The 56,752-nt window shown below is 63.7% G+C and carries 53 protein-coding genes (2 of these 53 only partly in view); 23 read left to right on the top strand and 30 right to left on the bottom strand.

The annotated features are described in order from the left end of the window. From fdhF to LB532_RS16250, 5 genes are all read right to left on the bottom strand, one after another. Positions 1-1,077: the start of a formate dehydrogenase subunit alpha gene (gene fdhF / locus LB532_RS16270; RefSeq protein WP_140640100.1), read on the bottom strand. Its footprint begins 1,833 nt before the window's first position; only the first 1,077 of its 2,910 coding nucleotides appear in the window; the start codon lies at positions 1,075-1,077; its stop codon lies beyond the left edge, outside the window. A 10-nt stretch (positions 1,078-1,087) separates the two neighbouring features. After that, entirely contained in the window at positions 1,088-2,644 is a 1,557-nt protein-coding gene (locus tag LB532_RS16265) for a formate dehydrogenase beta subunit (protein ID WP_140640098.1), read from the bottom strand. After that, positions 2,641-3,120 (bottom strand): formate dehydrogenase subunit gamma, encoded by a 480-nt coding sequence (locus LB532_RS16260; RefSeq protein ID WP_140640096.1) that lies wholly within the window; start codon positions 3,118-3,120, stop codon positions 2,641-2,643. Before LB532_RS16260 ends, LB532_RS16265 begins: the two co-directional genes overlap by 4 nt. A 132-nt stretch (positions 3,121-3,252) precedes the next feature. Beyond that, complete coding sequence (locus LB532_RS16255) at positions 3,253-4,152, bottom strand: LysR family transcriptional regulator (RefSeq protein WP_140640094.1); 900 nt, start codon at positions 4,150-4,152, stop codon at positions 3,253-3,255. Between the two features lie 92 nt (positions 4,153-4,244). Next, positions 4,245-4,622, bottom strand: coding sequence for a VOC family protein (locus LB532_RS16250; RefSeq protein WP_140640092.1), 378 nt, complete (start codon positions 4,620-4,622; stop codon positions 4,245-4,247). 209 nt (positions 4,623-4,831) lie between these two features. Between LB532_RS16250 and LB532_RS16245 the strand changes: the two genes are divergently transcribed. The 3 genes from LB532_RS16245 (at position 4,832) to LB532_RS16235 (ending at position 7,728) form a co-directional block, all read left to right on the top strand. Further along, positions 4,832-5,473, top strand: coding sequence for a DUF47 domain-containing protein (locus LB532_RS16245; protein WP_140640090.1), 642 nt, complete (start codon positions 4,832-4,834; stop codon positions 5,471-5,473). Positions 5,474-5,476: 3 nt separating this feature from the next. Next, positions 5,477-6,481 (top strand): inorganic phosphate transporter, encoded by a 1,005-nt coding sequence (locus tag LB532_RS16240; RefSeq protein ID WP_140497030.1) that lies wholly within the window; start codon positions 5,477-5,479, stop codon positions 6,479-6,481. A 77-nt stretch (positions 6,482-6,558) separates the two neighbouring features. Further along, positions 6,559-7,728 carry an Mrp/NBP35 family ATP-binding protein gene (locus LB532_RS16235; protein ID WP_224556980.1) on the top strand — a complete coding sequence of 390 codons (1,170 nt, stop codon included), beginning with the start codon at positions 6,559-6,561 and terminating at the stop codon, positions 7,726-7,728. A 37-nt stretch (positions 7,729-7,765) separates the two neighbouring features. On the opposite strand, the gene LB532_RS16230 is transcribed toward LB532_RS16235, so the two are convergent. Beyond that, entirely contained in the window at positions 7,766-8,218 is a 453-nt protein-coding gene (locus tag LB532_RS16230; RefSeq protein ID WP_140640088.1) for an SRPBCC family protein, read from the bottom strand. 151 nt (positions 8,219-8,369) lie between these two features. On the opposite strand from LB532_RS16230, the gene LB532_RS16225 reads away from it, so the two are divergent. The 5 genes from LB532_RS16225 to LB532_RS16205 all read left to right on the top strand — a co-directional run bounded on the left by LB532_RS16225 (position 8,370) and on the right by LB532_RS16205 (position 13,544). Then, the gene (locus LB532_RS16225) at positions 8,370-10,175 is read left to right on the top strand and encodes an IlvD/Edd family dehydratase (protein ID WP_140640086.1); all 1,806 of its coding nucleotides are present in this window, start codon (positions 8,370-8,372) and stop codon (positions 10,173-10,175) included. Positions 10,176-10,416: 241 nt separating this feature from the next. Beyond that, the gene (locus tag LB532_RS16220) at positions 10,417-11,235 is read left to right on the top strand and encodes a chromate resistance protein ChrB domain-containing protein (protein ID WP_140640084.1); all 819 of its coding nucleotides are present in this window, start codon (positions 10,417-10,419) and stop codon (positions 11,233-11,235) included. Next, positions 11,232-12,623: a chromate efflux transporter gene (gene chrA / locus LB532_RS16215; RefSeq protein ID WP_140640082.1), complete on the top strand. Its 1,392-nt coding sequence runs from the start codon at positions 11,232-11,234 to the stop codon at positions 12,621-12,623. Before LB532_RS16220 ends, chrA begins: the two co-directional genes overlap by 4 nt. 32 nt (positions 12,624-12,655) lie before the next feature. After that, positions 12,656-13,039, top strand: a complete 384-nt coding sequence (locus LB532_RS16210) for a VOC family protein (protein WP_140640080.1) — start codon at positions 12,656-12,658, stop codon at positions 13,037-13,039. A 106-nt stretch (positions 13,040-13,145) separates the two neighbouring features. Beyond that, positions 13,146-13,544, top strand: coding sequence for a hypothetical protein (locus tag LB532_RS16205; protein WP_140640078.1), 399 nt, complete (start codon positions 13,146-13,148; stop codon positions 13,542-13,544). Positions 13,545-13,557: 13 nt separating this feature from the next. On the opposite strand, the gene LB532_RS16200 is transcribed toward LB532_RS16205, so the two are convergent. Both LB532_RS16200 and LB532_RS16195 read right to left on the bottom strand, forming a co-directional pair. Next, entirely contained in the window at positions 13,558-15,144 is a 1,587-nt protein-coding gene (locus tag LB532_RS16200) for a trimethylamine methyltransferase family protein (RefSeq protein ID WP_140640076.1), read from the bottom strand. Positions 15,145-15,336: 192 nt separating this feature from the next. Continuing rightward, the gene (locus LB532_RS16195; RefSeq protein WP_140497014.1) at positions 15,337-16,830 is read right to left on the bottom strand and encodes a PLP-dependent aminotransferase family protein; all 1,494 of its coding nucleotides are present in this window, start codon (positions 16,828-16,830) and stop codon (positions 15,337-15,339) included. Positions 16,831-17,113: 283 nt separating this feature from the next. Between LB532_RS16195 and pgi the strand changes: the two genes are divergently transcribed. Both pgi and LB532_RS16185 read left to right on the top strand, forming a co-directional pair. Further along, a complete protein-coding gene (gene pgi, locus LB532_RS16190) occupies positions 17,114-18,757 on the top strand; it encodes a glucose-6-phosphate isomerase (protein WP_140640074.1) in 1,644 nt (547 codons plus the stop codon). 5 nt (positions 18,758-18,762) lie between these two features. Then, entirely contained in the window at positions 18,763-19,485 is a 723-nt protein-coding gene (locus LB532_RS16185; protein ID WP_140497010.1) for an HAD family hydrolase, read from the top strand. Positions 19,486-19,493: 8 nt separating this feature from the next. Here LB532_RS16185 and LB532_RS16180 read toward each other — a convergent pair whose 3' ends face one another. After that, positions 19,494-20,204: a class I SAM-dependent methyltransferase gene (locus tag LB532_RS16180; protein WP_224556978.1), complete on the bottom strand. Its 711-nt coding sequence runs from the start codon at positions 20,202-20,204 to the stop codon at positions 19,494-19,496. Positions 20,205-20,212: 8 nt separating this feature from the next. After that, positions 20,213-22,297 (bottom strand): long-chain fatty acid--CoA ligase, encoded by a 2,085-nt coding sequence (locus LB532_RS16175; RefSeq protein WP_140640072.1) that lies wholly within the window; start codon positions 22,295-22,297, stop codon positions 20,213-20,215. A 447-nt stretch (positions 22,298-22,744) separates the two neighbouring features. On the opposite strand from LB532_RS16175, the gene LB532_RS16170 reads away from it, so the two are divergent. The 5 genes from LB532_RS16170 to LB532_RS16150 all read left to right on the top strand — a co-directional run bounded on the left by LB532_RS16170 (position 22,745) and on the right by LB532_RS16150 (position 28,005). Further along, on the top strand, positions 22,745-24,337 hold the full coding sequence (locus LB532_RS16170) for an ABC transporter substrate-binding protein (RefSeq protein ID WP_140550183.1): 1,593 nt from the start codon (positions 22,745-22,747) through the stop codon (positions 24,335-24,337). A gap of 48 nt (positions 24,338-24,385) precedes the next feature. Beyond that, positions 24,386-25,393, top strand: coding sequence for an ABC transporter permease subunit (locus LB532_RS16165; RefSeq protein WP_140640070.1), 1,008 nt, complete (start codon positions 24,386-24,388; stop codon positions 25,391-25,393). 70 nt (positions 25,394-25,463) lie between these two features. Further along, complete coding sequence (locus tag LB532_RS16160) at positions 25,464-26,318, top strand: ABC transporter permease subunit (RefSeq protein ID WP_210239886.1); 855 nt, start codon at positions 25,464-25,466, stop codon at positions 26,316-26,318. Between the two features lie 2 nt (positions 26,319-26,320). After that, the gene (locus LB532_RS16155; RefSeq protein ID WP_140497000.1) at positions 26,321-27,178 is read left to right on the top strand and encodes an ABC transporter ATP-binding protein; all 858 of its coding nucleotides are present in this window, start codon (positions 26,321-26,323) and stop codon (positions 27,176-27,178) included. After that, positions 27,175-28,005, top strand: coding sequence for a dipeptide ABC transporter ATP-binding protein (locus LB532_RS16150; protein ID WP_140640066.1), 831 nt, complete (start codon positions 27,175-27,177; stop codon positions 28,003-28,005). The genes LB532_RS16155 and LB532_RS16150 overlap by 4 nt, the downstream gene beginning before the upstream one ends. A gap of 304 nt (positions 28,006-28,309) precedes the next feature. Here the strand turns inward: LB532_RS16150 and LB532_RS16145 are convergent, their stop codons facing one another. After that, positions 28,310-29,329: a zinc-binding alcohol dehydrogenase family protein gene (locus LB532_RS16145; protein ID WP_140640064.1), complete on the bottom strand. Its 1,020-nt coding sequence runs from the start codon at positions 29,327-29,329 to the stop codon at positions 28,310-28,312. A gap of 29 nt (positions 29,330-29,358) precedes the next feature. Beyond that, entirely contained in the window at positions 29,359-29,778 is a 420-nt protein-coding gene (locus LB532_RS16140; protein WP_140640062.1) for a GlcG/HbpS family heme-binding protein, read from the bottom strand. A gap of 257 nt (positions 29,779-30,035) precedes the next feature. On the opposite strand from LB532_RS16140, the gene LB532_RS16135 reads away from it, so the two are divergent. Then, positions 30,036-30,401 (top strand): winged helix-turn-helix transcriptional regulator, encoded by a 366-nt coding sequence (locus tag LB532_RS16135; RefSeq protein ID WP_140550176.1) that lies wholly within the window; start codon positions 30,036-30,038, stop codon positions 30,399-30,401. 207 nt (positions 30,402-30,608) lie between these two features. Here the strand turns inward: LB532_RS16135 and LB532_RS16130 are convergent, their stop codons facing one another. Beyond that, positions 30,609-31,541, bottom strand: a complete 933-nt coding sequence (locus LB532_RS16130; protein WP_140640060.1) for a LysR family transcriptional regulator — start codon at positions 31,539-31,541, stop codon at positions 30,609-30,611. 91 nt (positions 31,542-31,632) lie between these two features. Here LB532_RS16130 and LB532_RS16125 point away from each other — a divergent pair, with 91 nt between their 5' ends. Both LB532_RS16125 and LB532_RS16120 read left to right on the top strand, forming a co-directional pair. Next, entirely contained in the window at positions 31,633-32,643 is a 1,011-nt protein-coding gene (locus tag LB532_RS16125) for an NADP-dependent oxidoreductase (protein ID WP_140640058.1), read from the top strand. Between the two features lie 67 nt (positions 32,644-32,710). Beyond that, entirely contained in the window at positions 32,711-33,016 is a 306-nt protein-coding gene (locus LB532_RS16120) for a putative quinol monooxygenase (protein ID WP_140640056.1), read from the top strand. A 156-nt stretch (positions 33,017-33,172) separates the two neighbouring features. Here LB532_RS16120 and LB532_RS16115 read toward each other — a convergent pair whose 3' ends face one another. The 4 genes from LB532_RS16115 to LB532_RS16100 form a co-directional block, all read right to left on the bottom strand. Further along, positions 33,173-34,453, bottom strand: coding sequence for a cysteine desulfurase-like protein (locus LB532_RS16115; RefSeq protein ID WP_140640054.1), 1,281 nt, complete (start codon positions 34,451-34,453; stop codon positions 33,173-33,175). A gap of 47 nt (positions 34,454-34,500) precedes the next feature. Next, complete coding sequence (locus LB532_RS16110) at positions 34,501-35,175, bottom strand: amino acid ABC transporter permease (protein WP_140496993.1); 675 nt, start codon at positions 35,173-35,175, stop codon at positions 34,501-34,503. Between the two features lie 157 nt (positions 35,176-35,332). Next, a complete protein-coding gene (locus tag LB532_RS16105; protein ID WP_140640052.1) occupies positions 35,333-36,130 on the bottom strand; it encodes an ABC transporter substrate-binding protein in 798 nt (265 codons plus the stop codon). 437 nt (positions 36,131-36,567) lie between these two features. Then, positions 36,568-37,344 (bottom strand): HpcH/HpaI aldolase family protein, encoded by a 777-nt coding sequence (locus tag LB532_RS16100; RefSeq protein WP_140640050.1) that lies wholly within the window; start codon positions 37,342-37,344, stop codon positions 36,568-36,570. Positions 37,345-37,469: 125 nt separating this feature from the next. Here LB532_RS16100 and LB532_RS16095 point away from each other — a divergent pair, with 125 nt between their 5' ends. After that, on the top strand, positions 37,470-38,561 hold the full coding sequence (locus LB532_RS16095) for an LLM class flavin-dependent oxidoreductase (RefSeq protein ID WP_140640048.1): 1,092 nt from the start codon (positions 37,470-37,472) through the stop codon (positions 38,559-38,561). 261 nt (positions 38,562-38,822) lie between these two features. Here the strand turns inward: LB532_RS16095 and LB532_RS16090 are convergent, their stop codons facing one another. The 13 genes from LB532_RS16090 to LB532_RS16030 all read right to left on the bottom strand — a co-directional run bounded on the left by LB532_RS16090 (position 38,823) and on the right by LB532_RS16030 (position 52,680). Beyond that, a complete protein-coding gene (locus LB532_RS16090; RefSeq protein WP_140640046.1) occupies positions 38,823-39,218 on the bottom strand; it encodes a RidA family protein in 396 nt (131 codons plus the stop codon). 57 nt (positions 39,219-39,275) lie between these two features. Continuing rightward, entirely contained in the window at positions 39,276-40,424 is a 1,149-nt protein-coding gene (locus LB532_RS16085; RefSeq protein ID WP_140640044.1) for an acyl-CoA dehydrogenase family protein, read from the bottom strand. A 237-nt stretch (positions 40,425-40,661) separates the two neighbouring features. Continuing rightward, entirely contained in the window at positions 40,662-41,474 is an 813-nt protein-coding gene (locus LB532_RS16080; RefSeq protein WP_140640042.1) for an enoyl-CoA hydratase family protein, read from the bottom strand. Next, entirely contained in the window at positions 41,471-41,941 is a 471-nt protein-coding gene (locus LB532_RS16075) for a MarR family winged helix-turn-helix transcriptional regulator (RefSeq protein WP_140513060.1), read from the bottom strand. Before LB532_RS16075 ends, LB532_RS16080 begins: the two co-directional genes overlap by 4 nt. Further along, positions 41,935-42,708, bottom strand: coding sequence for an SDR family NAD(P)-dependent oxidoreductase (locus tag LB532_RS16070; protein ID WP_224556976.1), 774 nt, complete (start codon positions 42,706-42,708; stop codon positions 41,935-41,937). Before LB532_RS16070 ends, LB532_RS16075 begins: the two co-directional genes overlap by 7 nt. Next, on the bottom strand, positions 42,705-44,999 hold the full coding sequence (locus tag LB532_RS16065; protein ID WP_140640038.1) for a bifunctional salicylyl-CoA 5-hydroxylase/oxidoreductase: 2,295 nt from the start codon (positions 44,997-44,999) through the stop codon (positions 42,705-42,707). Before LB532_RS16065 ends, LB532_RS16070 begins: the two co-directional genes overlap by 4 nt. A gap of 142 nt (positions 45,000-45,141) precedes the next feature. Beyond that, entirely contained in the window at positions 45,142-45,741 is a 600-nt protein-coding gene (locus tag LB532_RS16060; RefSeq protein WP_140640036.1) for a VOC family protein, read from the bottom strand. An 80-nt stretch (positions 45,742-45,821) separates the two neighbouring features. Beyond that, positions 45,822-46,658, bottom strand: coding sequence for an ATP-binding cassette domain-containing protein (locus tag LB532_RS16055; RefSeq protein ID WP_140640034.1), 837 nt, complete (start codon positions 46,656-46,658; stop codon positions 45,822-45,824). After that, the gene (locus tag LB532_RS16050; protein WP_140640031.1) at positions 46,651-47,529 is read right to left on the bottom strand and encodes an ABC transporter ATP-binding protein; all 879 of its coding nucleotides are present in this window, start codon (positions 47,527-47,529) and stop codon (positions 46,651-46,653) included. Before LB532_RS16050 ends, LB532_RS16055 begins: the two co-directional genes overlap by 8 nt. Next, on the bottom strand, positions 47,526-48,374 hold the full coding sequence (locus LB532_RS16045) for an ABC transporter permease (protein ID WP_140640029.1): 849 nt from the start codon (positions 48,372-48,374) through the stop codon (positions 47,526-47,528). The genes LB532_RS16050 and LB532_RS16045 overlap by 4 nt, the downstream gene beginning before the upstream one ends. Continuing rightward, positions 48,367-49,374 carry an ABC transporter permease gene (locus LB532_RS16040; RefSeq protein ID WP_140640027.1) on the bottom strand — a complete coding sequence of 336 codons (1,008 nt, stop codon included), beginning with the start codon at positions 49,372-49,374 and terminating at the stop codon, positions 48,367-48,369. Before LB532_RS16040 ends, LB532_RS16045 begins: the two co-directional genes overlap by 8 nt. An 89-nt stretch (positions 49,375-49,463) precedes the next feature. Continuing rightward, on the bottom strand, positions 49,464-50,993 hold the full coding sequence (locus tag LB532_RS16035; RefSeq protein WP_140640025.1) for an ABC transporter substrate-binding protein: 1,530 nt from the start codon (positions 50,991-50,993) through the stop codon (positions 49,464-49,466). Between the two features lie 112 nt (positions 50,994-51,105). Next, on the bottom strand, positions 51,106-52,680 hold the full coding sequence (locus LB532_RS16030) for a phytoene desaturase family protein (protein WP_140640023.1): 1,575 nt from the start codon (positions 52,678-52,680) through the stop codon (positions 51,106-51,108). A gap of 118 nt (positions 52,681-52,798) precedes the next feature. On the opposite strand from LB532_RS16030, the gene LB532_RS16025 reads away from it, so the two are divergent. The 4 genes from LB532_RS16025 to LB532_RS16010 all read left to right on the top strand — a co-directional run. Beyond that, entirely contained in the window at positions 52,799-53,590 is a 792-nt protein-coding gene (locus LB532_RS16025) for a cyclase family protein (RefSeq protein ID WP_140640021.1), read from the top strand. Positions 53,591-53,715: 125 nt separating this feature from the next. Next, positions 53,716-55,287, top strand: a complete 1,572-nt coding sequence (locus tag LB532_RS16020; RefSeq protein ID WP_140640019.1) for a phytoene desaturase family protein — start codon at positions 53,716-53,718, stop codon at positions 55,285-55,287. Continuing rightward, positions 55,287-55,769 carry a MarR family winged helix-turn-helix transcriptional regulator gene (locus tag LB532_RS16015; protein WP_140550152.1) on the top strand — a complete coding sequence of 161 codons (483 nt, stop codon included), beginning with the start codon at positions 55,287-55,289 and terminating at the stop codon, positions 55,767-55,769. Before LB532_RS16020 ends, LB532_RS16015 begins: the two co-directional genes overlap by 1 nt. A 45-nt stretch (positions 55,770-55,814) precedes the next feature. Further along, a protein-coding gene (locus LB532_RS16010) for an indolepyruvate ferredoxin oxidoreductase subunit alpha (RefSeq protein ID WP_224556973.1) crosses the window boundary here: on the top strand, positions 55,815-56,752 show its 5' end (the start). 1,216 nt of this gene lie beyond the right edge of the window; only the first 938 of its 2,154 coding nucleotides appear in the window; the start codon lies at positions 55,815-55,817; the stop codon falls past the right edge of the window.

Genomic DNA, 56,752 nt, shown 5'->3' with positions numbered 1-56,752 from the left:
GCCGATCGCGGTGCGTCCGTACTGGTACTGGATGCGGCGGAACTCCTTGGCCGTGTGGGCGATCGCCTCTTCCCAGCTCACCTCGCGCCACGGATCGCTGACCTTCTCGCGGATCATCGGCGACAGGATGCGGTCCTTGTGGGTGGCGTAGCCATAAGCGAAGCGGCCCTTCACGCACGAATGGCCGTGATTGGCCTTGCCCTCCTTGTAGGGCATCATGCGGAGGACCTCGTCGTCCTTCACTTCGGCCTTGAACGAGCAGCCGACGCCGCAATAGGCGCAGGTGGTCACGGCCGAGCGTTCCGGCAGGCCCTTGGCGAGCACTGTCTTCTCGCGCAGCGCATCGGTCGGGCAGGCCTGCACGCAGGCGCCGCAGGACACGCATTCGGAAGCGATGAAATCCTCATGCATGCCGGCGACCATGCGCGATTCGAAGCCGCGGCCCTCGATCGTCAGCGCAAACGTACCCTGCACCTCTTCGCATGCCCGCACGCAACGCGAACAGACGATGCATTGCGCCGGATCATAGGTGAAATACGGGTTGGATTCGTCACGCGCGATGTAGTCGACGGCCAGCGAGCCGTGGCCGGGCGCGACGCCATCCTCCTTGACGTGGTTGCGGCCTTCGACGCCGTAGCGGTTCTCGGTCAGGCCGACCGACTTCGCCACCGCGTCGAACTCGCTGGCGCCGGTGCCGGCCTTCTGGTCCCAGCCCACCGGATGGTCGGAGACATAGAGCTCCATGACGCCGCGGCGAATGGCGTCGAGCCGTTCCGAATGCGTGCGCACCACCATGCCTTCGCCGACGGGGGTCGTGCAGGACGCCGGCGTGCCGCCGCGGCCATCGATCTCGACCAGGCAGACGCGGCAGGAGCCGAAGGAGTCCAGCATGTCCGTAGCGCACAGCTTCGGGATCTCGACGCCGCCCTCCATCGCGGCGCGCATGATCGACGTGCCTTCCGGCACGGTGATGCTGCGGCCGTCGACGGTCAGCGTGATCCGCTTCTCAGCCTTCGATTGCGGAGTTCCGTAGTCGATCTCTTCGATGAGCGTCGGGAAGTCGGCCTTGATGTTCATCTGCCAGCTCCTATTCAGCAGCCACGCGCGCCGGTGCGGGCTTGAAATCCTCGGGGAAATGCGTGATCGAGCTCATCACCGGGTAAGGCGTGAAGCCGCCCAGCGCGCAGAGCGATCCGAACTTCATCGTGTTGCAGAGATCGGTGACCAGGGCGAGGTTCTTCTCCGGCTCGATGCCGGCGGCGAGCCTGTCGATGGTCTCCACCCCGCGCGTCGAGCCGATGCGGCAGGGCGTGCACTTGCCGCAGCTTTCGATGGCGCAGAACTCCATGGCGAAGCGCGCCTGCTTCAGCATGTCGGCGGTGTCGTCGAACACGGTGATGCCGGCATGGCCGATCAGTCCATCGCGTTTGGCGAATTCCTCATAATCGAACGGCGTGTCGAACAAAGCGCGCGGAAAATAGGCGCCGAGCGGACCGCCGACCTGCACCGCCTTCACCGGCCGGCCGGTGGCCGTGCCGCCGCCGATATCGTCGACGATTTCGCCCAGTGTCATGCCGAACGCCGCCTCGAACAGGCCGCCACGCTTGACGTTGCCGGCGATCTGGATCGGGATCGTGCCGCGCGAGCGGCCCATGCCGAAATTCTTGTAGTAGGCGGCACCCTTGTCCATGATGACAGGCACCGAAGCCAGCGAGATGACGTTGTTGATCACTGTCGGCTTGCCAAAAAGGCCCTGGATTGCCGGCAGCGGCGGCTTGGCGCGCACCACGCCGCGTTTGCCTTCCAGACTGTTCAGAAGCGAGGTCTCCTCGCCGCAGACATAGGCGCCCGCGCCGAGGCGGATCTCCATGTCGAAGGCATTGGGCGAACTGAGCACGTTGACGCCGAGCACGCCGGCCTTGCGGGCGACCTCGACGGCCTTGTTCATGACCGCCACCGCATGCGGATATTCCGAGCGGATGTAGACGAACCCCTTGGTCGCGCCGGTGGCGATGCCGGCGATCGCCATGCCTTCGATCAGCACGAAGGGATCGCCCTCCATGATCATGCGGTCGGCGAAGGTGGCGCTGTCGCCCTCGTCGGCGTTGCAGACGATGTATTTGCGCTCGGATGTCGTATCGAGCACGGTCTTCCATTTGATGCCGGTCGGGAAGCCGGCGCCGCCGCGGCCGCGCAGGCCGGACTCCGTAACCTGGCTGACAATCTCGGCCGGCGCCATGGCCACCGCGTTCTGTAGGCCCTTCAGCCCGCCAAGCGACTTATAGGCGTCGAGTGACAGCGGGTCGTTGATGCCGCAGCGCGCGAAGGTCAGACGGGTCTGCTTGGCCAGGAACGGGATCTTGTCCGGCGCGCCCAACCAGCGCTTGTGATGGCCGCCGGTGAGAAAGCCGCTGTCGAACAAGCTCCTGACGTCGGACGGCTTCACCGGCCCGTAGGCGACGCGGCCGTTTGCTGTGGCGACCTCGACCATAGGCTCTAGGAAATAGGCGCCGCGCGAACCATTGCGGACGATCTTGGCCTCAACGCCGCGCTCGGCGAGTTCAGCGCGAACAGCCTTGGCGACCCTTTCGGCACCGAGCGCCAGCGCGCCGGAATCGCCGGGAATGTAGATGCGCGGGATCATGAGCGCACCTCCGCGACGATCTCTTCGATCTTCTCGTTGTCGAGCCGCCCGATCACCTCGCCATCGAGCATCGCCGAGGGCGAACAGGCGCACAGTCCCAAGCAATAAACCGGCTCCAGGGTCACCGAACCGTCTTTCGCCGTCTCGTGGAAATCAATGCCGAGCAATTGCTTGATCCTGGCGGCTACCGCATCGGAACCCATCGACTGGCAAGCTTCGGCCTGGCAGAGCTTGAGCACATGCCGGCCTGCCGGGCGGGCACGGAAATCGTGATAGAAGGTGACGACGCCGTGCACCTCTGCTCTGGAAAGGTTCAGCCCGTCGGCAATGACCGGGAGTGCTGCCTGCGGCACATGGCCGAACTCTTCCTGGATGCCGTGGAGGATCGGCAGCAGCGGACCTTCGAGGTCTTTCAGATCCTGGATGATCGCGGCCGTGCGCGATGCGATCTCGGTACTTGCAGGCTGCATCGTCACGCAGCGCCCTCCCTGGTCGGTGGCTTTATCGCTAAGTCTTTACAAAATCAGGAGAAACCCCCGAAATCAATAAAGCTGATCCGTCGCTCGATAGAAATTTTCTATCGAGCTCCAGCACCTGCATTTCCTAACCTAGCGGTGGGTGCGGAAATCGTCTGCGAGCGCCATCGCCTCGTCCAGCAGCGCCGAAACCAGCGGCGTGTGCGGTTCGCGCAGCGCGGCCACCAGCCCGACCGTGTGGCTGGCGTCCGGCTCGACGATCGGGATGGCCCGGATAGGCTCGGAAAAGCCGAACGTTTCCGTGAGGTTGAGAGGCATGATCGAGGACCATTTGCCGGTGCGGATATGCGAGAACAGCACGATCATCGAATTGGATTCCAGCGTCGGCCGCACCTCGACGCCGGCCTCGGCCAGGTGCTGGTCGATGATGCGGCGGTTCTGCATGTCTGGGGTCAGCAGGCAGAGCGGCAGGTGGCTGATCTCGGCCCATGTCACTTTGTCGCGGTCGGAATAGGGGTTTCCGATGGCGGTGATCAGCTGATAGCGCTCATCGTAGAGTGGTACGCTGGTCACTCGTCCGAGCGGCTCGTTGTCGAGATAGGTGATGCCGGCATCTATATCGAAATTGCCGAGCAGCGACAGCACTTCGATCGAGGTCCGGGACAATACCGAGAAGGTGACGCCGGGGTGTTTTTCGCGGAATGGCGTCGTCAGCCGCGCCACCATGGCGAGCGCGGTGGGAATGGCGGCGATGCGGATACGTCCCGACAAGCCGTGCCGCGCCGCCCGCATCTCCTCGCGCATGGTCCTGGTATCGCCGACGATACGGCGTGCCCACACCAGCACCTGCTTGCCCTCCGGGGTCAGGCCCAGGAAGCGCGAGCCGCGCAGGACCAGCATTACACCCAGCTGACCTTCAAGTTGCTTGATGCCGGCCGACAAGGTGGGCTGGGTGACGCCGCACACTTCCGCCGCCCGGCCGAAATGCTCTTCCTTGGCAAGCGCGATGAAAAATTCCAGCTTGTCGATCATGTCTGAAGCTAACCGCCCCCGCCGCACCGCGCCAGAGGGCTGCCGCCAACTGCGATGTCGATCGCCCCAAGCCGATGCTTGATCGCAGAAACCTATCGGTCGACGAGATTGAGGATGTTGCCATCCGGATCCTTGAACCAGGCGACCTTCATGCCCTGGCCGACATGGATGTCGCCTTCCAGGCTCAGGCCGGGCATCTCGTAGTGCTCGAAGGCAACGCCCTTCGATTTCAGCCCGCTGACGACGGTGTCGATCTCATCGCCGACCGTCCACGTCACCGCCGTCGCCTTGTTGGTTCCGGCGAACTGAGAGCGATAGACATTGATCGTGGTGTCGCCGCTTTTGTACACGATCAGTTCGCCACCCTCGTCATGCACCTGTTTCAGGCCGAGCGTCCCCTCATAGAAAGCCTTTGCCTTCGCCAGGTCTTTCACCGCGAGGTTGGCCGTTGCGTTGCTGTTTGCAAGCATGATCGTTTCTCCTTCGCTGCTTGTCGTCCCCGGCGTCTCCTTGGAAATAGGTCGAGCCGGTCGCTTGACGAGCCCCGCTTTGCCGGCGGCCAGCCAATTGCGAGCGGTGCCTGCAATTGGCTGCATCCACATCTTTCAGCCGGCTTACTGTTCCCCCTGGGCGCATGCGGCGCTATGTGGATGGAACTGGTGCGCCGGGAGGGACGAACATGCTGGGCTGGTTCCGCAAGCTGTTGCCGCGCGAAGATCGCTTCTTCGACCTGTTCGAGCGGCATTCCCGCACGGTGGTCGGCGGCGCGGAGGCCCTGCAGGAGCTCCTCCTGGGCAAGGACATCGAGCATTGGTGCCAGAAGATCGTCGATCTCGAGGACGAGGCCGACCATATCACCGCCGAAGTCCTGCTTGCCGTGCGGCGCTCATTCATCACGCCTTTCGACCGCGGCGATATCAAGGACCTGATCCAGTCGATGGATGACGCCATCGACATGATGCACAAGACCGTCAAGACGGTGCGGCTGTTCGAGAAGAGGGAATTCGATCCGCTGATGCAGGAAATGGGCGCCGTCATTGTCGATGCCGCCAGGCTCGTCGCCGAGGCGATCCCGCTGCTGGCCAAGGTCAGCGCCAACAGCGCGCGCCTGAATGAACTCGCCGAGGAAGTCATGCGTGCCGAAGGCCGGGCCGACGATCTGCATGAGCAGGGCCTGAAGGATCTCTTCAGGCGGCACGGCCGCAGCGACGCGATGGCCTATCTGATCGGCTCGGAGATCTATGGCCAATTGGAGAAGGTGGTCGACCGCTTCGAGGACGTCGCCAACGAGATCAGCGGCATCGTCATCGAGAACGTCTAGGCGATGGAAGTCGCGATCGCCTTTCCCTTGCTGGTCGGCCTCGTCGCCGTCGCGCTGTTCTTCGATTTCCTCAACGGCCTGCACGACGCCGCCAACTCGATCGCCACCATTGTCTCGACCCGGGTGCTGAGACCGCATTACGCGGTGTTCTGGGCGGCCTTCTTCAATTTCATCGCCTTCATGTTCTTTGGCCTTCATGTCGCCGAAACCGTGGGCAAGGGTATCATCGATGCAAGCATCGTCACCCCGGCGGTGATCTTCGCCGCCCTGGTCGGCGCCATCGTCTGGAACATCGTCACCTGGATCGCCGGCATCCCGTCGAGCAGTTCGCATGCGTTGATCGGCGGATTGGTGGGAGCAGGCGTCGCAAAGGCCGGGACGGGTGCCATCGTCTGGGCGGGGCTCGGCAAGACGGTCGCCGCCATCGTTCTGTCGCCGGCGACGGGCTTTGTCCTGGCGCTTCTCCTGATCCTGGTGGTTTCCTGGCTTTTCGTGCGCCAGACGCCGTTCGCCGTCGACAGCACCTTCCGTGTCATGCAGTTCTTTTCCGCATCCCTCTATTCGCTCGGTCATGGCGGCAACGATGCGCAAAAGACCATGGGCATCATCGCCGTGCTGCTCTATTCCCAAGGCATGCTCGGAACGGATTTCTACGTGCCGCTCTGGGTGGTCCTGACTTGCCAGTCGGCATTGGCGCTGGGCACGCTGTTCGGCGGTTGGCGCATCGTCCACACGATGGGTTCCAAGATCACCAGGCTCAACCCGATGCAGGGATTCTGCGCCGAGACCGGCGGCGCCATCACCCTCTTCGCCGCGACATGGCTCGGTGTTCCGGTTTCGACCACGCACACCATCACCGGCGCCATCATAGGCGTCGGCGCCGCCCGCCGTGTCTCGGCGGTTCGCTGGGGCATAGCCGGCAACATCGTCATCGCATGGGTCGTCACCTTGCCGGCGACGGCGGCGATTTCGGCACTGACCTATCTGGCGGTTCGCCTGGCAGGCTGACGTCGCGGCCTGGCGCTTGGAGCCGCCGGCGATCTGCACTATGTGAACAGCAGCCGAACGTCAGGGAAACATCAGCCATGTCCGTTACCAAGGAAACCGTCATCGAGCGCCTGAAAACGGTCAATGGCCCCGATTTCACCGGCAACATCGTCGACCTCGGCATGGTTTCCGAGATTTTCATCGCCGATGCGAAAGTGTTCTTCTCGATCACCGTTCCGGCCGCCAGGGCGCAGGAGATGGAGCCGCTGCGCACCGCGGCCGAGCGTGTCGTGAAGGCTATTCCAGGGGTCGCCGGCGCCGTCGTCGCCTTGACGGCGGAGAAGAAGGGCGGCGGCATGGAGGCGCCTGTCGCAGCGCGCCCGGCGCCCCGCCCCGCCCCGCCCGCTGCCGCGCCGCGCCCGGCGCCCCATGCGCCTGCCTCGCACAGCCAGGGCAAGCGCGGCGTGCCCGGCATCGAGGCGATCATCGCGGTTGCGTCCGGCAAGGGCGGCGTCGGCAAGTCGACCACGGCCGTCAATCTGGCGCTCGGCCTCGCCGCCAACGGGCTGAAGGTGGGCGTGCTCGACGCCGACATCTACGGCCCGTCCATGCCAAGGCTGCTCAACATCCGCGGCCGGCCGCAGACCGTCGACGGCAAGATCCTGAAACCGATGCAGAATTACGGTCTCAAGGTGATGTCGATGGGCTTCCTCGTCGACGAGGAAACGCCGATGATCTGGCGCGGGCCGATGGTGATGTCGGCGCTGACGCAGATGCTGCGCGAAGTCGAATGGGGGCCACTCGACGTGCTCGTCGTTGATATGCCCCCTGGCACCGGTGACGCCCAGCTCACCATGGCCCAGCAGGTGCCGTTGGCTGGCGCGGTCATCGTCTCGACACCGCAGGATCTGGCCCTGATCGATGCTCGCAAGGGTCTCAACATGTTCAGGAAGGTCGACGTGCCGCTGCTCGGCATCGTCGAGAACATGAGCTATTTCCTCGCCCCCGACACCGGCAAGCGCTACGACATCTTCGGCCATGGCGGCGCACGCCGCGAGGCCGAGCGCCTCGGCGTCACCTTCCTTGGCGAGGTGCCGCTGGAGATGGGCATTCGCGAAAGCTCGGATGAAGGTGCGCCGGTGGTGGCATCGAAGCCTGACAGTGCCGAAGCGAGGATCTATCGCGATATCGCTTCGAAGGTCTGGGACAGGGTCAACGAAGAGCGAGGCGCGGCCGCGGACGCCGTGCCGAGCATCGTCTTCGAGTAATTTTCGTCCAAGCGGTGCTAACGCTGGATAGACCAGCCTAAGCAGCACCCACCTTCTCGCCGAAGCTCGAAAAGAACTGTCCCGCCAATTTCTTCGAGGTCGATTCGATCAGCCGGCTGCCGAGCTGGGCGATCTTGCCGCCGACTTCGGCCTTGGCGGCGTATTTGAGCACCGTTGCGTCCGCCCCGTCCTCGGTCAGCGTCACGTCGGCGCCGCCCTTGGCGAAGCCGGCTATGCCGCCCTTGCCTTCGCCCTGGATCGTGTAGGCATGCGGGGGATTGAGATTTCTCAACGTCACTTCGCCGTTGAAGGTCGCCTTGATCGGGCCGATCTTCAGCACCACCGTCGCTGCCATCTCGGTCGGCGACTTCATTTCCAGGCTCTGGCAGCCGGGGATGCTTTCTCTCAGCACCGCCGGATCGTTCAGCGCTTCCCAAACTTTCCGGAGGGGTGCGGCAATGCGCTCCTCGCCCTCGATCACCAAAGCCATCAGAACCTCCCGGACGACCAATGTCGGATTGTTGGTAGCGTGCGGCCCGATTGATGTCTATCGCACCAAAGTCCGGATTCAGATCACGCGTGCCCCTTGCCTGCACCCGCGCGTTGTCATATCGATTTGTCATACAAATACGGAGACCATGATGGCTGGCGCCCCCGCAGGAAAGAAAAAGTTTCGCTCGCAGGAGTGGTTCGACAACCCCGACAATCCGGGCATGACGGCACTCTATCTGGAGCGTTACCTGAATTACGGGCTGACGCGCGCCGAACTGATGTCGGGCAAGCCGCTGATCGGCATCGCCCAGACCGGTTCCGACCTGTCGCCTTGCAATCGCCACCACATCGAGCTCGCCAAACGCGTGCGCGAAGGCATCGTCTCGATGGGCGGCATTCCTTTCGAGTTCCCGTGCCACCCGATCCAGGAGACCGGCAAGCGCCCGACCGCAGCTCTCGACCGCAACCTTGCCTATCTGAGCCTGGTAGAAGTGCTCTATGGCTACCCGCTTGACGGCGTCGTTCTCACCATCGGCTGCGACAAGACGACGCCGGCGCTGTTGATGGCGGCGGCGACCGTCAACATTCCGGCCATCGCGCTGTCGGTCGGCCCCATGCTCAATGGCTGGCACAAGGGCAAGCGCACCGGTTCGGGCACCATCGTCTGGGAATCGCGCCAGCGCCTGTCGGCCGGCGAGATCAACTATGACGAGTTCATGGACATCGTCGCCTCCTCGGCGCCGTCCACCGGTTATTGCAACACCATGGGCACCGCCACCACCATGAACTCGCTGGCCGAGGCGCTCGGCATGCAGCTGCCGGGCTCGGCGGCGATTCCGGCTCCTTATCGCGAGCGCGGCCAGATCGCCTACGAGACGGGAAAACGCATCGTCGACATGGTGCACGAGGATTTGAAGCCGTCCGACATCATGACGCGCAAGGCCTTCGAGAACGCCATCGTCGTCAATTCGGCGATCGGCGGCTCCACCAACGCGCCGATCCATCTCAACGCCATCGCCCGACATCTCGGCGTGCCGCTCGACAATGACGACTGGCAGAAGATCGGCCTCGACGTGCCGCTCATCGTCAATCTCCAGCCGACGGGCGAATATCTGGGTGAGGACTACCATCACGCAGGCGGCGTGCCGGCCGTGGTGGCGGAGCTCATGAAAGCCGGGCTGCTGCCGCATCCGGATGCTCTGACCGCCAACGGCAAGACAATGGGCGACAATTGCCGCGATGCCGTCAACGAGAACCGCGAAGTCATCCGCACTGTCGCCGAGCCGCTGAAAGCCAATGCCGGCTTCATCAATCTCAAGGGCAATCTGTTCGATTCGGCGATCATGAAGACCAGCGGCATCTCGCCCGAATTCCGCGAGCGGTATCTCTCCAATCCGAAGGACCCTGAGGCCTTCGAGGGCAACGCAATGGTCTTCGACGGTCCGGAGGATTACCACGCCCGCATCGACGACCCGGCGCAAGGGATCGACGAGCACACCATCCTGTTCATGCGTGGCGCCGGTCCGGTCGGCTATCCGGGCGGCGCAGAAGTCGTCAACATGCAGCCGCCGGCCTATCTCATCAAGAAGGGCATCCACGCGCTGGCCTGCATCGGCGACGGCCGCCAGTCCGGCACCTCAGGCTCGCCCTCCATCCTCAACGCCTCGCCGGAGGCCGCGATCGGCGGCGGGCTTGCATTGCTCAAGACGGGCGACCGCGTTCGCATCGACCTGAAGAAGGGCACGGCCAACATTCTCGTCACCGATGACGAGATCACCCGCCGCCGCGCCGAGCTGCAGAACAATGGCGGCTACCATTATCCCGAGCACCAGACACCGTGGCAGGAAATCCAGCGCGGTATGGTCGACCAGTTCTCGGGCGGTATGGTGCTGAAACCGGCGGTGAAATACCAGGACGTCGCTCATACGAAGGGCGTGCCCCGGGACAATCACTGATTATTCCCGGGACAACCATCGATTGTTTCAAGCGACAATTGACGGATAGCGATCGACGACCGGCGGCCTGATCGGCCGCCGGTCGTTTTTCGTTTCGCGGCCCGCTATGAACCGAGGACATTGCGTCCTTGACAAGCCTGCCCAACAAATCCACCATCGCTGCAAGGGGTTTATCGCGACGACCCCGTGAGGCGTCAGCCCAACGTTCGCGTCCAGGCTTCTCTTTCAGGAGGTGGACGCCATGCCGTCAACAACCGCTGTCACCGTGCCGCAACTGATCCGTATGGTCGGTTTGCCGGGCGCGCCTGCAATCCTCGATATCCGTACCGAGGACGACTACAACGCCGATCCACGTTTGCTGCCGGGGTCGTACCGGCGCGATTTCAGAACCGTCCGGACTTGGGCAGCCGACTTCGCCGGTAGCCGCGTGGCGGTCGTCTGCCAGCAGGGAAAAAAGCTCTCGCAAGGCGTCGCCGCATGGCTGCGCCATGAAGGGATCGTCGCCGAATCGCTCGAAGGCGGCTTCGAAGCCTGGCGGGACGCCCACGGCCTTCTGGTCCGTGCCGACAGGATGCCGCCTCGTGACGACAAGGGCCGCACCGTCTGGGTGACGCGGGCCCGGCCCAAAGTCGATCGCATCGCCTGCCCCTGGCTGATCCGCCGTTTCGTGGATCCTCAAGCGATCTTCCTGTTCGTCGACGCGGCGGAAGTGCCCGATGTCGCCGATCGTTTTCAGGCCGCGCCTTTCGACATCGACAATGCGTTCTGGAGCCATCGCGGCGAGCGCTGCACCTTCGACACGATGCTCGAGGAGTTCGGGCTCGAATCCGAAGCGCTCGACCGCCTCGCCGTCATCGTGCGCGCAGCCGACACGGCGAGCCTCGACCTGGTTCCGCAGGCGGCGGGATTTCTCGCCGCCTCGCTTGGCTTGTCGCGCATGTTTCGCGATGACCTGCAACAATTGGATGCCGGCATGCTGCTTTACGACGCGTTCTTCCGCTGGTGCCGCGACGCCACCGACGAGACGCACAATTGGCCGGCGGGAGCGAAGGTGTCATGAACTCCCTCCTTTCCGAAGAAAGTGCCGACCTCATCGAGGCGCCCGCGGTCCCGAGTTTCCGCGAGGCCACGAAACTCTGGGCGAAGATCGGGTTGCTCAGTTTCGGCGGACCGGCTGGGCAGATCGCACTCATGCACAGGGAGTTGGTCGAGCAAAAGCGCTGGATCGGCGAGCAGCGTTTCCTGCATGCGCTGAACTACTGCATGCTGCTGCCTGGCCCCGAGGCCCAGCAACTCGCTATCTACATCGGCTGGCTGCTTCACAAGACGGTCGGCGGTCTTGTCGCCGGCATCCTGTTCGTCGTGCCGGGCGCGCTCGTCATGCTGGGTTTGAGCATCCTTTACGCGCTCTATGGCAATGTGCCGCTGGTCGAGGCCCTGTTTTTCGGGGTGAAGGCGGCGGTGCTGGCGATCGTGGTCGAGGCGGTGATCCGCATCGGCCGGCGGGCGTTGAAAAATCCGGTGATGGTGGCGATCGCTCTTTGCGCCTTTGTCGGCATCTATGCGCTTAATATTCCGTTCCCTCTCCTCATCCTTTTGGCAGGACTGGTGGGATGGGTCGGGAACAGCATTGCGCCGGCCCTGTTTTCTGGCACCGTGCATGGCAAGGACGAGGCTCCCGACGTCAGGGGCGCGGTCGATCTGATGTTCGAGCGCGGCGAACTGGCCCACACCAGGCCGACGCGATGGCACGCGCCGCGGACCATCGCGATCTGGCTGCCGATCTGGCTTGGGCCGGTTCTGCTGATCTGGGCGTTCACATCGGCAAACAGCGTCTGGACGCAGATCGGCGGCTTCTTCAGCCTCATGGCGGTCGTCACCTTCGGCGGCGCCTATGCGGTCCTTGCCTATGTCGCGCAGGCGGCCGTCGGCTCTTTGGGCTGGCTTGCGCCTGGCGAAATGGTCGATGGCCTGGGCCTCGCTGAAACCACGCCGGGACCGCTTATCCTGGTCTTGCAGTTCGTCGGCTTCCTTGCCGGCTTCCGCCATTCCGGATTGTCGCATCCGCTGCTTGCCGGATCGCTTGGCGCGTTGCTCACGCTGTGGGTTACCTTTACCCCGTGCTTCTTCTGGATATTCCTCGGCGCGCCCTATATCGAGGCCTTGCGCGGCAACAAGGCGTTGTCGGCGGCATTGGGCGCGATCACCGCGGCGGTCGTTGGCGTCATCATGAACCTCGCTTTGTGGTTCGCCTTGCACGTCATCTTCCGCGAAGTGCGTGAGACGGGGTTCGGAACGGAGGTGCCGGTGCTCTCCTCGATCGACTGGCGCGCCGCGCTGTTGTCCTGCGCCACCATGATTGCCATTCTCAAACTGAAAACCGGCATGCTGCCGACGCTTGCCGGATCGGCCCTGGCCGGCGTCTTGCTGCTTGCGGCGAGCGGATGACGTCGGCGACGATCCGACCCACGGAGGAGACCATGGAAACTGTCAGCGTTCGTTATATCGTCAATGACGTCGAGAAGGCGATCGGCTTCTACCGCGACCATCTTGGCTTTACGGTCGCCATGCACCCGGCGCCATCGTTCGCCATACTTGCCAAGGGCAATCTGCGGCTTCTACTCAATGCGGCGGGCGGGCCTGGTGGGGCGTCGCAGCCGATGCCCGACGGTAGTGTGCCCGAACCTGGCGGCTGGAACCGCATCCAGATCCAGGTCGAGGATCTGGAAGAACTGGTTCGCGAGCTGAAGAACGCCGGCCAGACTTTCAGGAACGATGTCGTCAAGGGCATGGGCGGCAGCCAGATACTGCTGCTGGATCCGGCCGGCAATCTGGTGGAACTGTTCGAACCGGGGCGCGGGTAACGCCGCATCGACACGACAGCCGGGCGACACCGGCAGAACCCACCTGCACGGCATTTGCATTCCATCGGCAGACCACCCAATTTGCTGGGAAACAGATTGGATCACCATGGCGGGACGGCGCTCTTCCCTCGGCTTCCTCGGACTGTTCGGCCGCTCAGGCGACCTCAGGCAACTTGACGCTGCCCTGCGCGGCGCCGACCTTCATCCCGCCCTTGTGCCAGAGGGCGTAAAGCTCACCATGGTCAACCTGATGAAGGATCACTGGTCTGACGAGCCGTCGGCGGGGGCCTATGCGGCTGTGGCGCGGCTGTTCGGCTATTGCGTCGCCGGGCCCGAAGCGTTCGAACGGTCCAATGGACATGAGCAGCGGTTGGATGCGGAGCGCCGGATCGAGGCCGCACTGGAGACCGGCGACAGCCTCGATGCGCAGATCGTGCTGATAACCATGCATGCAAAGCTGATCAACGCCGAGGTCGTCGAGCGTTACGGGCTGGGCACCGACTGACGGGGAAGCGTTCTCAGCCGCCCATGCCGTTGCGCGGCAGCTTGATCATGTCGCCGAAGCGGGCGCGCAGCCTGTCGTCAAGCGGCTTCGGCACATGGCGTGGGAAGCGTTCGGCCAGGATGCGCTTCTTCTCGACGATCGCCCGCTGCAATATGTCGGGTCGGCCCTTCTCGTTCCATTCCTTCGGCGAAAACCGGTCGCCGACGGCCGGGTAGAAATATTCGGTCTGCATCAGCTTCAGCGTCTGCTCGTTGCCGAGATAGTGGCCCGGACCTTTCAGGCAGACATCGGCAATGGTGTCGATCGACAGCGCGTCGTCCGTCACCTCGATGCCGCGCACGCAGCGTAGGCAATGGCCCAGCATGTCGTTGTCGATGATCAGGCTTTCCAGGCAGAAGCCGAGCAGGGAAGCGTGCATGCCGGCCGATTCGTAGACCAGGTTGAGGCCGGAAAGGCCGGCCATCACATTGGTAATGCCTTTTTCATAGCCGGACTGGATGTCAGGCAGTTTCGAATCCGTCATGCCTGCGGCCGAACCGCCCGGTAGGTCGTAGAACTGCGCCATCTGCGCGCAGGCCGCGGTCAGCACCGCCTGTTCGGCCGAGCCGCCCGACATGGCGCCGGTGCGCAGGTCCGACACGAACGGCCAGGTACCGAAGATCGCCGGATGCCCCGGCTTGATGGTGTTGACATAGACAAGGCCGGCCAGCACTTCGGCCACGGCCTGCACCACCGCACCCGCGATCGCCGCCGGAGCGGTGGCGCCGGCCTGTCCGGCCGAAAGCAGCAGGATCGGGATGCCGCCTTCGACGCAGGCCTCGAGCACGCCGCAGGCGTCCTCGGCGAATTTCATCGGCGGCACGACGAAACAGTTGGAGTTCGACACGAACGGCCGGGCTCGGAAATTCTCCTCGCCGCCGGCGATCGCGTAGAGCATTTCGAGCGCCGGCTGCACGTTCTCGCGCACCGTGAAGGACGTGCCGACATGCTTGGACGTGCCCATCACGCAGGCGTAAAGCGTGTTGAAGTCCATTTCGAGCGGATCGGGAATGTCGCGCGGCACCATGGGCCGCTGGAAGAAATGGATGTTATCGAGCCCGTCGACGATGCGCGCGGCGTCATAGATGTCCTGCAGCAAGGATTCGCGGTACTCCCGCTTCTCGACGTCGACAAGATGCACGGCAGCGCCCGCCGTGCCGTAATGCACGCGTTTGCCCTGGATCACCATGTCGTGCTTCGGGTCCTGGCCGTGCAACGTGAAATGCCGCGCCGCCCGCTTGATCGTGTCGAGCACCAGTGCGCGCGGGAAACGGATACGGCCGTCATCGCCATAGCTGGCGCCGGCCTTGGTCAGCGCCTCGATGCAGGAAGGGATTGCGTTTGCGAAGCCGACCGTCTCCAGCAGGGTCAGCACCGCTTCGTGGATGCGCTCGCAATCATTGCTGCTGAGCGGTCCGTAGCTGCCCCCTTCGAGGCCGGCGCGAACCGGTCTGATGTCGTCGGCGAGCGGCGCCGCCCGCATGGCGCGACGCGCTTCGCGTCCGCCGGAGCGGCGCGAACGCTGGTCGGCCGCTTCCTGCTTTTCGACAGCCACTGACATGGAAGCACTCCACCTTTCTCGGAAGCAGGGCGGCGGTTGGTCCACCATCGGCTGCTTCGTCCCCTTTAGGCCCCGACTATGCCGCCGGCATTGGCACAGCCTATGAGCCAGCCGGTCCGGTTGCATATGCCAGAGCTAAAGAAGCAGGAGCCGCTGTTGCGCGACTCCTGGAAAGTGGTCAGGCCGAGGTGATCAAGCGGCGGCCGGCCTGCGGCCTGCGGCGGTTGCAAGTTCACGAATGCCTGGCTCGATATGCTGCAGCGCGATCGAGGAGATGCCCAGGCGCATGAAACGCGAAGGCTTTTCGGTGCGGTCGAAGAAGCGGTCGCCCGGTTCGATGATGACGCTGCGCGAGGCGGCGGCCTCGGCCAGTCCGCGGGAATCGGTGCCGCGCGGTCCCTCCAGCCACAGCGACGTGCCGCCGGCCGAGTCGGTCGAACGCCACTCGGGCAGGAAGGCGGAAATCGCATGGACCAAGCGCTTGCGCCGCTCGTCGAAGGCGCTCGACAGCCGCCGCACCAGCGCCTCGTGGTGGCCGAGCGACAGGAACAGCGCGACCGCACGCTGATTGTTGGCCGGCGGATGGCGCAGCATGAAGCGGCGCAGCGCCCTGAGTTCGGCGATTAGTCCAGCCGAGGCGACGATGTAGCCAAGCCGCAGGCCCGGAGCCAGCGTCTTCGACATCGAGCCGACATAGATGACGCGGCCGGAGCGGTCGAGGCTCTTCAAGGCCTGCTGCGGCGCCTCGTCGAGAAGCTGGCTGTCATAGCCGTCCTCGATGATGATCTGGTTATAGCGGTTGGCGCGCGCCAGAAGATCCTGCCGGCGTTCCGCCGACAGCGGCACCATGGTCGGGCAATGATGGCTGGGCGTGACGAAGACAAAGCCGGAATCATTGGGAATGGAAGAGGTCACGATGCCGGACTGGTCGACCGGCACCGGCTGGATGTCGGCGCCCGCAAGCCGGAAGATCGAGCGTGCGTCGGGGTAGCCCGGATCTTCCATCGCCACCTTCGAGCCCTTTGTCATCAGAAGCGTCGCCAGCATGTAGAGCGCGTTCTGGGCGCCCAGCGTGACGATGATCTCGTCGGGGTTGGCGAAGATGCCGCGCCTGGGCAGCAGCCGCGCCTGGATCTGCTCGATCAGCAGCGGATCGTCGCGATCGACCATGTCGGAGGCCCAGTTGCGGATCTCCAGCACGGCAAGCGCCATGCGGTTGCACTCGCGCCATTCGGCGGTCGGGAACAGCGCCGGATCGAACTGGCCATAGACGAAGGGGTAGGACGACTTGATCCAGTTCTCGTGCTTGGCCGGCGGCGGCATGTCGCTGGCCGCGATCTGCCGGCGTGCCTTCCAGTCGATCTCGTTGGCCTGGTCGGGCGCCTTCTGGTGCGGCTTGGCCGGCGTCGCCAAAACGTCGGGATTGACGAAATGGCCGCGCCGCTCGCGCGCCACCAGGAAGCCCTGGTCGACCAGTTGCTGGAAGGCCAGCACCACGGTTCCGCGCGCCACGCCGAGTTTTTCGGCCAATATCCGGCATGACGGAAGCGGCATCGAAGCGGCGATCTGGCGGTCGAGAATGGCGGCCACGATTGCCTGGCGGATCTGTGCCTGCAAGGTCTGGCCGGATTCGGCCGAAATCCGGAACAGGCCGGACCATATGGCCGTGTCGTTGCGCTGTGGCATGGGAAATGTTCCTCGATGGCCAGCCTTTTTCGTTTGGCTGGACCAGTCGAATGTAACCGTGGCACAAGGGGTTGCGCCAATCAATTTTTCTGATCTTTGGGATTTATGCCAGTGATCTTTCGTCCTGCGCATCCCGTGTAACGCAGTGCGTCATCGCCGCGTGACGCAGTGCGTCATCGCCGCGTATTGACCGGACGGAATTCGGCTCAATAGTCTGGCGCGACGACACGCGCCGGAAACATCCGGTCTGCTAAGATAATCCAAAAGTCCCAGGAGCCCGCCGGTGGATCAGTCAGCCTTCCAAAAACAGCTTGCCGCCTTGCGCGACCATCGCGCCGCGGCAGCCGGCGATATGCGCCAGGCCTTCGCCGCCGATCCGCAGCGGTTCAAGACGTTCTCCGCCAGCGACCGCGACCTGTTGCTCGACTGGTCGAAATGCGCCGTCGATGCGCGCACGATGGACCTGCTGGAGAAGCTGGCTGACGCCGCCGATCTCGAAGGCCGCCGCGCCGCCATGTTCGCCGGCAAGAAGATCAACGTTACAGAGGACCGCGCTGTTCTGCACACCGCCCTGCGCAACCTGACCGGCAAGGGCATCATGCTGGACGGACAGGATGTGAAGGCGGAGGTCACCGCCGTATTGGACGCGATGGGCGCCTTCGCCGACGCGGTGCGTTCCGGCAAGGCGACAGGCGCCACCGGCAAGAAGATCACCGACATCGTCAATATCGGCATCGGCGGCTCCGATCTCGGCCCGGCCATGGCGACGTTGGCGCTGGCGCCCTATCATGACGGGCCGCGCGCGCACTATGTCTCCAACATCGACGGCGCCCATATCCACGACACGCTGAAGGGCCTTTCCGCCGAGACCACGCTTTTTATCATCGCCTCCAAGACCTTCACGACAGTCGAAACGATGACCAATGCGCAGACCGCGCGCGACTGGGTCCAGAAGGCGCTCGGCAAGGAAGCGGTCGGCAAGCATTTCGCCGCTGTCTCGACGGCACTCGACCTGGTGGCGAAGTTCGGCATCGAGCCGGACCGCGTCTTCGGCTTCTGGGATTGGGTCGGCGGCCGCTATTCGGTGTGGGGCGCGATCGGCCTTCCTGTGATGATCGCCATTGGTCCACGTGATTTCCGCGCCTTTCTCGATGGTGCGCACGAAATGGACGAACACTTCCGCGCTGCGCCGCTGGCCAAAAACCTGCCGGTGCTGCTTGGCCTTGTCGGCTGGTGGCATCGGGTGATTTGCAAATACCCGGCCCGCGCGGTCATCCCCTACGACCAGCGCCTGTCCAGGCTGCCGGCCTATCTCCAGCAGCTCGACATGGAATCGAATGGCAAGAGCGTCACCCTGGACGGCGGCCCCGTGGCGACGCCGACCGGGCCGCTGGTCTGGGGCGAGCCCGGCACCAACGGCCAGCATGCGTTCTTCCAGCTCCTGCACCAGGGAACCGATTTTATTCCGGTCGAATTCCTCGCCGCGGCGAACGGCCACGAGCCGGAGCTGAAGCACCATCACGACCTGCTGCTCGCCAACTGCCTGGCGCAGTCGGAAGCCTTCATGAAGGGTCGCACGTTGGAGGAAGCGCGCGCCCAAATGTTGGCCAAGGGCATGAAGCCGGCCGATGTCGATCGCATTGCCCCGCACCGCGTCTTTTCCGGCAACCGGCCCTCGGTGACCATTCTTTATCGCAAGCTTGACCCGCGCACGCTCGGCCGCCTGATCGCTCTCTACGAACACCGCGTCTTCGTCGAGGGAACGCTGTTCGACATCAACTCCTTCGACCAATGGGGCGTCGAGCTCGGCAAGGAACTGGCCACCGGCCTTCTGCCAGTCGTGGAAGGCAAGGAAAGTGCCGCAAAGCGGGATGCCTCGACCGCCGGCCTGGTGGAACACATCCACCAATTGCGTGGTTCGGAGTGACTGAGTTGGCAGACATCAAGGGAATATTGTTCGACAAGGACGGAACGCTTGTCGACTTCAATGCGACCTGGCTCGGGGTTGCCGACTTCATGGCCATGGACGCCTCCGAAGGCGATCGCTGGAAGGCCGACAGGCTGCTTGCGGCCGCTGGCTTCGATTTCGCCAATAGGCGCTTCAAGCCCGACTCCATCTTTGCCTCCGGCACCAATCTCGACGTCGTCGAACTGTGGTTTCCGCGCCTGTCCGACGAAGACCAGATGCTGGCCGTCGCCCGCTTCAACCAGATTACCTCGGTGCAGGGCTCGGCGATGGCGGTGGCTCTGCCGGGCATCGTCGAAACGCTCGGCACCTTGCACGCAAGGTCCTATCGGCTCGGCGTCGCCACCAACGATTCAACCAGCGGCGCGGAAAAAACGCTGGTGACGCTCGGCGTCGCGCAGCTGTTCGACGCCGCCTACGGCTATGACGCGGTGGCCAATCCCAAGCCGGCGCCGGATACGATCCAGGCCTTCTGCGATCTCACCGGCCTGAAGCCGACGCAGGTCGCCATGATCGGCGATAACCGCCACGATCTCGAAATGGCGCGTGCCGGCGGCTGCGGCCTGGCGGTCGGCGTGCTCTCGGGCACCGGCACGCGTGAATCTCTGGCCGGAATTGCCGACGTGATCCTGGATTCGGTTGTCGACCTGCCGGATTTCCTTTCAGCGCGGGTCAAGGAGACGATCTGATCTCGTCGCTAGCGGGTCTTCGCTTCGAAGGAAAAGACGCCGCTCGGCCTGCTTGCCGCACCCTTTGCGTCGCCGAAATCCGGCACCTGATATTCGGCAAGCAGCCTGAGCCGCGACAATGGTAGATCGGCGCGGCGCGGGTCGCCGATCAGGACCTCGACGCCGGCGGCAAGGCAGCGGTCGAGAAAGGGGATCATACGTTGGGTGACATCGGGTCCGTAGAACACGTCGCCGGCTAGCACAAGGTCGACCGCCGGTGGCGGACCGGTGGTAATGTCTTTGCAGATCACCGAGATCGTGACGCCGTTGTCTTTTGCATTGAGACCGAGCGCGGCGACGCCGTTGCGGTCGATCTCGGCGGCGATCACTTCGCGGGCCCCGGCCTTCGCGGCAGCGATGCCGACAATGCCGGAGCCGGCACCAAGATCGAGCACGCGGCGTCCCGCCACGGTCATCGGATGGTCGAGGACATAGCGCGCGAGCACGGTGCCGCCGGCCCATGCATAGGCCCAGTAGGGCGGTTGTGGCTCCCGCGCATTTTCCGCGTCGCCTTCGGGCTCGACGAGCCGTCTCAATCCGCTGCTGGGGTGCGCCGTGTAAAACCGGATTTCTGGAAGCGCAGGCACAGGGACCAGGCGCATCTTGGCCTTGATGAACTCGGCCGGGTCGAGGCGCTGGCACCGGTCCGGCGCATCGTCGCCGGCAAGATCGTGGTCCAAGCCGGCTCCTATTCGCGCAATGCGCGCCGCAGGATCTTTCCGACCGGCGTCTTTGGCAGTTCTGTCCTGAATTCGATGTATCTGGGCCGCTTGTAGCCGGTCAGGTTCTCACGGCAATAGGCGGTGATGGCCTCGGCGGTCAGCGCCTGGTCCTTCTTGACGATGAACAGTTTCGGCACTTCGCCCGAATGTTCGTCCGGCACGCCGATTGCCGCCACTTCGAGCACGCCGGGATGCAGCGCCACGACTTCCTCGAGCTCGGTCGGATAGACGTTGAAGCCGGAAACGAGGATCATGTCCTTCTTGCGGTCGACGATCTTGGTGTAGCCGCGCTCGTCCATGAAGCCCATGTCGCCCGATTTGAAGAAGCCGTCCTTGGTCATCACCTTGGCGGTCTCGTCGGGCCGGTTCCAGTAGCCCGCCATCACCTGCGGTCCCTTGATGCAGATTTCGCCGACCTCGCCGAGCGGCAAATTGTTGTCCTCCTCGTCGCGGATGGCGATCTCGGTCGACGGCAGCGGCAGGCCGATCGTGCCGGTGAATTCGCCGGAGCTGAACTTGTTGGCCGTTGCCACGGGCGACGTCTCCGACAGGCCGTAGCCTTCACTGACCGGGCAGCCCGTCAGCGCCTTCCAGCGCTCGGCGACGCCCTTTTGCACCGCCATGCCGCCGCCCAGCGTCAGGAGCAGCGGCCTGAAGTCGAGCTTGCGGAAATCCTCATTGTTGAGCAGCGCGTTGAACAGCGTGTTGAGGCCTGGAAAGATATGGATGGGATACTTGCCCATTTCCTTGACGAAGCCGGGGATGTCGCGCGGATTGGGGATCAGTATGTTCTGTCCGCCCATTTGCATGCCCATCAGCGCATTCACGGTCAGCGCGAAGATATGGTAGAGCGGCAGTGCGCAGATGAGGTTGAGATGGGCGGGTTTTGGCTTGACCGTATAGGCGTCCTGCAGCCACAACGAATTCTGCGCGACATTGGCCAGCACGTTGCTGTGCAGCAGGGTAGCACCCTTCGAGATTCCCGTGGTGCCGCCGGTATATTGCAGGAACGCGATATCGTCGGCCGCCACCTTGGCCGGCTTGAAGCCCATGCCGTTGCCCGCCTTCAGCGCCGCGTTGAACTTGACATGGCCGGGCAATGACCATGCCGGCACCATCTTCTTGACGCGGCGCACCACCAGATTGACGATGCTTCCCTTGAGCCCGCCGAGCATGTCGCCCATGGCCGCGACGACGACGTGCTTGACCGACGTCCTGGCGATCACCGCCTGCAACGTGCTGGCGAAATTCTCGAGGATGACGATCGCTTGTGCCCCGGAATCCTTGAGCTGGTGTTCTAGCTCGCGCGGCGTGTAGAGAGGGTTGACGTTGACCACGGTGTAGCCGGCGCGCGCCACCGCCATCATCGCCACCGGATATTGCAGCACGTTCGGCATCATCAGGGCAACGCGTGCGCCTTTGGGCAACCCGGTCGATTGCAGGTAGGCGCCGAACGCCGCCGAAAGCCGTTCGAGTTCCGCATAGGTGATCGACTTGCCCATGCAGGTGAAGGCCGGCTGGCCGGCAAATTGCTTGCAGGCGGCAACGAGGAAATCGCCGATGGAGCTGTAGGGCAGGGCGCCGATCTCGGCCGGCATGTTCTTCGGATAGCTTTCCAGCCAAGGTTTTTCCGGCAAGCCTGCGGCAAGGGCGGTGAGCGCTTTCGGCAATCGCTTGGCGGCCGCCGGCCTCAAGGCCGCCGATGCCGGCTTGGCCACGGATGCGGCTTGTGCGGCCCCAGTCTTGCTAGTCCGGGTCGTCCCGGTCTTGGTCGCGCCAGCCTTCGTCGTCCCGGCCTTGGCCGAATTGGTCTTTGTCGCCCCGGTTTTAGCAGTTCCGGCCTTCGCCGACGTCTTTGCGGGGACGGCTTTGGCCGCCGGCTTCGCGGCTGGTTTGGCAACAGTGTCCGCCTTGCCGGCGGAAGGTTTCCCTGCGGCCCTTCCCTTTGCGTTCTTGGCGGAGGGCGTTGGCTGCTTGTCGCCGCCCGCGGCCGGCTTCAGGGCCGCCTTGGGCGCCTTTGGCGGAGCCGTCCTGTTCGATGCTTTTGCCAACCGTCCCTCCCTGTTTTGTTCGTCCCTGCCGCGCTCGCCTCCGAGTAACAGAGGCGTCCCCCGCTGCCGCCGGTGCCTTGTCTATGTATGGCCTCTATCGTCGGGCGTGCAAGTCTTGCCCCAGCGGCAAGCCGTCGAAAGATTTGCCGCCGAAAATCTTTCTCGCCACGGGCGCAGCGGCCCTGCATCGTCCGGCATCCCGGTCGTATGAAAGCGGGCGCGACGTCGATCTCGTGAGATTGGTGATCAATAAAAAAATGCGGTCGTTAACAATGTTGTGAATAGAAAAAAATACTAAATTTTTCCGTTTTTTCGCGGGGAGGAGGATTTTTTTCCCGCTTACCATGGGGTAGGCAAACTGGGTGTTCCAAAGCCGGAGAAACGGTGCTTATATGCGCGCTTCGCGAGCCTGATAGAGGGGCTTGGAAAAACATCAGGGAGTGCTCAATGAGGAAGAAACTGACTTTTGCAGCCGCGTTGCTGGCTGCAAGCGTCCTGGGCGGCGTGGCCAACGCAAAAACCTTGGTCTACTGCGCCGAAGCTTCGCCGGAAGGCTTTGACCCGGCGCCCTACACCGCGGGACAGACGTTCGATGCGTCTTCACGTACGGTCTTCAACCGCCTCGTCGAATTCGATCATGGCAAGACCACGGTCTCGCCGGGCCTGGCCGAAAGCTGGTCCATTTCCGACGATGGCAAGGAATATACGTTCAAGCTTCGCAAGGGCGTGAAGTTCGCCGCTACCGACTATTTCACCCCGACGCGCGACTTCAACGCCGACGACGTGGTGTTCTCGTTCGAGCGCCAGGTCGACAAGAACGGTCCCTGGTTCCAGTACATACCGGGCATTGCCTACCAGTATTACAATGACCAGTTCGGCGACAACATCACCAAGGTCGAGAAGGTCGACGACCTGACGGTGAAGTTCACCCTCAAGGAGCCGGCGATCACTTTGATCCCGACGCTGGGCATGGACTTCGCCTCGATCGTTTCCAAGGAATATGCCGACAAGCTGCAGGCGGACAAGACGCCTGAACTGTTCAACCAGAAGCCGATCGGCACCGGCCCGTTCATCTTCGTCGACTACCAGACCGACGCCGCCATCCGCTACAAGGCCAACCCGGACTATTGGGGCGGCAAGCAGAAGATCGACGACCTTGTCTTCGCCATCACCACCGATCCGGCGGTCCGTGCGCAGAAGCTGAAGGCCGGCGAATGCAACATCATGTCCTACCCGGCGCCGGCCGACATCGCCGGCCTGCAGGCCGATCCGAACCTGAAGGTCGACGAGCAGGAAGGCCTCAATGTCGGCGCGCTGATGTACAACACCCAGCAGAAGCCGTTCGACGACGTGCGCGTGCGCAAGGCGCTCAACATGGCCATCAACAAGAAGGCCATCATCGACGCGGTCTTCCAGGGCGCCGGCCAGGTGGCCGTCAACCCGATCCCGCCGACCATGTGGTCCTACAACAAGGACGTGAAGGACGATCCGTACGATCCGGATGCGGCCAAGAAGATGCTCGAAGAGGCCGGCGTCAAGGACCTCAAGATGAATGTCTGGGCCATGCCTGTGTCGCGCCCCTACATGCCGAATGCACGCCGCACCGCCGAGCTGATCCAGGCCGACTTCGCCAAGGTCGGCGTCACCGTCAACATCGTCAGCTACGATTGGGGTGAATACCTCAAGCGCGCTTCGGCGGTCGATCACGACGGTGCCGTCATCGTCGGCTGGACCGGTGACAATGGCGATCCGGACAACTTCCTCGGCGTGCTCCTGAGCTGCGCTTCCGTCGGTTCGAACAACCGCGCGGAATGGTGCAACAAGGACTTCGATGCGCTCATCAACAAGGCCAAGACGGTTTCCGACCAGGCCGAGCGCACCAAGCTCTACGAACAGGCGCAGGTCATCTTCAAGGAGCAGGCACCGTGGGCGACGCTGGCCCACTCCAAGGTGTTCATGCCCATGCAGAAGACCGTCTCCGGCTTTGCGATGGATCCGCTCGGCATCCATCGCTTCGACGGCGTCGATATCGCCGAATAAGGTTCGCGAAAAGGGGCGGCGCCACAGCGCCGCCCTACCTCGCCCGCCATGCTGCGTTATATCCTAGGCAAGCTCGCCCTCATCGTCCCGACCTTCATCGGGATAACCATCCTCGCTTTCGGCTTCGTGCGCATCCTGCCCGGTGATCCGGTGCTGGTGCTCGCGGGCGAACGCGGCCTGTCGCCCGAACGTCACGCCGCGCTGATGCACCAGTTCGGCTTCGACCTGCCGATCTGGCAGCAATATCTCACCTATCTGGCCAACATCCTCAGCGGTGATTTCGGCACCTCGTTCTCCACCAAGACGCCGGTGCTCAAGGATTTCCTGGTGCGGTTCCCGGCAACCGTCGAACTCGCCATCTTCGCCATGATCTTCGCCATCGTCTTCGGTGTCGCCTTCGGCATCTTCGCCGCGATCCGCCGTGGCTCCTGGTTCGACCAGCTGACCATGGGAACGGCGCTGGCGGGCTATTCCATGCCGATCTTCTGGTGGGGGCTGCTGCTGATCATCGTCTTTTCCGGCATGCTGCACTGGACGCCGGTTTCCGGCCGCATCGACCTTCTCTATTTCTTCAAGCCGGTCACCGGCTTCATGACCATCGATTCCCTGATCTCCGGACAGAAGGGCGCATTCCGTTCGGCTCTGTCGCACCTCATCCTGCCCACCATCGTGCTCGGCACCATCCCGCTCGCCGTCATCGCCAGGCAGACGCGTTCGGCCATGCTCGAGGTGCTCGGCGAGGATTATGTGCGCACCGCGCGCGCCAAGGGCCTGGCGCCGCGCCGCGTCATCGGTCTGCACGCCTTTCGCAACGCGCTGATTCCGGTCGTCACCACCATCGGTCTGCAAGTCGGCACGCTCCTGACCGGCGCCATCCTGACCGAGAGCATTTTTTCGTGGCCGGGCATCGGCAAATGGATGATCGACGCTATTTCCAAGCGCGACTATTTCACCGTGCAGGGCGGCTTGCTTTTGATCGCGCTCATCGTCATGTCGGTGAACCTCATCGTCGACGTGCTCTATGCCGTCATCAATCCACGCATCCGGGCCAACTGACATGACCAACGAAGGACCGGCCACCATCGAAGCCGCCACCGTCGTCAAGCCGCAGGATGCCCGGCTGCAGATGTTCGCCGAGTTCTGGCATTATTTCTCGATCAACAAGGGCGCGGTGATCGGTCTCGTCATCTTTGCGCTGCTGATCCTGATCGCCGTCTTCGCGCCGCTGCTGGCGCCGCATTCGGCCGACGACCAGTTCCGCGACTTCTTCTTGACACCACCGGCCTGGCAGGCGGGCGGCAACGCCCAGTTCCTGCTCGGCACCGACGCCGTCGGCCGCGACATCCTCTCGCGCCTGATCTACGGCTCGCGCTTCTCGCTCGCCATCGGCTTCGTCGTCGTCACCACGGCGCTGATCTCCGGCGTCATCCTCGGCCTGCTTGCCGGTTACTGCCGCGGCTGGGTGGATACGCTCATCATGCGCATCATGGACATCATCCTGGCCTTCCCGTCGCTGCTGCTGGCGCTGGTGCTGGTCGCCGTGCTCGGACCAGGGCTGGTCAACGCCATGATCGCCATCGCCTTCGTGCTGCAGCCGCACTTCGCCCGGCTCACCCGCGCTGCGGTGATGGCGGAAAAGAACCGCGAATATGTCATCTCGGCCAAGGTCGCGGGCGCCAGCCATCTCAGGCTGATGCTGGTCACCATCCTGCCCAATTGCATCGCGCCGCTGATCGTGCAGGCGACGCTGTCCTTTTCCAACGCCATTCTCGAGGCCGCGGCGCTGGGCTTCCTCGGCATGGGCGCGCAGCCGCCGACGCCCGAATGGGGCACGATGCTGGCCGAAGCGCGCGAGTTCATCTTGCGCGCCTGGTGGGTGGTGACCTTCCCCGGCCTTGCCATCCTGATCACCGTCTTTGCCATCAACCTGATCGGCGACGGCCTGCGCGACGCGCTCGACCCCAAGCTGAAGAGGTCGTGAGCATGTCCCTGCTCGAGATCAAGAACCTCACCGTTTCCTTCGACACCGCCGCCGGTCCGTTCATGGCCGTGCAAGGCATAGACCTGTCGATCGAGCCGCGCGAAGTGCTGGCCATCGTCGGCGAATCCGGTTCCGGCAAGTCGGTGGCGATGCTGGCGGTGATGGGGCTGCTGCCCAACACCGCGACCGTCAAGGCCGACCGCATGGCCTTCGACGGCGTCGATCTTCTGAAGCTCAGCCCGTCCGAGCGGCGCAAGATCGTCGGCAAGGATATCTCCATGATCTTCCAGGAGCCGATCGCCAGCCTCAACCCGTGCTTCACCGTCGGCTTCCAGATCGAGGAAGTGCTGCGCTTCCACATGGGCATGGATCGCGCCCAGCGCCGCGCGCGCGCCATCGAATTGATGAAGCTCGTCGGCATTGCCGATCCGGAAGAACGGCTGAGCTCGTTTCCGCACCAGATGTCGGGCGGCCAGTGCCAGCGCGTCATGATCGCCATCGCCATCGCCTGCAATCCCAAGCTCTTGATCGCGGACGAGCCGACCACAGCGCTCGACGTCACCATCCAGAAGCAGATCCTCGACCTGTTGGTTTCGCTGCAGGCCAAATACGGCATGGGCCTGATCATGATCACCCACAATATGGGCGTGGTGGCCGAGACCGCGGATCGCGTCATCGTCCAGTACAAGGGCCGCAAGATGGAAGAGGCCGACGTGCTGTCGCTGTTCGAGAGCCCGAAAAGCAACTACACGCGCGCGCTGCTGTCAGCGCTGCCGGAGAATGCCGTCGGCGACCGGCTGCCGACCGTCTCCGACATGCTGTTCGAGCCGGCGCCCTCGGCCGCGGGAGCCTCCGCATGAGCACCACCGTCCTCGAAGGCAAGAACATCGTTCGCGACTACCACATCGGCGGCGGCCTGTTCAGCGGGCCGCGCACGGTGCACGCGGTCAAGGGCGTCTCGTTCACCGTGGACAAGGGCAAGACGCTCGCCATCGTCGGCGAAAGCGGCTGCGGCAAGTCCACGCTCGCCCGCATCATCACGCTCATCGACCCGGCGACATCGGGCGAACTGTTCATCGACGGCAACAAGGTCGACATCGCCAGGAACGCGCTGTCGAAAGAGATGCGCCGCAAGGTGCAGATCGTTTTCCAGAACCCCTACGGGTCGCTCAATCCGCGCCAGAAGATCGGCGATGTGCTGGGCGAGCCGCTGCTGATCAACACCGACAAGACGGCCGCCGAGCGGCGCGACCTCGCCATGAAGATGCTGAAGAAGGTCGGCCTCGGTCACGAGCACTACAACCGCTATCCGCACATGTTCTCGGGCGGCCAGCGCCAGCGCATCGCCATTGCCCGCGCATTGATGTTGAACCCCAGCCTGCTGGTGCTGGACGAGCCGGTCTCGGCGCTCGATCTTTCGGTGCAGGCGCAGGTGCTCAATTTGCTCGCCGACCTGCAGGACGAATTCCAACTGACCTATGTCTTCATCAGCCACGATCTCTCCGTGGTGCGCTACATCGCCGACGACGTGATGGTGATGTATTTCGGCGAGGCGGTCGAATACGGCTCGCGCGACGAGGTCTTTTCAGACCCCAAGCATAGCTACACCAGGACGCTGTTCGCAGCGACGCCGCGCGCCGATGTGGCCAGCATCAAGGCGAGGCTGGCGAGGAAGAAGGCGGCCTAGAGTCAAAACACAACTACTCTGAACGACCGAGTTTTACCCAAAAGACGGCTTACATCTGCCGAGGCCTGGACGACCACTTTGCGCCCGGAGCGGTCATCGTGGCCTTGAAGGCGTCAACGGTTCAGACTTCAGTAACGGGTCAACGCGCCTTCGCTTGAAAATACCAGCACCACACTGAACAATTTCGGGTACACCGAATCTATGGACCCCGGTGGTCTCGGCGGCACTTACACAGCTGGGAAACTCAAACATCCCTGAACAAAGGAGTTGCGGCCGGTGAGCAGACCGCCCTCTGGCCCTCCGATCAGGCGAAGCCTTCGAGCACCACCTTTCCGATGGTCGATCCGCTTTCGAGCTGCGCATGCGCCTTTTTGAGGTTCTCCGCGTTGATCGCACCGAGGTTCTGTGTGGCGGTCGATCGAATCCGTCCATCGTCTACGGCGGCGGACACCGCGTCGAGAATTTTGCCCTGCTCGTCCATGTCCGGCGTTTCGTAAATGGCCCGTGTGAACATGAGTTCGTGATGGATCGACACCGCCTTGCGCTTGAACTTCATGATGTCGAATCCCGACGGATCGTCAATCAGGCCGAAGCGGCCCTGCGGTGCGATCAGTTCAGCGATATCGTCGACATGCCGGGCGGTTTGCGTCGTCGAAAATACGAACGCCGGAGCGCCGATGCCCAGTGCCGCGATCTCGCCGGCAAGCGGCTTCGAGTGATCGACCACATGGTGGGCTCCCAACGACTTGACGAAGTCCTTGGTCTCGGAACGTGAAGCCGTCGCGATAACGGTCAGGTCGGTGAATTGCCGGGCGATCTGGATAGCGATCGATCCGACCCCGCCGGCACCGCCAATGATCAGGATGGCGGCAGCAGCACCGGGAACCGGCTTCTTCACGTCTATGCGGTCGAAGAACGCCTCCCAGGCGGTCAGCGATGTAAGCGGGAGCGCCGCGGCATCGGCCCATCCGAGTTTTGACGGCTTCCTGCCGACGATACGCTCGTCGACGAGATGGAATTCGGCGTTTGCGCCCGGACGAGTGATGGAGCCTGCATACCAGACCTCGTCTCCCGCCTTGAAACCGCTGACGTCAGGCCCGACGGCGGCGACGATGCCTGCCGCGTCCCAGCCGACCACCTTCCATTCGACGCCGGCAGCCGGCGGCGTGCTCTGCCGGATTTTATAGTCGACCGGATTGACCGAAATGGCCTTCACTTCGACAAGGATGTCGCGGCCTTTCGGTTCTGGCCGTGGCAACTCGATGTCGATGAGAGAATCCGCGGCGTCGATGGGCGAAGGGGTCTTGTATCCGATGGCTTTCATGGGTGTCTCCTGTTGGCCGTTTTTCGACGTCACCTGGAAAAATTGCGAAGAGCTTCTTCGCCGGCTTCCTGGTCCTGCGCCCAGCTTCCGCCGGAAATACCGATCCCGCCGATGATCGCGCCGTCTTCCATGATCGGAAAGCCGCCGGCGGCGGCCATGACGCGCGGAACATGCCTTAGGTTCGAAGCGCCACGATCTTCCAGCAGGTCGACCCACTGGGCCGTCGACAGACCGAAAGAGGCCGCGGTGTAGGCCTTGTCGATGGCAATGTTGACGGCAAGATAGGAACTGCGATCGCTGCGTTCGAACGCCTTCAGGTTGCCGGCAGCGTCGACGATCGCGATGACGGGTTCGAACCCGATGCGTTTGGAAGCGGCGATGGCCTCGGCGATGAGGCGGGTTGCGGCCTCTCCCGTGATCGAGCGGGCAGTGAAGCTGTTTGCAGACATGGTCGGTCCTATCGGCTGGTGGCGATGTTGACGGGGTTCGATTGCAGCCGGCGACTGGTTCGTCCCTCAGTGGCTTCAATGTAGCGATGCGTTCTCAGGCCTGGGATACGCACAACGTTTGCCAATAGTATCCATTTGGATACCGGGCGGGCCTGCGAGGATCTCGCCCAACGCCTTGCCAGTCCAGGCTGAACCCGGTAACGAACAGATTATGTTGTACATGCGGATTTGCATGTAGATATCTGAAGGATACCGCCATGGCCAAGGCCCGCCATTCTCGCTTCGACTGCAATCCCGGCTGTTCCGTGGAAGCGGCCATCAGTCTGATCGACGGCAAGTGGAAGTGCGTGGTGCTGTTCCACCTTTTGCGCGGTACGATGCGCTTCAACGAGATACAGCGTCAGATCGGCGGCGTCACGCAGCGCACTTTGACGAACCAGTTGCGCGAGCTTGAAGAAGACGGCTTGATAGAGAGAAAGGTTTATGCGCAGGTGCCGCCGAAGGTGGAATACACCATCTCACCGCTCGGCCGTAGTCTCGAACCCATCCTCGTTGCCCTGAAGGGGTGGGGCGATGACAATATTGGTCGGTTTGGCAAACCTGTGGCGGCAAACGCCGCTTGATCCAAAATGCTGTGCAACGATTTAAACGCTGTAATATCAGTTGGTCGCGATGCGACCGAGCCGTCGGCGTTTGCAGGCGACATGTCAAATTGCGAAGCTTCGAATATTAGAGCGGTCCTTGCCTAGCGACAAATCGGCTTGCCCTGTCGACTCTGTCCAATGCCTGTCATGGCCGGAATCGCCTCTAAGCGGCCCTTCCGCGCCAGATCAGTCGATGCTTGAAACTGCCATTCGCTGCATGAAAGCGGCGTCGAGCATGGTCAGAAAGGCGCGCACCGCGGGGTTGGCGCGTCGGCTTGCCGGCCAGAGCACAGTGACGTTATTTCGCTCCACGGCGAACGTGGACAGCACGGGGACCAGATCACCGCGCTTTACATAGGGAGCCGCCATGAAGGAGGCGCCTATGCCTATCCCGCCACCGGCTGCCAGCATGATGAGCACGGCATCGCTGGCGTCGGCGACCACACCGGCATTGGGCACGATCTCGATCTCGCGGTCGCCAATCCGGAAGGGCCAGCGAAAGGTCTGGCCTGTGCTCTGATACCGGAGATTGACGGTGTCGTGCCCTACCAGGTCATCGGGATGGGTCGGGGTGCCGCGTTCCTCGAGATAGGCTGGCGAGGCGAAGCAGCAAAGCCGATGGGGTGCGAGCTTGCGTGATAGCAGCCGGGTGTCAGCCAGATCACCGATGCGTATGGCGACATCGATCCCTTCCTCGATCATGTCCACTATCTGGTCACCCAGCCTGAGATCGACGACCAGGTTCGGGTGGAGCCGACGGAAAGCCGGTAAAGCCGGAGCGATCAGGTGGAGTCCGATCGGCAGCGACGCGGCCACGCGCAACGTGCCCGATGGTTCGGAGCGCGCGGTCATTGCCGTCTGCTCGATTTCCTCCGCCTCGCGTAGCAGACGCAGCGCGCGCTCATGCAGGTCGCGCCCTTCGGGCGTGAAGGTGAGCGAGCGCGTCGTACGGGTAAACAGCGACAATCCTAAATGCCGCTCGAGCCGCTGGATGCTCTTGCTGACCGCCGACGGGGAAATCGACAGCGCGCGCGCCGCTGCCGTGTAGCTGCCCAGCGATCCGGCACGCGCGAAGGCGATGATCCCAGTGAGCCGATCCAAAGCGATATGTTCCACCATGGCATTACTTAAGCGCCATCTGCGCCGATTATCAACCAGGAGTGATGCCACTAGATCTGCTCCAGCGACATGATGAGCGGAGATTTGACCAATGAGCGACAAGATGAAGGCAGTCCGTCTGCATGCATTCGGTGGTCCCGAGGTGCTGGTGTACGAAGACGCGCCGAGGCCGGATGTGAAGCCCCACGAGGTGCTCGTCCGCGTCCAGGCAGCGGGGCTTAATCCGCCCGACTGGTATCTGCGGGACGGCTATCGCGCCCTGCCGCCAGAATGGCGACCCAATGCATCCTTCCCACTGATTCTCGGCACGGACGTGTCGGGCGTCATTGAAGCGGTTGGCGCCAACGTCGCTGAGTTCAGCATCGGCGACGAGGTCTATGCAATGGTTCGCTTTCCCCATGACCTAATGACGGGTAGCAATGCCTACGCGCAGTATGTCAGTGTGCCGGCAACGCAGCTTGCGTTGAAACCAGCCGGCATCGACCATATTCATGCGGCCGGCGCGCCGATGTCGCTTCTGACGGCATGGCAGTTCTTGATCGAACTTGGCCACGACGAGCCGAATCCGTTCCAGCCCTTCCGGCATGAGCCGGTGCCGCTCGACGGCAAGACGGTGCTGATCAACGGCGCCGGAGGCGGTGTCGGGCATCTGGCTGTCCAGTTGGCGAAATGGCGGGGCGCTCGCGTCATCGCGGTGGCATCGGCCAAGAACGAGGGGCTGATGCGAGATCTCGGCGTGGATCAGTTCGTCGACTACAAGACGACCGCGACCGAAGAAGTCGTCCGAGACGTCGACCTTGTCCTCGACGCGGTGGGCGGCGCGGACATGGAGCGCTTCTTCCATGTTCTGAAGCCGGGCGGCGCGCTGTTCCTGATCAACCCGCTGGGCTTCACGGGTCACGAGGAGGCAGAGAAGCTGGGAATCACGGTCTCATCCACACAGGTTCGATCCAATGGCGCGCAGTTGGCAAAAGTCGCCCGCCTGCTCGACGGCATTGTGCGTGTCGTCATCGACAGCACATTCCCGCTGGCCGAGGCATCGCGCGCGCACCAGCGCGCCGCTGACGGCAGTATTCAAGGCAAGATCGTGCTGGCCGTCTGATTTGTTGCTTTCAGCCGACCGATCGTCGGAAGTGCAGACGGTCGAGCGGGATCCACCAAGGTAAGCCATGATGCTGATTGTTACCGGCTATATGTATGTCGAGCCCTCGTCGGTCACCGAGTTTGTCCAGGATCTCCAGAACCTCGCCATAGCTACGCGGCAGCGGGACGGAAATCTTTCCTATGACGCGGCTGTGGACGATCCGCTTGCCGGCCGCCTCCTGGTCGCCGAGCGGTGGAGAGACCAGGCCGCACTCACTGCACATCTCCATGCTACCGACACGATGGCGTTCGTTGGTCGATGGGGCGACATCATTAGGGGTGAGATTCTCAAATACGACGTCCTGCGCAAACGTGGCTTGATGGACGAGTAGCAAAGTACGCCGGTGAGCGTAGAGCGGCAGTCGGATCGTCTGCATATCTGCGCTCGCAACCGGCGCAGTGGACGGCAGCTATCGGCCCAGTTCCCGCCGTTCCGAAACGAATATCCGAAGGGCCGCTTACGGCCCCCTCCTAGACCGATCGCCGGATCACGACAGCTTGGCGATAATCGCCCGCAGTGCGTCGCCGAAACGGTGCACCTCCTCCACCGTGTTGTAGTGCACCAGCGAGGCGCGGATGGCGCCGCTGTCCATCGACAGGTTGAGGCGCTTCATCAGGCGCGGGGCGTACATGTGGCCGTCGCGGATGCCGATCTGCAATTCAGCCATTTCCTCGACGATCCGCTGCGGCGACAATTTGCCGATGTTGAAACAGAAGGTCGGCACGCGCTCGTTGATCCGGGCCTCCTCGGAAACGCCGTAGATCGTTGCCCCGCAGCTCTTCAGCACAGCCAGCATCTCGCGCGCCAGCACCAGCTCGTAGTCGCGGATGGCGCGCATGCCGGCGACGATGTTTTCGCGCCGCGAGCGGTTGTTGGACGGGGCAAGGTTGCGGCCGATGAGTTCCAGATACTGGACCGCCGCATCCATGCCCGACACATTCTCGTAGATGAAGGTGCCGGCCTCGACCTTGTAGGGCGGCTCGTCGGGGATGAAGTCCTCGCGGAAGGTCGGCAGCCGCTTCAGCGTTTCGAAGCGGCCCCACAGGAAACCCATATGCGGCGAGAAATTCTTGTAGCCGGAACAGACGAGATAGTCGCAATCCCAGGCCTGTACGTCGATCAGCCCATGCGGTCCGTAGTGCACGCAGTCGAGGAACACTTCGGCGCCGGCGGCGTGCGCGATTTTAGCCACCGAAGCCACGTCGACGATCGAGCCGATGGAATGCGCCGTCACCGTGCAGGCGACAAGCCGGGTACGATCGGAAACAAGCGGGCGCAGATCGTCGACATGCAAATTGCCGTCTTCGCGCATGCGCCACCACTTGAACTTGGCGCCGGCGGATTCGAGCGCCAGCCATGTCGCGATGTTGGCGTCATGGTCCATGTCGGTGACGACGATCTCGTCGCGCTCTCCAAGCATCTGGCCGATGCCGAGGCTGACCAGGCGGATGAACGAGGTGGCGTTCATGCCGAAGCAGATCTCGGATGGGCTGTAGGCATTGATCAGCAGTGCCACGCTTGTCCGCGCATCGGCGACCGACTGATCGACAGTGACGCTGCGGCCATAGCGGCCGCCGCGCTGCACATTGTGCGAAACCAGATGGTTGGTCACCGCGTCGAGCACGCTCTGCGGGATCTGCGCGCCGGCGGCGTTGTCCAGGAAGATGAAATCGCCTGCCCGCTGCAAGGCGGGAAACATCGCCCGGATTCTTTCAACAGGGAACGCGCCGGAAGTGCCGGTCGCATTGGCGGCTTGATGCTTGTTCATGGTCGTCTCCTGCGAAGTGCTCGGTAGATGGGAAATTGTAGGCGCGGTCAGCGCGTCTTCTCGGTTTTGAAACGGTCTTCAAGCAGGCTGACGAGGCGAACCATCGGCCACAGGAAGATGAGATAGACCAGCGCCGCGCCGATCAGCGGCGAGGGATTGGCGTAGAGCGACTGGGCATTGGTCGCTTCCTTCAGGAGTTCCGGCAGCGCCACGGTGGAGGCGAGCGAGGTGTCCTTGAACATCGAGACGCAGTTGCTGGTCATAGGCGGGATGACCACGCGCACCGCTTGCGGCAGCACCACCTTGCGCAAGGTCAAAAGGAACGGCAGGCCGAGGGCCTGCGACGCCTCGAACTGGCCGCGCGGAATGCTTTCGATGCCGGAGCGGAACACTTCCGCCGAATAGGCCGACATGATGATGGCGAAGGCCGTCACGGCGGAAGCCCAGGACGACAGGCGGATGCCGAGGAAGGGCAGCGCGTAATAGATCAGGATCAGCACCACCAGCACCGGCAGCGCGCGGAAGATGTCGGTGTAGCCGACCGCCAGCCACCTGAGCGGCTTCGGCGCATAGAGCCGCAACAGGCTGATAACCAGGCCGATGGGGATGCCGATGCCGATGCTGAGCAGCCCGAGCAGCAGCGTGTTGAGAAAGCCGCGCAGCAGCGCCGGCAGACTGGACGCGATGACGTCGGCGTTGAAGAAGGTATCGAGCAGCGACATGGGAGGCTTTCCCGAACCGTTTGGCGTCCCTGACGCCGGAGCAGAGGTCCGGAACAGCGAAAGCGGTTTTGCCGCGCCGTGCTGCTTCCGGGAGGTTGTGTATCAAACGGAACGTGCCGGCCTTTCGAGCCGGCACGTTCTCCTTGGCGGCCGCCGCTCAGGCCTTCGGCACCGGCATTTCCTTGGCGGTCGAGGAATCGGCGGGCGCGTCGCTGCCGAACCACTTCTTGTGGATCGCGGCCAGCGTGCCGTCCTTCTTCATCGCCGTCAGCGCGTCGTTCAGCTTGCCGAGCAGCGGGTGGTCCTTGGTCATCATCAGCCCGTACTGTTCGCCGGTCTTGATGCGTTCCTTGACGGTGAGATCCTTCATCTTGGTGAAGGAGTACTGCATGCCCGGAATGTCGCTGACAGCCGCGTCGATGCGCCCGGCACTGAGATCGAGCAAAAGGTTCTGCTGCGTGTCATAGCCCTTCACGTCGCTGAAGCCGTCGGCTTCCTGATGTGCCTTGACCCAGGTCTCGCCGGTCGAGCCGGACAGCACGCCGACGATCTTGCCCTTGAGGTCGGCCTCGGCCTTGATCGGGCTGTCGGTCTTGGTGGCGATGCCCATATCGGAATCATAGTAAGGCTGCGTGAACGACTGCGATTTCAGCCGCTCCGGCGTGATGGTGATCGACGAGATGGCGACATCGATGCGTTTCGAGGTGGTGGCGGCGAACAGCGCCTGGAAGCCGAGATCGGCGATGTCGGTGGTCATGCCGACGCGCTTTGCCGCTTCGTTGACGATGTCGACTTCAAAGCCCTCGAAAGTGCCGCTCTCGTTCTTGTATTCGAAGGGCGGATTGGTCGGGTAGGCGCCGACATTAAGCACATCGGCGGCATAGGCGGTTGCCGGTCCGGCGGCGATGCCGATGGCGGCCGCGAGCAGGATGAGATTGCGACGGGTCAGGCTCATTGTTGGTCCCTCTGGGGTGTTCCCTCTGGTTGTTGATCGGGCGGGCTGATGCCCGCACGGTTTCTTGCCGCCACACCTCCCAGCGGGGCGTCAATTCATGCTCCCCGCCATGCGGTCGGGCGCTGTCCGGTCGCGGCAGACGCACATGGGCGGGAAGGCGAGATTGGCGATGCTCTCGGTATGCGGATCGTGGAACTGGCGCGCGCATGCCATCGCAGGCATAGCGTGCTGGAGGATGACTGGGGGCAGCATGAACGACAAGGACTGAAACCCTTTGATCCCACCCGATGCACCACGATGGATGTCCGGCAAGCCCGTCCGGAACGGCAGTCGCATCGATCTAGGAATGCTTATCCAAACCGCGGCAGTTTTCAAGGCAAAAGTTTTAAGCTTAAAAAGTTGGGCGGCGACGGCGCCTGGAGTGCCTTTCGATAGCGCTAGCTGCGGCCGCTCCTGCCCAGTTCGGCATCCGCGCCGGCTTTTCCGGCGGCAGCGCCAGTTCCCAGAAACATCGTGTCGCTGGCCAGGATGAAGAAACTGGCGCCGAGTGCCGCCCATCCGGCGACATCCTGCGGCCTCGCGCAGAAGATCCCGGATGTCCTGCCATGCGCGATCGTCGCACCGATGATCCTGCGAATCGCTTGCGCGAGCTTGTCGGCGCCTTCCGGGCCGATCGCATCGATCGACACGGAGAGATCGCCGGGCCCGACGAAAATCACGTCGACGCCCTCGACGGCGGCGATCGCCTCGATATTGGCCAGCCCTTCCGATGTCTCGACCTGAACCGCCACGACGATGCTGTCATTGGCCTGAGCAAGATATTCGGAGATGCGGTAGCCATAGCCTGCGGCCCGTCCGGGCCCGACGCCGCGCTCGCCGGTCGGCGGATAACGCGAGGCCTTCACCGCCGCCTGCGCCTGGGCTGATGTCGAGACGCGCGGGACGAGCACGCCTTGCGCGCCGCTGTCCAATGCCGCGGCGATCGCTTCCGGTGCATGGCCGGGCACGCGCACAATGGCCGGCACGCGATGGATGTCGGCGGCGCGCACCATCGTCTCGATCATGTCGCGCGAAATCTGGGCATGTTCCCAATCGATGCAGAGAAAATCGAGACCGGACTGCGCCATCACCTCGACCGCAACCGGATGCGGAATGGCGGCAAAGGAACCGACGAGGCTTTCCCTGCCGATGCATTTGTGGCGAAACCCGCTCATCGCTCCATCCCTTTGTTGTCGTGCCGGAATTCATATCCGCAAACAGCGGCGAGGCGAAGCTATTTCAGGCTTGAAATATTTTCGCGCGGGCCTAGCGTGTCGATCTCCCGCCGCGAGTTCCGGACATGATCAAAGCGCATCCCCTGGACGGCCCAAACAGACTGAAGCTCGGCGTCTTCTCGACCAATGCCGATGGCGGCCTTGCCATATCGGATGTGCCTGAACGCTGGACGGCAAGCTGGCAGGATAATCTGACGGCGGCGCAGATCGCCGACCGTGCGGGGCTGGAATTCCTGCTGCCGATCGCGCGCTGGCGCGGCTTTGGCGGCCGCAACAAGGTGCGCGAATGGTCGTTCGAGACCTTCACCTGGGCGGCGGCGCTCAGTGTGGCCACCGAGCGGGTCGGCCTGTTCATGACCGTGCATGTGCCGCTTATGCATCCGCTCTATGCCGCCAAGGCATTGGCGACGGTCGACCATATCAGCCAGGGCCGCGCCGGCCTTAACATCGTCTGCGGCTGGAACCCGAAGGAATTCGGCATGTTCGGCACGCCGCTGGTCGAGAAGGGGTATGATCAGGCCGCCGAATGGATCGACATTCTGGAAAGGCTTTATGCGTCGGCTGAACCTCTCGACTATGAGGGCACTTATTATCGTCTCAAGGAAGCCGTGAGCCGGCCGGCCAGCCTGCAAGTGCCGCGACCGGTGACGATGAACGCGGCTTTCGGCGGTCCGGGCCGCGATTTCGCCGCCGCCCGTTGCGACTACCTGTTCACGACCTTTTCCGAGATGGCCGATGCCGGCAAACATGTCGCCGATATTAGTGAGCGGGCCGACAAGGCTGGCCGCGAGGTCGGCGTCTACACCGTGGCGCATGTCGTCTGCCGGCCGACGATGGAGGAGGCGCAGGCCTACTACACACGCTATGCCGTCGATCTGGCCGACCGCGAGGCGGTCGATGCCCATATGGCCGGCAAGAAGGAATTCTCGCGCTCGCACGACCCGCATGCCTATGACCGCTACCGCCAGCGTTTCGCCGGCGGCGCAGGCACCTACCCCTTGATCGGAACGCCCGAAACGATCGCCGCCGACATGGCCGCCATTGCCGGGCATGGCTACCAGGGCATTGCGTTGTCCTTCGTCAACTACACGCAGGAATTGCCTTATTTCTGCGATCACGTGCTGCCGCTGCTGGAGCGGGCCGGCCTTCGCGAATAGATTATTCCAGCTAGCCGAAGTCGTCATCCCAGGGAGGAGCAGGAGCCGAAGCTCCGTCGCGAAGACCCTGGGATCCATGCCGTTACATTGGACGCAGAGCGCATCGGTGCAGAATTCTGGACCGCAGCGGCGCTTTGGCTTCACGGCATGGATCCTGGGGTTTGCGCTGCGTCGCTGCGCTCCTTGCTTCGCCCCAGGATGACGAAGCGATGGACGACTATTCCAAGACAATTGGTCGGTCATTCCGGGACAACCGATAGATTATTCCGGGATGACGGCGGTGGCCTGGATCTCCACCTTGGCGCGGTCCTCGACCAGCGCCACCACCTGCATGGCGGCCATCGCCGGGAAATGCCTGCCGATCACCTCGCGATAGGCTTCTCCAATGCCCCTGAGGTTGGCCAGATATTCGCTCTTGTCAGTGAAATACCAGGTCATCGACGTGATGTGCCGCGGCTCCGCGCCGGCCTCCGCCAGAACCGCCACGATATTCTGAAGCGTCTGCCGCACCTGTCCGACGAAATCGTCGGTCTCGAACTGGCACTGCCCGTTCCAGCCGACCTGTCCGCCGACGAAGACAAGCCGCCCGCGGGCCGCTACGCCATTGGCGTAACCGACCGGCTTGGCCCAGCCATCCGGCTGCAGAATCTCGTGCATTTCAAACTCTCCGCAATATCCGCGTTCGAAACAGTCCAAACCTTGACGCGACCGGGTTCAGGCAGCGCCCATCACCTGCCGCGCGATCACCACCTTCTGCACGTCGGAAGCACCCTCGTAGATGCGCAGCGCGCGGATCTCGCGATACAGGCTTTCGACGATGTGACCCTTGCGGACGCCGTCGCCGCCATGCAGTTGCACCGCTTTGTCGATCACCTCCTGCGCCTTGTCGGTGGCGAACAGTTTGGCCATCGCCGCCTCGCGCGTCACCCGCGCCGCGCCCATGTCCTTGGTCCAGGCGGCGCGATAGACCAGGAGCGCCGCGGCATCGACGTCGAGCGCCATCTCGGCGATATGGCCCTGCACCATCTGCAGCTCGGTCATCGGCGCGCCGAACAGCTTGCGTTCGGCCACCCGCTTGATGCTTTCATCGAGTGCGCGGCGCGCAAAGCCGAGTGCCGCCGCGCCGACGGTCGAGCGGAACACGTCGAGCACCGACATAGCGATGCGAAAGCCGTCGCCCGGTTTGCCGATCAGCGCCGAGGCGGGCAGCCGGACCTGATCGAAAGACAGTCGTGCCAGCGGATGCGGCGCGATGACTTCCAGGCGCTCCGCGATGCCGAGGCCCTTGCTGTCCCCCGGCACGATGAAGGCTGATAGTCCCTTGGCGCCGGGTGCCTCGCCTGTGCGGGCAAAGACGACATAGAGATCGGCGATGCCGCCATTGGAGATCCAGGTCTTTTCGCCCGACAAGATATAGCCGCCACCATCGCGGGTCGCGGTCATCTCCATATTGGCGACATCCGATCCCGAGCGCGGTTCCGACAGCGCAAAGGCGGAAATGACCTTGCCGGCGCGCGTCTTCGAAAGCCATTGCTGCTGATCCGGCGTACCGAACAGGCTGAGCGCTCCGGTGCCGAGCCCTTGCATGGCGAAGGCGAAATCGGCGAGCCCGTCATGCCGCGCCAGCGTCTCGCGCGTGATGCACAAGGTGCGCACGTCGAGCGGCCCGGGATTGTCGGTGTCGAGCGCCGTCGGTTTCAGCCAGCCGTCGCTGCCGAGTTTTTGCACCAGCTCGCGGCAGGCGGCGTCGACGTCATGGTGATCGACAGGCAGGTTCTTCGCGCACCATGTTTCCAGGCTTTCGGCCAGCTGGCGATGGCGGTCTTCGAAGAATGGCCAGTCGAGGAAGGAGCGGTCAGGCATTTCTGCCTCCGCTATTCTCCAGAGTCCGTGCTCTAGGGCGCCCCCCTCTGTCCTGCCGGACATCTCCTCCGCCGGGGGGGAGATCGATCCTCATCTCGGCTTTCGCAAATCGCCTGCGCCGCAGGATGGCTGCCGCCGCCGAAGCTGCCAATCTCCCCCCTAGAGAGGGAGATGGCCGGCAGGCCAGAGGGGGGCGCTGTCCCGCCGGCATGTCCTTCTTGAGCGAAGAAAACATCCTCAATCCCCCTCGAATACCGGCTTTTCCTTGGCGACGAACGCCTTGTACGCCCGCTCGAAATCGCGCGTCTGCATGCAGATCGCCTGTGCCTGCGCCTCCGCCTCGATCGCCTGGTCGAGGCCCATCGACCATTCCTGGTTGAGCTGCGTCTTGGTGATGCCATGGGCGAAGGTCGGGCCGGAGACGATGCGCGCCGCCATGTCGAGCGCGTCAGCTTCCAAGGAAGCTGCCTCTACTAGCCTGTTGTAAAACCCCCAGCGCTCGCCTTCGGCAGCCGTCATGGTGCGGCCGGTGTAGAGCAGTTCGGCGGCGCGGCCCTGGCCGATGATGCGCGGCAGGATCGCGCAGGCGCCCATGTCGCAGCCGGCGAGGCCGACGCGGGTGAACAGGAACGCGGTCTTGGCTTCCGGCGTGGCGATGCGGATGTCGGAGCTCATGGCGATGATGGCGCCGGCACCGACCGCCACGCCATCCACCGCCGCGATGATCGGCTTGCCGCAGTTCAGCATCGCCTTGACGAAATCGCCGGTCATGCGGGTGAAGGCCAGGAGCTGCTTCATGTCCATCTTGACCAGCGGCCCGATAATGTCGTGGACATCGCCGCCGGAGCAGAAATTGCCGCCATTGGACAGGAACACAACGGCGTCGACATCGTCGGCATAGACGAGGTCGCGAAACGTATCGCGCAGTTCCGCATAGCTTTCGAAGGTCAACGGGTTCTTGCGTTCCGGCCGGTCGAGCCGGATCTTGGCGATCCGCTCTTCGACCCGCCAGAGGAAATGCTTCGGCTTGAAGCCGGCCATCTTGCTCATTCGCGTCCCTCCCAGTTGCTGCGGAACGAGGTCAGCATGCCGGTCAGCCGGCGCGCGTCATCCTCGCTCACCTTGCCCAGCAATTCGCCGACCCAGCCCTCGTGAGCGGCAGCGATGACGGCGAAGGACTTGGAGCCTTCATCCGTCAGCCGCACCATCGAGGTGCGGCGATCGCCATTGCGGCGGGCGCGGGCGACCAGCCCCTCGGACACGAGCCGATCGACGATCCCCGTCACATTGCCGTTGGACACCAGCAGGAAGCGCGACAGGTCGCTCATCAGCATGCCTTCGGGCGCGCGGTAGAGCGCGGCCATCACGTCGAACCGCGGCAGCGTCGTGTTGAACTCCTTCTTCAGGCGCTCGCGCAGTTCGGCCTCTATCGTGCGCGAGGCGCGCAGCAGCCTGATCCACAGCCGCAAGCGGTCCTTGCCGGGTCCCGACGGCGCGGGCAGGGGGCCGGCTACCATGTTTCGCCTCCTGAGATCGAAATTGCCTGTCCGGTGATCGACGCTGCCGCATCGCCACAGAGCCACAGCACGGCAGCGGCAATTTCCTGCGGCTGGATGAAGCGGCCCTGCGGATTGGTCGAGGCAAGGCTCGCCCGCGCCTGTTCAGTCGAGCGGCCGGTTTTTTCGACAATGCGCTGGAGGGACTGCTCCAGCATTTCGGTTTCCACGAAACCCGGGCACACCGCGTTGACGGTCACGCCGGACTTCGCCGTCTCGGCGGCAAGCGCCCGCATCAGGCCGATGATGCCATGCTTGGCCGCCACGTAAGGTGCGACGTAGGCGTAGCCCTTCAGTCCGGCGGTGGACGCGATGAAGACGATGCGGCCCGCCTCGCGCGCGGCCATGCCGGCGAGCGCCGGCTTCACGGTCAGGAAGGCGCCGGTCAGGTTGACGTCCAGCGTGTGCTGCCAGTCGGCCAGCGCGGTCTTGTGCGCCGGCGTGCTGCCCGCCATGCCGGCATTGGCGACGACGATGTCGAAAGGGCCTCGCGCCGCTTCAGCCGCCTCGTAAAGCGATGCCATCGCCGCCTCATCGGTGACATCGGCAGTGATGGCGAAAATGCGTTTGCTTTCGCCGGCCACCTTGGCCAGCTCCGCCTCGCGCCGGCCGCATATGGTGACGTCGATGCCGGCACCGGCCAGCGCCAGCGCAATGGCGCGGCCGACACCGGACCCGCCGCCGGTGACAAGGGCGTGGCTGCCGGCGATCATCGCGGCGGCCGTCATACTTTCAGCCCCGCCGCGGCGTCGCGTTCGGCCAGCCGGTAGATCTGGTCACGCCCGGGCAGATAGGGATCCGGCCATTTCACGCCACGGTCGCCGAGCGTCACCGCCGCATGCAGCGTCCAGTAGGGGTCGGCCAGATGCGGCCGTGCCAGCGCCACCAGGTCGGCGCGGCCGGCCATCAGGATCGAATTGACATGGTCCGGCTCATAGATGTTGCCGACCGCCATCGTCGCCATGCCGACCTCGTTGCGGATGCGGTCGGAAAACGGCGTCTGGAACATGCGGCCATAGACCGGCTTTGCCAGCACCGAGGTTTGTCCTGCCGAGACGTCGCAAATGTCGACGCCGGCCTCATGCAACAGCCGCGCGATCTCCACGGCGTCGGCGGGTGTCACGCCTTCGATGCCGACCCAGTCATTGGCCGAAATGCGCATCGAGATCGGCTTCTGCGCCGGCCAGGCGGCGCGCACTGCGCGGAAGATTTCGAGGGGATAGCGCATGCGGTTTTCCAACGAACCGCCATATTCATCCGTGCGCCGGTTGGTGACCGGCGTGATGAAGGACGACAGGAGATAGCCGTGCGCGGCGTGGATCTCCAGCATGTCGAAGCCGCAACGATCGGCCATCTGCGCCGAAGCCACGAACTCGTCGCGCACTCTGTCCATGTCGGCGCGCTCCATCGCCTTTGGCACCTGATTCTCACGTGACCACGCGACCGCCGATGCCGCCATGACGGGCCAGTTGCCAGAGGCCAGCGGCACGTCGGTGCCTTCCCAGCCAACCCGTGTCGAGCCCTTGGCGCCGGAATGGCCGATCTGCGCGCAGATCTTCGCTTCGGTCTCGGCATGGACGAAATCGACCAGCCGTTTCCACGCCACCTCATGTTCGGGCGCATAGAAGCCCGGGCAGCCGGGCGTGATCCGGCCTTCGGGGCTGACGCAGGTCATCTCGATATAGATGAGCCCGGCGCCGCCCTTGGCACGCTCGGCATAGTGCGTGAAATGCCAGTCCGTCGGGCAGCCCTCGACAGCCTTGTATTGTGCCATCGGCGAGACGACGATGCGGTTGCTGAGCCGCATGTCGCGCAGCTTGAAGGGCGCGAACATCGGGGCGCGACGGAGTCTGTTGGCGCCGGCGCCCGCCTGGCGCTGGAACCACTCCTCCGCGCTTTCAAGCCACTCTGCGTCGCGCAGCCGCAGGTTTTCATGGCTGATACGCTGCGAGCGGGTCAGCAGGGAATAGTTGAACTGCACCGGATCGAGGCCGAGATAGCGCTCGACCTCCTCGAACCATTCGAGCGAGTTGCGCGCCGCCGATTGCAGCTTCAGCACCTCGGTGCGGCGCGCATCCTCATATTTGCGGAAGGCGGCCTTTAGGTCCGGCTCGGTTTCGACATACTCGGCCAGCGCAACCGCGCTTTCCAGCGCCAGCTTGGTGCCGGAGCCGATCGAGAAATGCGCTGAAGCCGCCGCGTCGCCCATCAGCGCCAGATTCTCGAATGACCAGCGCTCGCACAGCACGCGCGGGAAATTGATCCAGGCCGAACCCCTGATGTGGTTGGCATTGGTCATCAGCGCATGGCCGCCAAGATGTTTTTCGAAGATGCGTTCGCAGACGGCGATGGATTCCTGCTGCGTCATCGCGCCGAAGCCGAAGGCGGCCCAGGTCTGTTCGCTGCACTCGACGATGAAGGTCGCGGTGTCGCTGTCGAATTGGTAGGCGTGCGCCCACACCCAGCCATGCTCGGTCTTTTCGAAAATGAACGTAAACGCGTCGTCGAATTTCTGGTGGGTGCCGAGCCACACGAACTTGCATTTGCGCGTGTCGATGTCGGGCTTGAAGATATCGACGAAACTGTTACGCGCCCTGGAGTTCAGTCCGTCTGCGGCGACGACCAGGTCATGCGTCTCCATATAGGGTTTGGGATCGGCGATGTCGGTCTCGAACGTCAGCTTGACACCGAGCTCGCGTGCGCGCCGTTGCAACAGGATCAAGAGCCGCTTGCGGCCGATGCCGCAGAAGCCATGGCCTGAGGATACAGTGCGCACGCCGTCATGGACCACGGCGATGTCGTCCCAATACGCAAAATGCTTCTTGATCCAGACGGCGCTGACCGGATCGTTTTTGGCCAGATTCTCGAGTGTTTCGGCTGACAGAACGACACCCCAGCCGAACGTGTCGTCGGCGCGATTACGCTCGAAAACCGTCACATCGTGCGCGGCGTCCCTCAGCTTCATCGAAATGGCGAAGTAAAGGCCGGCTGGTCCGCCGCCGAGAACCGCAACCTTCATCTGTGCGATCTCCTCTTCGCTTGCTTGGTTTCAGTATCGCGCCGCGGCCAAGATATTTCAAGCTTAAAGTTTTATACCGAAATGATTATGCGAAATAGCGGACCGCGCGCTCGCGCATCGCCGCACGCGCGGCCGTGGGGGGTCACTTTTCCGGGTTCTTCGGGCTCCACAGCACCGTCTCGGCCCCCTTCTCGTAAGCCATCCCGTCGGGATAGCTGATCGCTTCCAGCTGCAAGCCCCAAGGCGCTTGGAAGTAAAGGATGGTCTGGCCGGCGGCGGGTCCTTCCTTGACCGGCAGCGGCCCCAACCTGGTCTTGACGCCCTTGGCCTCGAGATAGGCTTTCGCCGCCGCGACGTCGTCGACATAGAAGGCGATGTGAAAACCGCCAATGTCGCTGTTCTTCGGTGTCAGGTCCTTCTGGTCCGGCGCGGTGTATTTGAACAGCTCTATGTTCGAGCCGTAGCCGCAGCGAACCATGGTGACCTGCTCGATGACAGCCTTCGGATCGACGCCGAGAAGATCCTGCATGAAGGTGCCCTTGTCGTCGGCGAACGGGCCGAACGACATCGCCTTCTTGCAGCCGACCACGTCGGTGAAGAAGTCGACCGCCTGCTTCATGTCGGGAACCGTGATGCCGGTGTGGTCGTGCCCGCGCATGCCGGGGATCGAGCTGGCTGCCGCCATACCGGTGCTGCCGAGGATGGCGGCAGCCAGTCCTGCATTTCGAATTATTGTCTTCATGTCAGTTTCTCCTCCATTTGGCGGGGCTTTGTCATTGGCCGGTCGCACATCCGAGCCCGCTTTTCGGCGTGCGTATGCATTCATGTCGGAGCCTTGGCAGCGGAAGGAATATCCAGCCAGCCCTCGTCGATTTCGGGCAGTGGGATGGCCGCGATCAGGTCGCGCGTGTAGTTCTGTCGGGGGTTTTCGAAGAGAGCGTCCGTCGCGCTCGCTTCGACGATCCTGCCTTCGCGCATGACGATGACCTGCCGGCACAGCCGGCGGATGACCGACAGATCGTGGCTGATGAAGGCGACCGTCAGCCCCATCTCCGCCGCCAGTTTCTCCAGAAGGGTGAGGATCTGTGCCTGCGTCGAGACGTCGAGGCCGGAGACGATCTCGTCGGCCAGCACGAATTTCGGTGACAGCGCCAGCGCGCGCGCTATGCCGACGCGCTGGCGCTGGCCGCCCGACAGTTCGTGTCGGTAGCGGCCGGCGAAGCTCTGCGGCAGGCCGACGCGCTGCAATGCCTCGGCCACGCGGTCCCTCAGATTGTCGCCAAGCCCGTTCTGCTTCAGCGGCGCGGCGATGATGCTGGCAATGGTACGGCGCGGATTGAGCGACGACATCGGATCCTGGAAAATCATCTGCAGATTGCGGCGCAGCGGCCGCAACTCCGCCTCCGGCAGATGCGTGATGTCTATGCCGTCGAAGCTGATGCTGCCGGCGCTGGGCTCCAGCAATCGCACCAGGGCGCGGCCGAGCGTCGACTTGCCCGATCCGGATTCGCCGACAATGCCGGTCACCGATCCCCTGGGCAGGTCGAAGTCCAGGCCTTTTAGGATTTCCGCCAGCGGCGCGCGGCCGATCAGGGGCTTGCGGGTCATATCGGGCAGCGCGACTTTCAACCCGCGCACGGAAAACAGCGGCTCAGCCATGCGGGCGCTTCCAGACCTGATCGGCGGCGGCAATCTCGGCGGCAAGCCCGGCCAGCACTGCCTCGTCGACCGGCTTTAGCGAGGCGAGGGGATCGGTGTAGCGCGGCGTTGCCGCCATCAGTGCCCGCGTATAGGGATGCTGCGGTGCCGCGAAGAGAGCAGCCGTTTCGGCCTCTTCCATGACCTTGCCGGCATAGAGCACAGAGACCTTCTGACTGATCTTGGCGACGACGCCGAGGTCATGGGTGACGAACAGGATCGCCGTGCCGTGCTCGCGCTGCAACGCAGCGATCAGGCGCAGGATCTGCTTCTGCACGGTGACGTCGAGCGCCGTGGTCGGCTCGTCGGCGACGATCAGCCGTGGCTCGGCGGCGAAAGCGGCGGCGATCAGCACGCGCTGGCGCATGCCGCCGGAAAGCTCGTGCGGATAGCTTTTCAGCACCCGGTCGGGGTCGCGGATCTGCACCTCGTCCAGCAATTGCCGGATGCGGGTTTCGGCCCTCTCGCCGCCCCAGCCGAGGATGCGCACCAGCCGGTCGGTCATCTGCGGGCCGATGCGGCGCGACGGGTTGAGCGCGGTCAGCGGATCCTGCGGGATCAGTGCGGTGCGCGCGCCGATCAGCGTGCGCCGTGCCTTCGGGGTGAGCTTGCCGAGGTCCTCGCCCTCGAGCTGAATATCGCCCTCGACGACACGCACGCTCGACGGCAAGACGCCAAGCACCGCCTTGCCGATCATCGTCTTGCCGGCCCCGCTCTCGCCAACCAGCGCACGCACCTCGCCGGGCTGCACGGCAAGCGACACCGAGCGCAGCACGCGCTGGCCGTTCGGCAGAACGGCGCTCAAATCCTTGATATCGAGACAGGCGCTCATCGCAGCACCGGATCGAAACGCGTCTTCAGCGCTTCGCCGAACTGGCTGAACGACAGCACGGTCAGGATAAGCGTGATCAGCGGGAATACCAGCACCCACCAGGCCTGATGGATGGAAAGCCGGCCCTCGGCAATGATGCCGCCCCAGGTCGGGTCGTCGGTCGAGATCGACAGATTGACGAAGGACAGGATCGCCTCGACAATGACGGCAATGCCCATTTCCAGCGACAGCAGCGCCACGATCGAGGGCACGACATTGGGCAGTACTTCGCGCAGCATGATACCGACGCGGCCATGGCCGGCGATGCGGGCGTTCTCGACATAATCCATGCGCGACTGGCCCATCGCCTCGGCGCGGATGACCCGGCAGAAACGCGTCCAGTCGATGATCGCGATTGCCAGGATGACAGAGCTCAAACCCGTGCCGAGCACGGCAACCAAAAGGATGGCGAACAGCACCGGCGGGAATGCCATCCAGACATCGACGATGCGCGAGATGATGCGGTCGGCCCAGCCGCCGAAATAGCCGGCGATCAGCCCAAGGGTCGAGCCGACCAGGCATGCAGCGACGGCGGCGGCGAAGGCAACGATGAAGGCGATGCGCCCGCCGAAGATCAGGCGTGACAAGAGATCCCGGCCGAGGCTGTCGGTGCCCAGCCAATAGCCGGGCTCGGCGCCATCGAGCCAGAACGGCGGCAGCCGTTCCAGCATCAGATCCTGCGCCAACGGATCCTGCGGTGCGACCAGCGGCGCCAGGATCGCCACCAGCAGCGCCAGCAGCAGCCAGCCGCCGGCCAGCCAAAGCCTGGCGCTTGAGCCGTGTCTCGAGATGCGGCCGTCATCCATGGCGCAGCCTCGGATTGAGCAGCGCATACATCATGTCGACCGCGAGGTTGATCAGCACGAACAACAGAGCGAAGACCAGCACGATGCCCTGAATCAGCGGCAGGTCGCGGTTGATGACGGCGTCGATCGCCATGTTGCCGAGGCCCTCATAGGAAAACAGCCGCTCGACGATGACCGTGCCGCCGATCAGGAAGGTGAACTGCACGCCGACCAGCGTCAGCGTTGGCAGTGCGGCATTCTTCAGCGCCTCGCGCAGGATGACCTGCGTTTCCGAAAAACCCTTCACCCGCGCCAGCACGACATAGTCGAGGTCGAGCACTTCCTTCAGCGACTGTTTCAACAGCTGCGAGATGATCGCCGCCAGCGGCAATGCCAACGCCACTGCCGGCATCAGCATGTGCTTCAGGAGATCCCACGTGAGATCGAGGCGCAGCCGAAGCAAGCTTTCGAATAGATAGAACTGGCTGACGAAGGGCAGGTCCAACTGCGGCGAGACCCGCCCGGAAATGTCGAAGATCGGCACCAGCACGCCGAACAGCAGGATCAGCACCAGACCCCAGAGGAAGTCGGGAATGGAAAGTGCCGCCCCGCTGGCGATGTCGATGCCGGCTTCGACCGCCGTGCCTCGTTCGCGGGCGCCTAGGATGGCCGTCGTCCCCCCGATCGCCACCGCCATGACAAGTGCGACGATGGCAAGCTCCAGCGTCGCCGGCAGCCGGTTGAAGACAAGCCCGAGCACGTCTTGCCGAAGCGAGATCGAGGTGCCGAAATCGCCTTTGACGACGCCGGACAGCCAGATGAAGAACTGCTCGATGATCGTCTTGTCGAGGCCGTAGAGCGCCCGCAGCCGGGCGATATCGGCATCGGTTGCGCCGGGCGGCAGCATCATGGCGATCGGATCGCCGGGAGCGATGCGGATCACGACAAAGACGACGACGGCCACGCCGAACAGCGTGATCAGCATCGTCAAAAGACGGATCAGGAATCGTTGCAGGAGCATGTAAATCTTTGCTGGAGCCCGGAGGCTCGTATGCCGATAGAGATGCGCGCCGTCGCTGCGGACGGCGCGCGCGCAAGCCCAGGCCGATATCAGGCCGGCGTCATCAGGGCCGGCAGCAGCGCGCCGGACACGTGCTGGACGACGTTGACGCCCTTGGCGTGCACGATCGGCTGCGCATACTGCATCAGCGGCAGCACATAGGCCTGCTCGGCGATGTATTTGTCCACCGCCTTCCAGCCGGCGATGCGCTTGGCCTCGTCCTTCTCGCCCCACAGCGGGTTGATCATGTCGATCAGGTCCTGGCTGTCCCACACCGAGTGCGGGCTCGGCCCATACATGGCGAAACCGGTCGAGGTGGTCGGGTCGCCGATGGCATTGCCCCAATTGTAGAAGGCCGCCGGCGCCAGCTTGTCGGCGGCGCGCAGTTCGTAGTGCTTGGCGATCTCGTAGACCTCGATCGTGGCCTCGATGCCGACCTTGCGCCACATGCCGACGATCGCCTGGATCATCTCATAGTCCTTGGGCTTGAAGCCCTTGGTCGTCTGGATGGTGAACTTGACCGGCTTCTCCGGCGAGTAGCCGGACGCGGCCAGCAATTCCTTGGCCTTTTCCGGACTGTGCTCGACCTTGATCGACGCGTCGTAGGCCGCGTATTCGGGCGTTTCCAGCGTGGCGAGCGGCTGGCCGTAGCCGCGCAGCAGCCGCTTGACCAGAAGCTCCTTGTCGACCGCCATGACGGCTGCCTGGCGCACGTTCTTGTCCAGCATCGCCTCGATGTCGTTGAAGAAGATCATGCCGATGTCGGAAACATTCTTGATCGAGCCGGCAAGGCCGTCCTTGGCGATCAGGCGGTCATACTCCTCATAGGGGATTTCGAGCGTCACCTGCGAGGAGCCGGATTCGATCTCGGCGACACGGCTCGCCGCGTCGGTGACGAATTTGATCGTCACGTTCTCGAATGCCGGCTTGCCGCCCCAGTATTTCGGATTGGCCTTGAGCCGCAGGAAGGCGTTGCGTTCGAACTTCTCGACCATATAGGGGCCAGTGCCGATCGGAGCCTTCTCGAAGCCCTCGGCGCCGACCTTCTCGTAATAGGCCTTCGGCATGATGTAGCCGGTGAGGAACGACATCCACTTGAAATAGACCGGGTCGAACTGCACGACATCGCCCGTGATCTTGTTGCCGTCGATCTTGAAATTGTTGACGTTCTTCCACACGAACTGGATTGGGTTGCCGGTCTTTTCATCGCCCGCCCGCTGCAGCGACCAGACCACGTCCTCGGGCGTGAACGGCGAGCCGTCATGCCAGGTTACGCCCTCGCGCACCGTCATCATGATCTTGGTGCGGTCGTCATTCCAGCCCCATTCGGTGAGCAGGCCCGGCGCGAAGGACAGGTCCGGCTTCTGCGGGATGAACTGGTCGAACACCGACTGGTAAAGGCCCTGGATGGTCGGGTTGACCGCCGAAGGTCCGGTGGTCGGATCCCAGGACGGCAGGTTGACATTGTAGGCGATGGTCAGTTCGCCGGCGGCCGCCCTGGCGATGTTCGGCAGGCCGACGGCTGTCGCCCCGAGTGCGGCGGCACCGTATCCGAGCAATTCGCGTCTGTTGATTGTCATGGTCGTTCCCCTTGTTGGTTTTTCTGTTTTCTGCGCACGGCTTCATCGTCTGATCAGTGGGTTCCCTGGGCGACCGCGCTTCGCCTTGCTTCACCCCAATGCGTTTCCGCTGCTACCTCCCGCCAAGCTGTTGCGCCAGCATGAAGCCCGAGGCGGCACCCGTGCCGGCGCCCGGCCATGTGCCGGCACCGGCGAGATGCAGATTGGCCACCGGCGTGTTCCAGCCGGCGTAGCCGCGTGCCGGGCGAAACAGGAAGTTCTGCGCCAGGTGATGGCTGCCGCAAACCTGGTCGCCGCCGACGAGGTTCGGGTTCTCGCGCTCGAGGTCGATGGGCGAGAACACGGCCTGGCCAAGGATCTTGGCTCGCAGGCCGGGCGCGTAGGTTTCGATGATGTCGAGCACGCGCTCGGCATAGCGATCCTTGACCTGATCCCAATGCGCGGGCGCGATCTTGCCGGCGGCATCGCCGAGGATTTCCGCCGGCAGCATGCGCACCTGCACCCACAGCACATGCTTGCCTTGGGGCGCGCGCGACGGATCGACCGCGGTCGGTTGGCCGACGACCAGCACCGGCTCATCCGGCAGCACGCCCGCCATCGCCTGCTGATAGGTGCGCGACATGGCGTCGAGCGACGGTGACAGATGCACATAGGCGAACTGCCGCAACTCGGCGCCGGCGCGCCAGTCCGGCAGGTCGTCCAGCGCCAGATGGATCATCATGGTGCCCGGCGCGTGGCGGAATTTCTGCATCGCCGTGTCGAAGCCGGCGTCGCCGGAACCGTTCGGCAAAAGCGTGCCGGCCAACGCCTTGGGTGCAACGCCGGCAATGACCGCCCTGGTGGCCGTGTGCGTCTCACCGGACGCGAGCCGCACACCCGTCGCCTTGCCGGCCGAAACCGTGATTTCGGCTACCTCGGCGTTGGTGAAGATCTTGCCGCCGGCCCCCGCGACCATGCCCGACAAGGCACGGATGATGGTGTCGGCGCCGCCCTTGCCCAGCACCATGCCGAAGCTCTGGTTGGCCATGGATTCCAGATAGGGGAACACGGCGCCGCCGGCGATGTCGGGCGCAAAGTCGAGATGCATGCCCCAGGTGGCGAGCGTCGCCCGCACATGGGGCGACTCGAAAGTCTCCTCCAGCCACGCGCGGGGCGAGGAAAGCAGCAGGCGCCCGGTGTCGAGCGCGCCGGCAAGGCCCTTCTTGCGCCAAAGGTTCCATGCCGTGCCGGCAAGGGCGCGGGCGCTCATCGGTGATCCCAGGAGGCGAAACAGATGCTCTGCTTCCGCCGGGAAGGCGGCGACCAGCTTGCGCCACGTGACGGCATCGGCGGCGGAGAAGGCAGCCATCCGCGCGGCCGTCTTTTCCAGATCGTTGCTGACGCCGAACCAGCGTCCGTCCGGGAAGGCGCTGGCGAAACAGTCGGCGACCGGCGCGAATTCCAGCCCGTGGGCGTTCAATTCATTTGCATATTTCCGATGGAAGGCCGAGCCGGCGAACAGGCTCAGATTCATCGCACCGAAATCGTGCCGAAAACCCGGCAGCGTGAATTCGCGGGTCTGGACGGCGCCGCCTGTGGTTGCGCTGCGCTCGAAAACCCCGGTTTTCCAGCCTTTGAGTGCCAGATGCGCGGCGCAAGCCAGACTGTTGTGGCCCGCCCCGACAAAGATGGCGTCGAACTCGCTCACGCCCCGCACCCATTTCCTTTATGCTTAAAGATAATTGCAGATGCATATGTTTTCGTCTAGTAGGATATTAAGGGCCGAGACGAGCCTTCAGCCCATCAGACAAGAGGGAACAGAGACCATGGACACGCAACAACTCCTCGGCGAAGTCGCCGGCCAGCTTCTTTCAGGCGCCATCAGGGTGGTCGACCTGTCGGCGCCGCTCGGTCCCGACACACCGCTGATCAAGCTGCCGCCGGAACTCGCCGTCGACACGCCGAAGGTCGAGATCCATAACATCTCCCGTTACGACAAGAATGGTCCCTGGTGGGCCTGGAACTGGCTGAAGCTCGGCGAACACTCGGGCACGCATTTCGACGCGCCGCAGCACTGGATCAGCGGCAAGGATTATCCCGATGGCGCCACCGACACCATTCCGGCGCAGAACTTCATCGGTCCGGTGAATGTCATCGACTGCTCCAAGGAAGCCGCCGCAGACCATGATTTCCTGCTCACCGTCGACCACATCAAGGCGTGGGAAGCCAAGCACGGCGCCATCAAATCAGGCGAATGGGTGGTGATGCGCACCGACTGGTACAAGCGCAACGGCTCGGAAGCCGAGTTCCTCAACGCCAACGAGACCGGCCCGCACACGCCCGGCCCGACGGCGGAAGCAATCCAGTTCCTGATCAGCAAGGACATCAAGGGCTGGGGCTCGGAGACGATCGGCACCGATGCCGGCAAGGCCGGCGGCATGGAGCCGCCATTCCCGGCCCACACGCTGATGCACAAGGCCAACCGCTACGGCCTGGCCAGCCTGTGCAACCTCGACCAGTTGCCGCCGAAGGGCGCCATCCTGATCGCCGCGCCGCTCAAGATCGAGCACGGTACCGGCAGCCCGATCCGCGCACTGGCGCTGGTGCCGGGCAAATAGGGCGAAGTCGGTCTTCGGGAGAAGATCATGCGCGCCGAAGATGCAATAGGGAGGCAGACTGGCGGCGCTCGCGCCCGTAGAGGACTGACCTCCCAAGCCTATCCGCTGCCCACGGGGAACCGCCAATGAACGCCCCCGACCACATCATTGTCGGCAGCGGCATCAACGCGCTGGTCTGCGCGGCGATGCTGGGCGGCAAGGGCGCCAAGGTGCTGGTGCTGGAGCGCAACGACCGCATCGGCGGTTGCATGCGCACCGAGGAAATCACCGCGCCCGGCTTCATCCATGATGTGATGGCGACGACCTTCGTGCTGTTCATCACCTCGCCGGCCTATGCGGCGCTGGGCAAGGACTTGGCCCGGCATGGCCTGGAGTTCTGCCACGCGGCCACCCCGACGGGGGTGCTGCGGCCCGACGGCAGCCATGCCGTGCTCAGCACCGACCGCGCCGCCAACATCGCCGCCTTCAATGCGATCGCCGCAGGCGACGGCGACCAGCACGCCGAGGATGTCGGCGGCATCGAGCGCAACGCCGGGCTGCTGTTCGGTCTGCTCGGCGGCAGCCTGTGGACCTACCCGACGGCGAAGCTGCTCGCCGGTGATGCCTGGCGGCGGAGCCCGCGCGGGCTGGCGGCCTTTCTCGGCGATGCGTTGGTGCCGGCGCGCGGGTGGCTGGAAAGCACCTATCGGTCGGAGACCATGCGCGCGTTGTGGGCACCGTGGGTGCTGCATGCCGGACTTGGGCCGGAAGATGCTTTCTCCGGCCAGATCGCCAAGGTCATCGCCTTCGCGCTGGAGGCTGCGGGCGCGCCGATCGTTAAGGGCGGGGCGAAGAACCTGCTGTCGGCGTTTGAGGCACTTGTCAAAGAGCGCGGCGGCGTAATCTCCACCAACGCGGACGTTGCCTCGATTATCCTGACCGAAGGTCGCGCCACCGGCGTGCGACTGGCCTCGGGCGAGACCGTCAATGCGAAGAAGAGCGTCATCTGCTCGGTCACGCCGACGCAGCTTTACGGCCGGCTGCTCGGCAACGACAGCCCCAGGAATGACATCGAGGCGACGCGAAAATTTCGCTACGGCAAAGGCAATTTCCAGATCCACTATGCCCTCGACAAGCCGCCTTCATGGCGGGGCGAGGGGTTGGACAAGGTGGCGCTGCTGCATCTGACGCCTGGATTGGACGGTGTGTCGAAGGCCTGCAACGAGGCGGCGCGGGGCATGCTGCCCGAGGTGCCGACCATCTGTGTCGGCCAGCCGCACGCGCTCGATCCCTCGCGTTGCCCGCCGGGCAAGGCGATCCTGTGGCTGCAACTGCCCGAAGCGCCCCGTCACATCAAGGGTGATGCCGCCGGCAAGCTGCTGGCGCCTGCGGACGGGCAATGGACCGACGGCCTGCGCGAGGCCTATGCCGATCGCGCCGAAGCGATCCTTGCCAGCCATATCGATGGCTTCAAGGACAGCGTCATCGCGCGCCGCGCCTATTCGCCGGCCGATCTCGAAGCGATGAACATCAATCTGGTCGGCGGCGACCCCTATGGCGGCTCCTCGACCATCGACCAGTCCTTCCTGTGGCGGCCGTTCAAGACCAGCCGCAACCACCAGACCGGCATCAAGAACCTCTACCACATCGGCGCCTCTACCCATCCCGGCGCGGGCCTCGGCGGCGGCTCCGGCTTTCTCCTGGCCGGGAGGCTGTGATGGAGCAGAAAATCGCGGAAAAGCGCCAGCGCATTTCGACCTTGGGCCAGATCGGCCTGCAGCAATTCGCGCCCTATCTGATGAACCGCATCATGGGCCGCTACAACGCCACCTTGCGCGACGATTTCCGCAAGCAGGGCCTGACCATTTCGCAAGTGCGGGCGCTTGCCGTGCTGTCGGTCACCGACGGCGTCACCGTCAACGACCTCTCGGTCTACACGGTGATCGAGCAGTCGACCTTGAGCCGCACGCTCGACACGCTTGAGGGGCAGGGGCTTGTGCGGCGCGAGCAGGGGGTTAGCGACAGTCGCATCCGCCATGTGTTCCTGACCGATGAGGGCCGTGCCGAGTTCACCCGCGCCTGGCCGGCCATGCATGACGCTTTCGAGGCCATGTTCGACGATGTCGACGATGCCGAATACGCCGCGCTGATCGCGACATTGCAGAAGATGCTGAAGAACATTCGCAAGCACGACATCTAGAGCTACGCGCCGCCGAAGCCGGGCGGCAACGGAAGGAGGCCAAAAATGGCCGAACGGTCTTTTGCCAAGGAAGTCGAAAAGCTGAGGCTCGGCGCCGGCGAGGAATTTGCCGGCGAAGGCATCCTCGCCATCACCAAGGCGCTGCTGCAATGCGGCGTCGGCTATGTCGGCGGCTACCAGGGTGCGCCGATCAGCCATCTGATGGACGTGCTGGCGGACGCGCAGGACATTCTGGGCGAACTCGGCGTGCATTTCGAGGCGAGCGCCTCGGAAGCCACCGCAACCGCCATGCTGGCGGCCTCGGTGCATTATCCGATCCGCGGCGCGGCGACCTTCAAGTCGACGGTCGGCACCAACGTCGCCTCCGACGCGCTCGCCAACCTCGCCTCCGGCGGCGTCACCGGCGGTGCGCTGATCATCGTCGGCGAGGACTATGGCGAGGGCTCCTCGATCATGCAGGAACGCAGCCATGCCTTCGCCATGAAAAGCCAGGTCTGGCTGCTCGACCCGCGCCCGAACCTGCCCTCGATCGTCAAGGCGGTGGAGGACGGCTTCGAGCTGTCAGAGGCCTCCAACACGCCTGTCATGCTGCAGGTGCGCATTCGCTGCTGCCATGTCCACGGCCATTTCATCGCCAAGGACAACAAGCGGCCGCCGATGACGGTGGCCGATGCGCTGGAGGCGCCGCGCCGCGACACCGGCCGCATCGTGCTGCCGCCCGCTTCCTTCCTGCATGAGAAGGAGAAGGTCGCGAAGCGCTGGCCGGCGGCGGTGGATTTCATCAAGAGCCGCAAGATCAACGAGTTCTTCGGTTCCGATCACGGGTCGGTCGGCATCGTCATGCAGGGCGGCATGTACAATTCCGTCATCCGCGCTTTGCAGCGGCTCGGCCTTGCCGACACCTATGGCGAGACAGACGTGCCGCTCTACGTGCTCAATGCCGTGTATCCGTTGGTCGACGACGAATTCCTGTCGTTCTGTGA

The sequence above is a fragment of the Mesorhizobium sp. ESP-6-2 genome, from assembly GCF_020164675.1.
Taxonomy (GTDB): Bacteria; Pseudomonadota; Alphaproteobacteria; order Rhizobiales; family Rhizobiaceae; genus Mesorhizobium.
This window is presented reverse-complemented; position numbering and strand designations above follow the sequence as displayed.

What these genes read in the sequence shown, in the direction of transcription:
- LB532_RS16265 (WP_140640098.1), bottom strand. Translation starts at nt 2,644, where the DNA reads ATGATCCCGCGCATCTACATTCCCGGCGATTCCGGCGCGCTGGCGCTC.
- LB532_RS16255 (WP_140640094.1), bottom strand. Translation starts at nt 4,152, where the DNA reads ATGATCGACAAGCTGGAATTTTTCATCGCGCTTGCCAAGGAAGAGCAT.
- LB532_RS16250 (WP_140640092.1), bottom strand. Translation starts at nt 4,622, where the DNA reads ATGCTTGCAAACAGCAACGCAACGGCCAACCTCGCGGTGAAAGACCTG.
- LB532_RS16245 (WP_140640090.1), top strand. Translation starts at nt 4,832, where the DNA reads ATGCTGGGCTGGTTCCGCAAGCTGTTGCCGCGCGAAGATCGCTTCTTC.
- LB532_RS16240 (WP_140497030.1), top strand. Translation starts at nt 5,477, where the DNA reads ATGGAAGTCGCGATCGCCTTTCCCTTGCTGGTCGGCCTCGTCGCCGTC.
- LB532_RS16235 (WP_224556980.1), top strand. Translation starts at nt 6,559, where the DNA reads ATGTCCGTTACCAAGGAAACCGTCATCGAGCGCCTGAAAACGGTCAAT.
- LB532_RS16230 (WP_140640088.1), bottom strand. Translation starts at nt 8,218, where the DNA reads ATGGCTTTGGTGATCGAGGGCGAGGAGCGCATTGCCGCACCCCTCCGG.
- LB532_RS16225 (WP_140640086.1), top strand. Translation starts at nt 8,370, where the DNA reads ATGGCTGGCGCCCCCGCAGGAAAGAAAAAGTTTCGCTCGCAGGAGTGG.
- LB532_RS16220 (WP_140640084.1), top strand. Translation starts at nt 10,417, where the DNA reads ATGCCGTCAACAACCGCTGTCACCGTGCCGCAACTGATCCGTATGGTC.
- chrA (WP_140640082.1), top strand. Translation starts at nt 11,232, where the DNA reads ATGAACTCCCTCCTTTCCGAAGAAAGTGCCGACCTCATCGAGGCGCCC.
- LB532_RS16210 (WP_140640080.1), top strand. Translation starts at nt 12,656, where the DNA reads ATGGAAACTGTCAGCGTTCGTTATATCGTCAATGACGTCGAGAAGGCG.
- LB532_RS16205 (WP_140640078.1), top strand. Translation starts at nt 13,146, where the DNA reads ATGGCGGGACGGCGCTCTTCCCTCGGCTTCCTCGGACTGTTCGGCCGC.
- LB532_RS16200 (WP_140640076.1), bottom strand. Translation starts at nt 15,144, where the DNA reads ATGTCAGTGGCTGTCGAAAAGCAGGAAGCGGCCGACCAGCGTTCGCGC.
- LB532_RS16195 (WP_140497014.1), bottom strand. Translation starts at nt 16,830, where the DNA reads ATGCCACAGCGCAACGACACGGCCATATGGTCCGGCCTGTTCCGGATT.
- LB532_RS16170 (WP_140550183.1), top strand. Translation starts at nt 22,745, where the DNA reads ATGAGGAAGAAACTGACTTTTGCAGCCGCGTTGCTGGCTGCAAGCGTC.
- LB532_RS16165 (WP_140640070.1), top strand. Translation starts at nt 24,386, where the DNA reads ATGCTGCGTTATATCCTAGGCAAGCTCGCCCTCATCGTCCCGACCTTC.
- LB532_RS16160 (WP_210239886.1), top strand. Translation starts at nt 25,464, where the DNA reads ATGTTCGCCGAGTTCTGGCATTATTTCTCGATCAACAAGGGCGCGGTG.
- LB532_RS16155 (WP_140497000.1), top strand. Translation starts at nt 26,321, where the DNA reads ATGTCCCTGCTCGAGATCAAGAACCTCACCGTTTCCTTCGACACCGCC.
- LB532_RS16150 (WP_140640066.1), top strand. Translation starts at nt 27,175, where the DNA reads ATGAGCACCACCGTCCTCGAAGGCAAGAACATCGTTCGCGACTACCAC.
- LB532_RS16145 (WP_140640064.1), bottom strand. Translation starts at nt 29,329, where the DNA reads ATGAAAGCCATCGGATACAAGACCCCTTCGCCCATCGACGCCGCGGAT.
- LB532_RS16140 (WP_140640062.1), bottom strand. Translation starts at nt 29,778, where the DNA reads ATGTCTGCAAACAGCTTCACTGCCCGCTCGATCACGGGAGAGGCCGCA.
- LB532_RS16135 (WP_140550176.1), top strand. Translation starts at nt 30,036, where the DNA reads ATGGCCAAGGCCCGCCATTCTCGCTTCGACTGCAATCCCGGCTGTTCC.
- LB532_RS16130 (WP_140640060.1), bottom strand. Translation starts at nt 31,541, where the DNA reads ATGGTGGAACATATCGCTTTGGATCGGCTCACTGGGATCATCGCCTTC.
- LB532_RS16125 (WP_140640058.1), top strand. Translation starts at nt 31,633, where the DNA reads ATGAGCGACAAGATGAAGGCAGTCCGTCTGCATGCATTCGGTGGTCCC.
- LB532_RS16120 (WP_140640056.1), top strand. Translation starts at nt 32,711, where the DNA reads ATGATGCTGATTGTTACCGGCTATATGTATGTCGAGCCCTCGTCGGTC.
- LB532_RS16115 (WP_140640054.1), bottom strand. Translation starts at nt 34,453, where the DNA reads ATGAACAAGCATCAAGCCGCCAATGCGACCGGCACTTCCGGCGCGTTC.
- LB532_RS16110 (WP_140496993.1), bottom strand. Translation starts at nt 35,175, where the DNA reads ATGTCGCTGCTCGATACCTTCTTCAACGCCGACGTCATCGCGTCCAGT.
- LB532_RS16105 (WP_140640052.1), bottom strand. Translation starts at nt 36,130, where the DNA reads ATGAGCCTGACCCGTCGCAATCTCATCCTGCTCGCGGCCGCCATCGGC.
- LB532_RS16100 (WP_140640050.1), bottom strand. Translation starts at nt 37,344, where the DNA reads ATGAGCGGGTTTCGCCACAAATGCATCGGCAGGGAAAGCCTCGTCGGT.
- LB532_RS16095 (WP_140640048.1), top strand. Translation starts at nt 37,470, where the DNA reads ATGATCAAAGCGCATCCCCTGGACGGCCCAAACAGACTGAAGCTCGGC.
- LB532_RS16090 (WP_140640046.1), bottom strand. Translation starts at nt 39,218, where the DNA reads ATGCACGAGATTCTGCAGCCGGATGGCTGGGCCAAGCCGGTCGGTTAC.
- LB532_RS16085 (WP_140640044.1), bottom strand. Translation starts at nt 40,424, where the DNA reads ATGCCTGACCGCTCCTTCCTCGACTGGCCATTCTTCGAAGACCGCCAT.
- LB532_RS16080 (WP_140640042.1), bottom strand. Translation starts at nt 41,474, where the DNA reads ATGAGCAAGATGGCCGGCTTCAAGCCGAAGCATTTCCTCTGGCGGGTC.
- LB532_RS16075 (WP_140513060.1), bottom strand. Translation starts at nt 41,941, where the DNA reads ATGGTAGCCGGCCCCCTGCCCGCGCCGTCGGGACCCGGCAAGGACCGC.
- LB532_RS16070 (WP_224556976.1), bottom strand. Translation starts at nt 42,708, where the DNA reads ATGACGGCCGCCGCGATGATCGCCGGCAGCCACGCCCTTGTCACCGGC.
- LB532_RS16065 (WP_140640038.1), bottom strand. Translation starts at nt 44,999, where the DNA reads ATGAAGGTTGCGGTTCTCGGCGGCGGACCAGCCGGCCTTTACTTCGCC.
- LB532_RS16060 (WP_140640036.1), bottom strand. Translation starts at nt 45,741, where the DNA reads ATGAAGACAATAATTCGAAATGCAGGACTGGCTGCCGCCATCCTCGGC.
- LB532_RS16055 (WP_140640034.1), bottom strand. Translation starts at nt 46,658, where the DNA reads ATGGCTGAGCCGCTGTTTTCCGTGCGCGGGTTGAAAGTCGCGCTGCCC.
- LB532_RS16050 (WP_140640031.1), bottom strand. Translation starts at nt 47,529, where the DNA reads ATGAGCGCCTGTCTCGATATCAAGGATTTGAGCGCCGTTCTGCCGAAC.
- LB532_RS16045 (WP_140640029.1), bottom strand. Translation starts at nt 48,374, where the DNA reads ATGGATGACGGCCGCATCTCGAGACACGGCTCAAGCGCCAGGCTTTGG.
- LB532_RS16040 (WP_140640027.1), bottom strand. Translation starts at nt 49,374, where the DNA reads ATGCTCCTGCAACGATTCCTGATCCGTCTTTTGACGATGCTGATCACG.
- LB532_RS16035 (WP_140640025.1), bottom strand. Translation starts at nt 50,993, where the DNA reads ATGACAATCAACAGACGCGAATTGCTCGGATACGGTGCCGCCGCACTC.
- LB532_RS16025 (WP_140640021.1), top strand. Translation starts at nt 52,799, where the DNA reads ATGGACACGCAACAACTCCTCGGCGAAGTCGCCGGCCAGCTTCTTTCA.
- LB532_RS16020 (WP_140640019.1), top strand. Translation starts at nt 53,716, where the DNA reads ATGAACGCCCCCGACCACATCATTGTCGGCAGCGGCATCAACGCGCTG.
- LB532_RS16015 (WP_140550152.1), top strand. Translation starts at nt 55,287, where the DNA reads ATGGAGCAGAAAATCGCGGAAAAGCGCCAGCGCATTTCGACCTTGGGC.